Consider the following 57,671-nt stretch of genomic DNA (forward strand, 5'->3'; position numbering starts at 1 on the left):
TGCATGTATTAGGCACGCCGCCAGCGTTCGTCCTGAGCCAGGATCAAACTCTCCATAAAAGAAATTTGATTAGCTCAAATTGTTTTGCTGGCATCATGTTTGATGTCCAAAATTTTGTTTCGTTCACCAACTCAAGGTTAATTACTAAAAACTTTATTGATTACGTTTTGCTTGTTCAGTTTTCAAGGTTCATTACGTTGCTGTTTTCTCAGCAGCAACTTTTATATAATATCATGCCGCGAACTCGATGTCAACAACTAATTTATTTAAAGTAGATGTTGTTTTCAGTAGTTATCTTAACGACTTGTATAATACTACACCCATAATTCAAAAAGGTCAACACTTTTTCTGATAAAAATTTATACTTTTTCATTTCATTGAAAAGCTTCCTATATAATAATTGATTTAATTTCAGTTTAATTCTTAAGCATTTCAACTAAATCATACTTATTGAAAGGTGATTAAATGAGAAATTACATTGTTTTTTTCACGTTTAGAAGTGAGCGACTTTTTGAAAGAGAAGTTAAATGTAAATATAAATTAAACAAAAAGACTCTTTCCTTTTGATATAATTCCATTAATACTAATAGATGACCACTATGCGGAAAGGAGTTATGTAAAAATGTCCTATATGAACAAAGATCTTGCTCGTACATTAGAACAACAACATAAGCGAAGTGTTAGAGGTTTGTTTTTAAAAATCCAAGACTTAAATAATAATTGTACATTATTAAGAAAACGACTTGAACCACATATCGACTTAGCAGTTTATAAGCATGCTATTGATTACGTCAATCAATTCGTTTCTCATACGACCATCCTCAACTTAAAATTCATTACAAATACACAAAATTTAGAAGTCGTTGTGTTACATACACTTTTATTAACGCATATAGTAGAAAGCGAAGATTCGCATACTTTTGAATATGAACATAAATTACTCCAAGGGTATATTCATGAAATATTTGCGTTAAACGATCATGCCAAAGCTCTTTATACAAATCACCAGGAAAAGATGCTTCATTATATGGAATCTCAACCAACATAAAAAAGACGATCTTCGTAGCGCATTACTACTTGATCGTCTTTTTTCTTCATTCAGTTGAAGAATCCCACTTTTAAAGGTGATGAGATAGATATGGATATGGTTCCTTTCAAATGCTGCAAAGACACCTACTGAAATAGAGGGACTCAATCTAAGAGCGCCACGTCCTGTGGCATTACCGAAATGACCGACATCGTGTCGGCCCTCGTGCAGACCTAAGCACAATTCAAAATCCGGACGCATTGTTTATCTGTGCGAACGCGAAGCGACAGCAACAATTACGCCAAGGCGAAATTGATTTTCTTTATTTATTTTCGTCTATTAAACCTTTAATAATCATTGATCGAACTGGTAAGAACTGCTCTCCTGTATCACCATAAGTGAGAATGACATCATCACCTTCTTGTAAATAAATCGCAAGTGGTTCTGTTTCCGAGCTTACCAAATAATTTTCTCCATTATTAAGTAATAATGATACAACTGTATAGTCACCAAGACGTTCCTTGTATACGCGAAGCACCTTTCCACTTACATTTTTCTCTTCTGCCTGTGAACTTCCTTCTACTGTACTTCCTCCGCGACTTAAGGCTGTTTTATATAATTTCAAAGCCTCTTTAGGAGTTGACGCATAAACGGAAATTTCAGGATTTGCCGCAGATACGATGAAATAATTTTGTAAGAAACCATTTGAATCAAGCACCGCAGTTAGCCAGCTAGCCTCACCGTAAAAGTTATACAACACTGGCATTTCTCCAGACCATTTCTTCTCTATAAATTTCTTCTCAATAATTTGCAAGTTACCTTGTGAATCCATATAAGAAGCATCTAAATTTCCAGTGTAATAAGTTGCTTGACCTGTTCGGGCATTTGTTAACGAATAGCCAAGCATTGAATCGACACCTTCTTTAGGGCTCGTAAAGTCTGTGAAATAATACATATCGCCCTTCTCATCAAAAATTGGGCTAACATTTGCCTCTGTTCCCTCATCTGAAGGAAGTTTCACATCTTTCTTACCAAACTTACTATTCCAAAATCCGTGGACATAGTTACCGAAATAACTATTTTGTAAACTTACTGTCTCTGGAGAAACCGCTCCATCAATAAATTCTGGGACATCCTCCAGCTTGATCACTTCTGACTTTCCTGATAGCGCATCTACAAGCACGATCCCTTTTACGTCGAAGCCATTACGTGCTGAAATAAATTCACCATATGAACGGATATAATATGGCTTACCTTCATCATCTATTTCAAGTTGAACATCTCCGCTAAAAATAAGGAATGGATGTTGTAAACGTATATGACGCTCTAAATTTGAGTTTAAATAAGCAGACGGTACATACTTCATTTCCTGCTCAACAAATTTAGGATTATCCGCTGAATCCGTTGCACTCATTATAAAGTAACCAGGAGTCGTTCCTCCATTGAACCATTTAAAGAAACCAGAGAACTCAACTGGTGCTATATAAACATACTCGCCATTCACTTTTTGAATTTGTAAGCGCCCTAACTCGTAATAACTAGTATTCGGTACTTGCCCGAACGCTTTTTTCATCTTATTACGTGCAAATTTAGGAGGCACACTAGCTGGGGTTTGTGTTTCATCGAATGGTTTTATTTCAACCTTTTCCTTCATTTCAGCTGATTCAAATTTTTCATTCGCGTTCCATAAAGGTGCGGATAATACAAACACCGCAACAACTAAACTAGCTAAAAATAAAACACCCTTTATTTTTCTTTCGATACCACTTGCAAGAAGCGCCCCGCCTAATGTTAATAAAATGATAGCAGGCCAAAAAGCAAGCCAGTTTACATCCATTTTTGTCACATAAACTGTTATGCTAGTAGCTAAAAATCCTAGTACAAATACACCTATAAAGAAGTATCCAATTACCTTTTTAGATCCATCTTCTCGCTTTTTCGTTATAAGCGGTGTTAATAAAACACTCGCGATTAATCCAATCACTGCCGAAGCTATTAATAGCTTGGTCATTTCGTTCACCCTCTCTTATCTACTGTCCACTTATTTACGGCTACATACTAAAAAAGTTTCATTCATACGATGAGTATAGAAACCCCTTTGTAGATTTCCTTTACAAAAGAATAAAGGAAATTCTGACATAGATAAAGAATTTCAAAGAAAAGGAGATGAGAAATTTGTCTAAAAAAATTTTATTAACATGTATTATTTTGTTTGGTCTTTATTATATTTTTTTCTTTTCCCATATTACAGAAAGCTTGATACTTATCTTTAAAGTCATACCAATGCTGTTAATTATTATTTTAGCGGCTTTACCCAAAAATTCAGGCGTTAAAAAGTATCAATTACTGATTATTATCGGACTTGTATTTTGTATGATCGGTGATTATACGCTACAGTGGTTTCTAATTGGGCTATCAAGCTTCTTAATCGGGCATATTTTTTATATTTTCGCCTTCTTATCTACTAATGAACGACAAGTACCTACTTGGGCGAAGATTGTCTTACTCGTTTATGGGGTAAGTATGGCTTTGTGGATTGCAGGTACGGTATTTTCATCAGGAGAAGTCGTGCTTGGTATCGCGGTCATTGCCTATATTTCGGTCATATTAACGATGGGTTGGACTGCGATTCGAACAGGTTCTAAATTTGCAACGATTGGGGCTCTGCTATTTATCTCATCAGATTCCTATTTAGCTATTAACAAGTTTGTTATGCCCTTACCATTTTCACACGAGGTAATTATGTTGACCTATTACGGTGCCCAAATACTAATTGCGTTAAGCATTCTTCAATATTCCGAAATCCGAAGTAAAGTGTTACAATAATATCAATTATGCCTCGGTATAATTCCGTTACATTTACCAGAGGCAGCGGATGTTTGGACACCCGCTGAAAGAAGTTAAACATACACACTAGGAGGCCATACTTATGAAAGAACAAGTAATCGAGCGTTTAATTCGTTATGCAAAAATTGATACACAATCTGATTTCACAAGCGAAACAACTCCTTCAACTCAAAAGCAATTTGACTTATTGCATGTACTAAAAGATGAACTAGCTGCAATAGGCTTAACTGATATTACATTAGATGAAAATGGTTATTTATTTGCGACACTCGAAGCAAATACAGATAAAAATGTGCCTACTATTGGTTTTCTAGCACATGTGGACACTACAACAGATTTCACTGGTACAAACGTTAATCCACAGCGCATTAACAATTATGATGGTGATACGATTCAGCTAAATGAAAATCTAGCGATGTCGCCAGCAGATTTCCCTGAGCTTAAAAATTATGTAGGTCAAACGTTAATTACAACGGATGGTACGACATTATTAGGCGCTGACGATAAAGCTGGTATCGCAGAAATTATGACTGCCATGGAGTACCTAGTAAAAAATCCTTCTATTAAACACGGTAAATTACGTGTAGCGTTTACGCCTGACGAAGAAATTGGTCGCGGGCCTCATAAATTTGATGTAGCTGCCTTTGGAGCAGACTATGCTTATACGATGGATGGCGGACCACTTGGCGAGCTACAATACGAAAGCTTTAACGCAGCGGGTGTAAAGGTTGTGACAAAAGGTACGAGTGTACACCCTGGTTCTGCTAAAAATAAAATGATCAATGCTATCACAATGGCGATCGCCTTCCAAAATGAAATGCCTACCGATGCCGTGCCAGAAAAAACGAACGGCTATGAGGGCTTTATTCACTTAATGGGCTTTAACGGTGCGATTGAACATACTGAGCTTACTTATATCGTCCGTGATCATGACCGTCAAAAATTCGAGGCGAAAAAACAATTAATGCTTGAGGCTGCAGCAAAAATTAAAGCGCAATATGGCGAAGATGCTTTAAGCATTACAATAGAAGATCAATATTTTAATATGGGTGAAAAAATTGAACCTGTAAAAGAAATCGTTGACGTTGCACGCACAGCAATGGAAAAGTTAGATATTACTCCGATTACATTACCAATCCGTGGTGGTACTGATGGTTCACAGCTTTCTTACATGGGCTTACCAACACCAAACATTTTTGCAGGCGGCGAAAATATGCACGGTAAATTCGAATATGTATCTGCGGAAACAATGGAAAAAGCAACACAAGTTATTATTGAAATCGTACAGCTCTTTGAACAACAAGGAAAATAGTAACGAAGAAGGGTTCACCCCCTTCTTCATATTTTTTATAAACAGGTGACTGAATTTTCAAATTACAAAAAGGACTTTGAGGTGACTGTATTGAAAGAAATTGCATTAGGCATTTTAGCCTCACTTTTTTTTGCCGTTACATTTATATTGAATCATGCAATGGAAATGCAGGGCGGTAGCTGGCTATGGAGCGCATCCCTACGCTATTTCTTTATGCTACCGTTTTTACTGGCAATCGTCTTCTATAGAAAAGGCTTTTCTCAACTATCAGGTGAAATGAAAGCACAGCCTGTAGGTTGGCTTCTTTGGAGTTTTATTGGGTTCGTATTGTTCTATGCCCCACTGACATTTGCAGCAGCATTCGGTCCAGGATGGCTCGTTTCCGGAACGTGGCAATTTACAATTGTCGCTGGCGTATTACTCGCTCCCCTATTTGTTTCAGTAGTAGCCGGTAAAACAGTACGTCAAAAAATACCACTTATTTCATTACTAATTTCATGTGTCATTTTAGTCGGCATTTTACTTATCCAAGTACCACATGCACAATCTGTTCCATTTAAAAGTTTAATGCTTGGCATTTTACCTGTTGTCATCGCTGCTTTTGCATACCCTCTCGGCAATCGCAAAATGATGGAAATCTGTGGCGGACGCATCGATACATATCAACGAGTTCTTGGGATGACCATCGCCTCGATGCCCGCATGGATCATTTTAGCCATTTATGCAATGGCAACGGTAGGGCTCCCTTCAAGCAGCCAAGTCATACAATCATTACTTGTAGGTATAAGCTCTGGTGTCATCGCCACTACTTTATTTTTCATCGCGACTGACCGCGTTCGCAATCATCAAGGCAAGCTCGCAGCAGTCGAAGCAACACAATCAACTGAAATACTCTTTGTCATTATTGGTGAAGTATTGTTGCTCGGCATCGCATTCCCAAATCCAATTGCTCTCACGGGTCTAGGTGTCATCATTGTTGGCATGCTATTTCATAGCTACTATACGATGATACTAGGAAAAAAGAGTGCTGTTCCTAGTAGTAGTTCTACTGAAAGATTGGAAATTTAAAAAAGTACATTACTAAATGTAGTGTACTTTTTTTATTCTAAAGACACTTATATATCATTGTTTTAGATGTTCCTACTTTTTCATAATCTTTAAAGCCTAGTTTTTGATACATATTAATGGCCGTGTCATTTTCGAGGTCTACACTAAGTGAAATGGTATTGTATCCTTCATCCTTTGCTTGTTGAATTATTTTATGCATCAGTAAAGTTCCCACCCCTCTACCTCTTACTTCTTTCAAAACAGCCATTCCTATTTCAGGCGTATTGCCATCAATATAACCATAGCTTTTATTATTGTCATTAAACAACCTATACCAGACTGCACCAACTGATTTATTTTCTGCGTCAACAGCAATCAACACTTTATCTCCCTTTCTCCCCCAACCTTCATGATATTTTCTTATGCCAGGTGCGTTGAGCAAAGCTTCTTTTGATGGTTTATTCTCAGCAATATGAATAGACTCATATAACATATCTAAAAAGAACTCAAACTCGTTTTTATCTCCTTCGAAGTTTCTAATATAAAGCATAAAAAAATCACCCCTCTTTTTTAAGGTATATTATATATTAAATTGTAATTTTTGGTATAATTATTAGAAGTTAAATGTACATTAGGGGTGAGTTCATTTTTAAAGGAATACTTTGAAGATTTATCGGAACATAATCTCATTTTATCGGAACAATTTCAGCTTTTATCGGAATAATATCTCGTTTTATCGGAACAATCGCGGTTTCGATCAAAAAAAGACGACTCAGTCACAATGGAATGAGTCGTCGAGAGATTTTACGTTCCCAAAAAATGAGGGGGGTTTTAGGAGCGCTTTATCATGAACTAGCAAACTTCTGGAGAAAAGTAGCTAAAGTTCATCCTCTCTACACTGTATTGTAGACGAGGAATAATCTTTATACGATAATGATAATCATTATCAATTATAAAGTCAACAGTAATCTGAAAATTTATTAAAGTTTTTTTAAATTTCTTTCTTCCGAAAGAAATTTATGTCACAATGCCTTCTTCAGCGAACGACGATATTGCCATTGCTTTAGCTGAAAATGTAGAAAACAACCTATACAAAAGCCTGCAATTGCTATCGATGAAGCTACAGCAACCATTCCCGTAAAGATATAGCCAACTACCTGCCATTTAAGCCAGTAACCTAAAATTCCACCTGCTAAACATAAGCTAGCAATACTGGAATTAAATTTTTGCTGCTGCGCATCCTCTGGTATATATGTAGATGGCGCTTTTTTTAGAAACAGCTTCCCTACTCGAATAATAGGATTAAAATTGCATAAAACACCAAGTAAATTTGCTATTAATGGAATTGCTAAAATCCAAAAGACGCCTGATATCCACGTTAGAATGACGCTTACAAAAATCGTCCATTGATTGAGTCGAACGAGCGGTCTTGGAATTGCATGAGGCTGTGACATTAAAAAACCTACCTTTCAGATATGTTTAATGTATTTTACTATATTGCAATCCATTTGTGAAGCAAAAATGATTAATTTATAATAAACGTAATGATGATTGAAAGAAAAGGTGATGACCATGCCAGCATTAACGATGGATCAAGTTCGACAATTGAATTCCTATAGCATTTATACGACAGAACCAAAGCGGACATTATTTACATTAGCTGATATACATAAGGACTTTTACCATCCTGATTTTTTAAACCTGATGATGGGTATTACAGATGCAGCAACGGAAACAGCCGCTATTTCTCACTTTGCACGCCGCTACGGTATGTTTTTTGCTATGCAACTTTACATGCTCGCCGCCTATGATGAGGTGTGGAACGGTAAACCGATCGAGCTTCGTTTTGATGCAGCAAAAGAATTCGACAGTTTTACAGTTGCCATGTTTGTTAACCCAAACGATTGGCGCTATGTCGAGGAGGAAGAACGTCAAGCCGTTATTGAGAAGATTCTATATGATGGGCACGTTATCGTTCAGCAGCTTCGTAAAGTAACATCTATTTCCCCTCTCACTATTTGGGAAAACTTCTTTGGATATTTACTATGGCACTATCATATATTGCTTTCTAATCCCGGTCTTGCTGATCAAGCGATGGAGGATATTGAAACTTTAGAGGACCCTAAAACATGGGCTCGTTTCTCCAACAAATCTTGGTGGGCCCAATATACGGGAGGTCAAAGCCCCACTAATTTAGTGAACGTCCCAGTACGAAAATCATGTTGTTTTTCTAAAGACATCCCTGGTTTAATGGCTTGTGGCTTTTGTCCGATGAAATAAAAAAGTCTTACCTCTCACATTAAAAATATTAATGAAAAAGAATCCATGTTGATCAATCTTTTAAACAAACTGGATTCTTCTTTTTATTTTTGTAGCTATTACTATTTTTTTACTATTACTAAAAAAATTAAAACTTTTTCCAATCTGAGTCGTCTCTTTAGTGCGCGATATCTTACGGAGGATAAAAATGATTAATCAAAATCCATTTGAGGTGATTGAAGAGATTTACGAGGAGCATTACACATATTTGCGGAATTTTTTAATTGGATTAACTAAAAGTTATGACGTAGCCGATGACATCATCCAAGAGTTATTTGCAAAAATCTTAACAGATCCATTAAAAATTCAAGAAGTTACTTATATGAAAAGTTGGTTAGTAAAGGTAGCTAAAAATACACTTCTCGATCATTACAAAAAAAGAAAACCCGAGCTGTTTCATGATGAAAGTGTAATTGAAAATTTATTAATTGATAATCAAACACCCGAATCAAAGGCAATCATAAATTCCCAAATTACAACTACTTTAGGTTATTTATCGACGAGTGATAAGGCCATTTTTTTAGCAAAGTTTCATTATGGTTATGATTACCAAGAAATAAGTACACTTTTGAATATACCTATCCCTACATTAAAGTCCAAAATATTTAGGATGAGAAAGCAGATGGCTAGAAAGAGGTGAAAAAGATGGAGGATTCCCAAAAGATTCATATTCTTTCGCGGGAGTTAATCTCTGTATTTGATGAGTTAGAACAAGAAACTAAAGAAGTAGTTTTGGAACATATCCAAGACTGCAATGAGTGTAGGCAATTATTTAATGAAATAGCTGAGGGAAATTATCCGATGTTAGAATTGAGCGAAGAAGTAGAAATAAAGCCATTGAAGAAATTAGTTCAGTTTAATCACGGCCTTAAATGGTTATTTATTTCCATTAGAGCTCTCATTTTATTTTATATCCTATATTCCTCTTTTCATTTTTACAACTGGGAACTGTCTGCTGATGCGGCCATTGAATATATCAAAAGTGCCACTTTCATGTTCTATTTCCCAGCAGCTATTTTTTTATCAGTATTCACGATGACCTTTTTCACCAAAAGATGGGTTATACTCTCAATTCTTTTTGATTTAGGGGTTATATTTTTTTTAGACACACTGATATCGATTTTCTATTAATACAAGGGGTGTACGAATTGGGAATGATAGTTTTAGTTGGTTTCATTTTAGGGGCAAGTATTTTCCTTTTTACTTTAATAGCTTTGAAAAAAACTGGAAAGTTCTACTTGGCTCCAATTGTGACATTTTTAATTGCTGTGCTTACTGTCCTATATGGATTGTTCAAAGTGGGAGGCTTTGAAGGGATGGGTTTCGGAATTATTGGAGTAGGCATTTTGACAGCTGCCATAGGCGGGACGTTGTTACTTCCTTTCATGAAAGGTATAAAACAATCTGAATTTAATAAAGTGGATAAATCGATCTTATTGATAGTCCCAGTCCTTATTTTTGCTATTATTGGTTGGACGATTACTTCAAATAAAGGTTATTGGGTCAATGAAGAAGGCGTTATAGAGGCTGGTAACGATACTTCCTCCTACTACGAGGTATCTACGATTTCTGAAGGAATGAAACAAATCCATATCCAATTAGGCGAGAAATATGAAGGAAAGCATCTGGAAGTAAAAGATGTAAAGACCTTAGGGAACACTGAAATTACAGTTAAAGTTGTCGATAAAGGAAATGCAAAAGAGGGACTCCCATTTATAGAGATAGGCCTAGAAAAAATTGTCGAGCCGCTAGTGGTCCAAACAACTAATGGAGAAATAATCAATTCTAAATCTAATAACTAAAAAACTACTTTAATGTAGTATAGTTAAATACCCTACCTCGAAAATTAATCGACACTATTTTTAACCCCGTCCTAGTTCAGAACGGGGTTGTGTTTGTTTGAGCTTTTAAAATTAAATAACTTTATTGTATTTTACATGACTTTGTTTGTTTATCGTGGCTATAAGACTATTTTGGATCAGCTTGCGTTGAAAGCCCCGCAGGAACGTAGTGACGGGGATAATCAATTATGCTTCGGCATAATTGCGTCCGGAATCGGCTTTGTGCTGGCACAAAGAACTCCTTTCCGATTATGTGACATCCGCCAAGCCCGCGGAAAGCGCCAACTCGGAGTGAAAATCAACCATTGTTTATTGATACACCTTAATTTACATATTTTTCTTCATCCTACTAGGTAAGGCTTTTTTTGTTATTTATTTTTCATAAACGAGGAACCAATCATTTTGATCCTCATACATAGAAGTACCTGTATACCCCTGCTTTAAAAGCTGTTGCTGACCAACTGTATCCCCCATCGAGATCGACTTCTTTTCTGTAAAGATTGGTAGCTCTTGTCGCAAGTCCTTATAAAAAATATATCGTAGCTTATCTACATACTTAATCTTTAATCCCCTTACGACTAATCCTTGCGAAAATTTATCTTTTAAACTAGGGATATTATATGGCTTGACCGTTGAGCATACATAATCATATTTTGCTAAATCGATATGACTCATGACAATTTGGGCTAATGTTTTTTGTAGTCCGTAGCCACGATATGTCGGTGAGACATTCGATATTTCTTGGTATAAAACTTTATGAAATTCATCCTCGCCAATCTCACAGTCATAGCCAAGGTGCTCTTCATCGACAGGTGGGTTCAATAGTGCACGAAAGGCAATTAACTCCTCCCCTATGTAAGCGCCTATCATCATGCCATTGCCGCTTAAAATATAGTCAAATTCCTCCGTGCTTAATGGCTGTAATATACTTTGGTCTGCTAATGATTCATAAACTTCAAGCTGCAATTTTTCAATTTCTTGCATATGTTGAAGGTTTAATGTTGTAACAAAAAACGGCGTTTCCCCAAGCATACCTTCATAAATTTTCTCCATTTCGCCGCCTCCTTAGTCTGTTACAATTGTTGAGAACTTACATAATTCTTTAAGGATTTCTTCATCTACGTCGACACCTAATCCTGGGTTTTCATTTAAACAGATAAATGGAACATCATAGTGTAAGTTTCCGACATCCTTAGAGAACTTTAATGGACCTGTTAATTCTACACTTGTCATTATTTTTTTAGAGAATGCTACGTGGAAGCCAGCTGCTGAACCAACGGATGATTCTACCATTGAACCGATTTGACATTCAATGCCTGCCATTTCAGCCATAACTGCTAGTTTCATAGCAGGATAAATGCCACCGCATTTCATTAATTTAATATTAACTTTATCTGCAGCACGCTTTGCGATAATTTCACGCATTTCACGTACACCGCGAAGTCCTTCATCAATCATTAATGGAACATCAGATTTTGACTTCACCTCTACCATTCCATCAATATCTTCACTATCTACTGCCTGTTCTAACCAATCGATATTCAGATCTTTCAATGCACGTAAACCTTGTAATGTAGTTGACGCATTGCCCCACCCTTGGTTTACATCTACACGAATAGCAATGTCCTCACCAACGCGTTCACGCACCGCTTTGATACGAGCAACATCACGAGTTACCTCTGTTCCTACCTTCATTTTAAATGATTGATAGCCCATTTCTACTCGATTAGCCGCCTCTTCTGCCATTGCCTCAGGTGTTCCAATGCTCAATACATGGGTAATCGGGAATTTCTCATGATAACGTCCGCCTAGTAGTTGGTACACCGGAACTTGTAACGCTTTCCCTGCAATATCAAAACAAGCAATGTCAATCGCTGCTTTTGCCGCAGGGACATCTTTCACTACTTTGTTCATTTTATCGTGAAGTTTTTCAAAGGCCATTGGATTTTCTCCAATGATTGCCGGAGCAAGCTGATTCTTTAATAGCGCGTATGTGCTCTCCCACGTCTCCCCTGTTACGTGTTCATCTGGTACAGCTTCACCGTAGCCTACAATACCTGTGTCTGTCGTCACCTTCAAAATAATAGAAGGCATCGTATCATATGTAGCATAACTGATGATAAATGGATCAATAAGTGGTAAATGGATTGCAAAAATTTCTACTTGTTGGATTTTCATTTTTATCAGTCTCCTGTATAATATAGTCGTCGCTAATACGTCGCTAATTATCAAAAAAATATAGAAGCAAAGGAACATGCCCATGTCTACTAAAATAGCGGTTATCTGCTCTAAAGCATTTATGAAGCGTATAAATAGTATCGCACAAAACATAGAGAATATTCAAATAGATTTTTATCTTTACAAGCAACCTACAGAGGCACCTGTTTTGTTAAAGGAAATTAAGCCATGTGATGCCCTTTTATTCGGCGGCACGTTGCCCTATTTACATGCCCAGTCCGCATTGTCAGAGCTACCAATACCTTGGAATTATATAAAACAAGATGAGACGGCTATTTCTACAACTTTATTATCGCTTGTAGCGAATCATGCGGTACCTTTAAATAGAATTTCCATCGATGTTATGAATCCAGCTATTGTCGAAAATGTTTTAACAGAAATAGAGTATGTTGGTCCAAAACCATATATACAGGCTATTTCTATCACTAAACTTACTCAATCTATATTGCAGCATCATATCGCTTTATGGGAGGCTAACAGCATTGATTTTGTCATAACAAGTATTCATAGCGTGTTTGATGAATTACAAGCTCTTCAAATACCGGCAATGCGCATGTTAGATGCAACTAACTCCATTATTCAATGCCTAGAAGAAACGAAATCTCAATCACTTCTTACAAAATCTGAATCTGTGAAAGCTGCCGTTGGACTATTAGAGGCTTCTGAAAATAAACCTATAGACGATAACATGCTCACGCAAATCACAGCCATTACGCATTCAACTTATAAAGAAATTTCACCGTATTCTTTTGAACTATATACGACAGCTGGACATTTACAAAAGGCACTCGAAAAAGAGAACTTACAGAACTTATTACAACAAACCAATCAATCATTTAAGCTAGCATTTGGGTATGGTCACTCTATAGTTGAGGCTAACCATAATGCCAAAAATGCAATAACATTTGCTAAACCTTGTGAAATTTATATACTCGATGAGCATAAAAACTTGCTAGGTCCATTCCCGAAATCAGAGCTGAGTCTAGCTTTAAAAACAGATGATCCCTACGTTTTACAAATGGCAAAGCAAACAAGCTTAAGTCCATTAAATATTTCTAAGATCATTCATTTTAGCAGGGAGCGCCAATCAGCTCAATTTACATCTCATAACCTGGCAGAACACTTACAAGTTACACGCCGCACAACAGAGCGCATTATTAAAAAATTAGTGGATAACGGCTATGCTAAAGTGGTTGGTGAAGAAATGCCTCACCAACAAGGTCGCCCACGTACAATTTATGAATTGAACTTTGCAGTCTATTGAAAAATGACAAGCTCTCGCAGAAATTTCTTCGTCCGCGAGAGCTTATCATCAGAGAAAAGTGACCTTTAACACTTGGATTTAGTCAGCCATGACCATATTAGTATCATTTAGTTCTTCCTCTTTTTTGCGCTTCTCTGCCGCTTCCATTTCTTCAGGTGTTAGCTTAACAATCGCAAATCCGATATATGCATAAAAAATTGAAATAATAGGTACTAGGAAGTTAATAATTGCATATGGTGCGTATTCCATTGCCCCTACACCCAACGTCGCCAAAATAAAGACTCCACAAGTATTCCATGGGAAGAATACAGAAGTTAGTGTTCCCCCATCTTCTAACGCGCGAGATAGGTTTTTCGAATGTAAGCCACGCTCTCGATACACATTCGCAAACATACGTGATGGTACAACAATTGAAATATACTGCTCAGAACATGTAGCATTTGTTGTAATACATGCAGCAATCGTTGAAGCAACTAAGCTTCCTGTAGATTTAGCAAATTTCACAATGACATCCATAAGTGCTTTTAACATGCCGGAATATTCTAAGACTCCACCGAATGTCATAGCCACAATCGTCATTGAAACCGTATTCATCATTGAATCTAAGCCACCACGGTTAAATAGGTTGTCCACCATTTCATTGCCAGTTGAAATAACAAATCCTTCTTGTAAAGCATGTACAGCCATTGTAGGTGTACCGCCTTGTACGAAGATTTGTAGTAAGAATCCTGAGATAATTCCGACAACTAAAGCTGGAATCGCAGGCACTTTTTTCGCTACCAATACAATTACACCAACTGGTACAAGCAATAACCAAGGAGAAATAACAAAGCTTTCCTCCATTACTTTTAATGTTGTTAAAATGCTTTCTGATTGCATTGAAATATCCGCGAAGCTTCTTCCCATAATTCCAAATACAACGATTGCAATGACTAAAGCTGGAATAGTCGTATAAAGCATGTGCTTAATATGATCAAATAAGTCGGTACCTGTTAAACCTGCTGCGAGGTTAGTAGTATCCGATAATGGTGACATCTTATCACCAAAGTATGAACCTGAAATAACCGCTCCGGCAATCATTGCTGCAGGGATTCCCATACTTAAACCAATACCCATTCCAGCAACACCGATTGTAGCCATCGTTGACCATGAGCTACCAATCGCCAATGAAACAATTGAACATAACAGCATGATTGTTACTAAAAACCAAGCTGGAGAAATTAATTTTAAACCAAAATAAATCATTGTCGCTACGACACCGCCGCCAATCCATGCGCCGATTGTCAAACCTACTAAAATAATAATAACAATTGCAGGTAAAGCTAGACGTATCCCCTTATACATCATTTCCTCAATTTCCATCCATTTAAATCCATGCATTTTGGCAACTACTGCTGCTACAGTTGTTCCGATAATAAGTGGTACGTGAGGACTTTGCTCTAACACAACTACTGTAATTAACATAGCTATAATCATTATTACAAAAGGCAGAAGTGCCCAACCAGCATTAATATCTTTTTTCATGAATCCATCCCCTTTTTTTGCACCAGTTGCCAAGCTAGTTTGTCAAAGACGCAAATAATTTTTTACGTTTTTTAGCATAATATTCAAAAAATTAAAAGTCAACGCAAAAATTTTATGCTTCTCGAGCGATTTCTACTGTTTTAGCGCAATAAAACGCTTTCAAATAGCTATTTGGAGCAATGCGGAATATTCATATATTTCGATAAAAAAGAAAATAAAAAGGAACTCTATCAAAAGAATTTTGACAGAGCTCGCTCTCATAATCATTATTCGTATTCAGGTTTTTTTTCTAACACACAAGCAAGTACTTTCGCAGCGTCCATTAATGCACTTCTTTCAAAAGTCATTTTTGGATGATGCAATCCAGGCGTTAAGTTGGCTCCAATACCTATCATCGTTGCTTTTAATTCAGGTTTTTTAACTGTGTAAAAATGAAAATCATCACTTCCAGGTGTTGTGATTTCCACTGCTAGATGCTCTTCCCCAAGTGTTTCAATAATTGCGTCTTTAGCCATACGTGCGGCAACTGAAGAAACCTCAGCACCAGGTGTAAAGTCTATCCATTTCCAGTCTATACCAATCTCAAACTGCTGTTGGATCGATTTTAAGCCAAATTCAATACGACTACGAAGTAACTCTAGTTGATTATTATGTTGCGCTCGAATATCCATCGAGAAGCTCGCAGTGCCTGGAATAATATTCGTACTACCACCATCCGCAACAATCTTCGTTAGCTTTGCAGAATGAGGCTCGAAAGGTGATAAATGTATGCTATTGAGCATTTGTTGTATGGCCATAATCACATCGATTGCATTTTTCCCTTGGTGAGGTCTAGCACCATGGGCATCTGTACCTCGAATAGTTCCTTCTAAAAAATAGGCTGCCCCATGATGAATCGCAGGCGATACCTTACCAAGTGGTAGTTCTTCAATTGGTCTTAAATGAACACCAAATAAATGCGATACACGATCAACCGCTCCTCGCTCAAAGGCAGCACAAGCTCCATTCCCAAGTTCTTCAGCAGGCTGGAAAATAAAACGAACACGATGTTGCAATGGTCGATCTTTCAGCAGTAATAAAGCCCCAAGTACCATCGTTATATTGGCATCATGACCACATGAGTGATTTGCTTGCCATTTCCCATCCACTTCCTGCCATAATGCGTCTATATCTGCACGTACAGCAACAATTTCATCACCTGTACCAATTTCAGCAACTAGCCCCGGAACATCTCCTAACAACCGATAGGATACGCTTAACTCATCTAAAATCGACGCGATTTTTTTTGTCGTCTCGAATTCCTTCCAACTGACCTCTGGGTATTTATGAAAATGTTCAAACCATTGGTAAATTGTTTCCTCTAACACTGCATTTGACATAACCACACCTCTATACGCATTTTTGTTTCCCATTATACATGAAACGAATTCATAAAAAAAAGAGGACAATAACTATAGATTGTGGTTGATTTTCGTTCTGACTGGGCGCGTCGAGTCGTCGCCCAGTCAGAACGGAAATTATTCCGATAAAATGAGAAAACATTCCGATAAAGCGAGATTTTGTTCCGATAAATCTTCAAAGTATTCATCTAAACCAACGAAGGTTGGTCACAAAGGCGTTATCACTCCTCTAACGCTAATCCCCGAGAAGTCGCCCAGCCGGAATGAAGATCCACCTAAATTCATAGCATACATTCCTACAAATACTACTCCCAACTTTTATGTAAAAAAACAAAGGACTGTGTTAAAAGTAATTTCTACCTTTAGCACAGTCCCTCAAATAAATATTATAAACTTGTAAAAAATCCTTCTGGATATTCTTCATAATGTACCATTGTTAGTTGCTCCTCATTTTTTTCCTCTTCGATATTTAGCTCCAATTCCTGATCCATTAAATACGTTTCAAATTTCGAGTTAAAAATTTTGTCCATTTTTACACCTCCTCAATTTATTTAACTGAATTTTCTGATAAAAGAATTATACAATGACCTTTGCAGAAAAAGCAATAAACGATGCTCATTATGCATAAAAAATATAAAAACAATCTACTTTTTAGATTGAATTTCAAGAAAAAAAGAGATGTATCAAAATCCGATACATCTCTTTTGGTAATATTTACAAAATAATGAAATTCTCTTATTTTTTCATCCAGGCCGAAGCCCTTTACTTTTTACTTAAGCTGTAACACTCGTACTATTTCGATCGTCGTCATCGTTACCTTTATGCTGTGTTACGTATTGGATAACAAACATTGCAATAAAGATGGCTAAACCTGCCCAATCTGAAAACTTTTCTGGATAGATCAGAAGCAAACCAGCTGCAATCGCAATAATACGTTCAAACCAAAGCATTTTGCGATACCAGTAACCGATTACTCCCGCACCTATAGCTACCATTCCTGTGATAGCCGTGAATACTACCCATATAATTTGAGGTATAGTTGTATCTATCATTAACAACGCTGGTGAGAATACAATCATATATGGAATAATAAACGCTGCAATAGCTAGCTTCGCTGAGTTTACACCTGTTTTAATTGGATCTCCCCCAGAGATTCCCGAAGCCGCAAAAGCAGCAAGTGCAACAGGCGGTGTTATATCAGCGATAATCCCAAAGTAGAATACAAAGAAGTGTGCCGATAATAAAACGACGATTGGTACTAATTCCTGCGGTGTATTCGGTGATAATAACGCCACGATTGCCGGAGCAGCAATCGTTGATGTAATGACATAGTTTGCTGTTGTAGGAGCCCCCATCCCAAGAATTAGGGAAGCGATCATGACAAAAATTAGCGTTAAAATAATACTACCACCCGCTAGTTCTACTAAACTATTCGCTAAGCTTAAGCCTAGCCCCGTTTTCACAACAACACCTACGATAATACCCGCGCAAGCTGTTGCCGCTACGACACCAAGTGCTGTACGCGCACCTTCAACTAATGCCTCAATAATATCTTTTGGTTTTAAACGTGTTTCCTTATTAAACATCGCGACACCAATAGAAATAATAATACCGTAAAGCGCTGCATGCATTACCGGCGTACCAGTTAACATTAAAACGATAATTGCGACGATCGGTAATAGAAGATAAATTTTCTTAAATACTTCTCGACGATTTGGCATTTGATCATCACGTAGGCCTCTTAAACCTACACGCTTCGCTTCGAAGTGAGTCATAATCCAAATACCTGTAAAATAAAGTAATGCAGGGATCGCCGCCGCTTTCGCAATATCCCAATACGTAATTCCGCGGCCGATAAACTCAACCATTAAAAACGCTGCCGCACCCATAATCGGAGGCATTAACTGCCCACCAGTAGATGCCGCTGCTTCAACCGCACCTGCGAACTCTTTACGGTAGCCAAGTTTTTTCATCATTGGAATCGTATAGGATCCAGATGTTACAACATTCGCTACAGAGCTTCCCGAAATCGTACCTTGAAGCGCACTAGAAAATACCGCCACTTTTGCAGGGCCACCAATTAATTTTCCTGCAAGAGATACCGCTAAATCATTAAAGTATTGACCAACACCCGTTTTGACAAGGAACGCTCCAAAAAGTAAGAACACAAAAATAAATGTAGCAGAAACACTAATCGGTGTTCCAAAAATCCCATCTGTCGTAAAATACATGAGATTAACAATACTCTCAAAATCTTGCCCTCTATGTGCCATAAAAGCTGGGAAATACGGCCCGAAATATGCATAAATTAAGAAACCTACAGCAATGATGGTAATCGGTAACCCTACTGCACGGCGAGCCGCCTCAAGTACTAATACAACCGCCACGAGACCTACAATAAAATCTGTTTGAGTAATGGTACCATTACTATTCACAAGCTCTGAATAATTCATTGTCCAATACGAACCTACTACAATGGATAATACCGCTAAAATATAATCGAACCATGCAATTTTATTCTTTGCCGCTTTTTTCCGAGCTGGGAATAATAAGAAAATTAAGGTTAAACCAAAACCTAAATGTATCGTACGCTGAATTTGCGCTGGAAATTGGCCAAAAATTGCTGTGTAAAGTTGAAACAATGAAAATGCTAGTAATCCAAAGAAAATGACATGCTTCATCATGCCCGAAATCGTTCGTACATTGGATTCAATATCATACTTCTCAAGTATTGCTTGTTGCTCTTCTGCTGATATTTGTTCAAATTCTTCTTTTTTTACTTCGTCGTTTGATTTATGCTGTGTCGTCATTTCATCCTTACTCCTTTCCATTGTTCATAAAGCGATAAACGCTTCACCTCAAATAAGTAGGATTTTCCCCTTTGTAAATCCTTTTTTAAATCGTAATCATAATCCTCGTAATCTAATACAAGATCTAAATCTAAATCGCCTATATAAATCGTAAAATTTTCAATAACTTCATAGTCAAACTGCAAAAAATATTTCCCATTTCGCTCTGTTAATGTTTGATTTTCCTCTGCATAGCTTGGCATGCCAATCGCTAAACTCTCATACTCCATCCCTAACATTTGAATACTAGTTCCATCTACGCATTTATAATGTTCGAGTACATCCGTTTTATGGATAGAGTGAGTGTATCTAATATCAAATCTATCCTCAGTTGTAAGTGGTATATAATGCACAATCGGGTCATTTAAACGCGTTTCCGTAAATGCGAATACCTTTTGAAGAGGAAGAAAAATGACTATACTGAAGCAAATACATAAAAAAGCTAAAACAATAATTAATGTTCTCTTTTGCACCACATCTTTTCCCCCACACGATTATGCCTCGGCATAATTGCGTCCGGAATCGGATTTGTGCAAGCACAAAGAACTCCTTTCCAATTCCGTGACATCCGCCGGAGGCTTTAGACCAACAAATGTTTTCTGTGCGAAAGCGCAGTGCTAACGAAGCGTCAACAAAGGGTTTTGCCTGTGCGAAAGCGAAGCGTCAGCGACAACATGATGTTGGTCACTCAGTCGTTGACACAGGACGTGGCGTTTTTAGACTGAGTTCCTATATTTCTAGCAGGTGTCTTTTGTACCTGTCGCTACGCTTTCGGTACAAAAGACACCTGCTGAAATAGGTTAAAAGCTATTCGCGTTTTATCACTACTTAAGGAAGAAAAGAGACTCGAAGCTTTACGCAATCCGAGCCTCTTTGTATTTAAGAAAATAACGTTACATTTGCCTGATAAAACCTACATTTAACCTTCGAGCGTTCTGTTATTTCTTTTCATCAAAGTATTTTTGAGCACCCGGGTGAACATCAATACTGATTCCCTGTAAACCTGTCTCAGCTTTGATAAATTCCCCTTTAGCGTGCGAAATTTTATTTGTGTTATCATAAATAGCTTTCGTCATTGAATAAACAACATCTTCTGGAAGATCTTTTTTCACCGCTAGCATTGCAAGCACTGAAACTGTCTCAGTATCTTTCGCGATACCATACGTACCAGCTTTTACTGTATCTTTTGCATAGTAAGGGTATTTAGCGATTAACTCATCCGCTTTACCAGCATCCATACCGATGATATTTACTTTAGTTGTTGCATTTAATGCCTCAACAGCACCTGTTGGCGTACCAGCAGTAATAAATGCTGCGTCGATTTGGCCAGATTGAAGACCGTCAGTAGACTCACCAAAATCAAGGTTTTGCACTTTGATATCATCCATTTTTAAACCATGAATTTCAAGTAATTGTTCAGCATTTGCGTAAGTTCCAGAACCTGGTGCACCTACAGAAACCTTTTTCCCTTTTAAATCAGCGTATGATTTAATGCCCGATGCTTCAGTCGTTACTAATTGGACTGTTTCTGGATAAAGTGCACCTAGAGCAGCAATTGTATCAATTTTTTTACCATCAAACATCATTGTTCCCTCAGTTGCGTAAAAAGCAATATCTGATTGCACGAAGGCAATTTCACCTTTACCATCTTGCAAAGCTGTCATGTTGGCAGCAGATGCTTGAGATACTTCAGCCGTCGTTTTAATGTCTGTTTCTTTAGAAATTAAATCAGCAAATGTCCCACCTAGTGCATAGTAAGTCCCTTGTGTTCCACCTGTTAATAAGTTCAAAAAATCCGGCTTAGCAGATGCTGTCGAATCACCCTTATCCGAGCCCTTTGAACCTGCTCCGCTATCAGACCCACATGCAGCTAAAATCAATAGCGCAAAGGCACTTAATAGCATTAATAGCTTGAATTGTTTTTTCTTCATAGTAACCTTCCCCCTTGGTTAAAAATAAGAATCTATTTAAAATTATCAAATTTAGTATATTAATGTCAATTAATTTATTGTAAATTCAGTCTTTTATAATTATACTATTTCCCTCAAATCCCTAATATTCCTGCATTAAATTAATAACTTCTTCAAACCGAATTTATCTATATTAAACCGTTAAATTCTTTTTCAAGAAAATAATTTTAATTTCTGTATGTATAAAAAATGCATACTCATTATCGAAGTAATCTTTACTTTCTTCTTCAGCAACAAAGTGCCCAGCCGGAACGGAAATCAACCTCACGCTATGGTGATGAAAGTAATGAACTAAAAGTGATGATTTCGGACTTTCATTTGTTGTCGATTTTTACCCTTAAAACAAAAAAACTGTATCTAAAGTGATTTTCTTTAGATACAGTCGTTCCATTGTCCTTATTGAATAATGCCACAAGCAATTCTAGCACCAGAATTACCCGAAGGATCCGTTTTATAATCATCCTCTGATTCATGAATGATTAATGTAGTGCCCCCCTCACGTAACAATGAGTTGGCAGCATTTTTTTCTAATGTTAGCCCTTCAGCTAAAAAGTTTAGATCTACTTTACCATCTTCTCCAACTTCTAAATTTGGAAGATCTCCTAAATGATAACCTTTAGGGTTATCCTTCCCATGCTCTTTACTCGTTGGATTAAAATGAGGACCTGCTGATTCAAATGTCGGTGGTTCACACTTCCCAACGGAATGAATATGAATGCCATGTTTTCCTGCTGGCACCCCTGATAGTGCGAGTGTCATCTTAACCCCATTATCCTCTTCCTCAAAATATGCATTGCCATAGCTTTCATTATTTTTACCAATTACTTTCGCGGTTGCAGTTAGCCCTGAATTTGCGTTTACTGCCACTTTTTGCTCCTTCTTTTCAAATAAACTACAACCACCGACAAATACTAATAAAGAAATTATTATTAAGCTCATTTTTTTCATAAAAATCCCTCCTCTTTTTGATGGTTTCCAACAATCCTTTCACTTATGCAACTGCAATAGGAATTTTGCGAATCATTGATTAAGGAGTAAATTTTGTAAACTTTAAACAATATAAAAAGGATATCTCCAATTTAAGGAGACACCCTCACAATTACATTAATTTAAAATTTTTACAATTACATTTTTGACGCCCCACTGACGAGCTTGTCCCTCGGTAGGAATAAATACATCAATTTTATTACCTTTTATCGCTCCACCAGTATCTGCTGCAATTGCTTCACCATAACCTTCAACCCAAACCCTTGTTCCAAGCGGGATTACTCGTGGATCTACAGCAATTACCTTTAAGTTTGGATTCGATCTTATATCTGTTCCATTCGCTGTAATTCCCGAACATCCTTCGCAATACGCTGTATAGGCTGTTGCTCGCATTGTGAACGTTTTGCCCGTAGTTGTCGGAGCACTCACTGATTTTGTACTAGCTGTCGCAGCTGTATTATTACTTGAAGTTGTCGCTTGCTTTTTACTTGATGTCGTTGCTACCGTTGTAGGTCTGCTTTCGGACGTTTTAGGTTTTGCTGCCGAAGCTTTGATAGCCAATGATTCACCTACATAAATTAGATCAGAAGATGCAAGGTTATTCCATTCTTGCAATTCTTCCACTGACACATCATTCACACGTGCAATTGTAAATAAAGTATCTCCAGCCTCAACAAAATGTTGGTCTTTCGGCGAATTATCATTTTTCTTTTCGGCTATATTTAAATTTTGCTCTGGATAAAACCATCTTGCGTCTGAGCCGAACATTGGCTCATAATCTTCTAAAGATAAATTGTAAATTTTCGAGATTCCCCACAATGCATCGAATGGCATAAAAGAAAGTTTGTCCTTTGCAGATGACGGACTGGCAAATAAACTTAATCCCAAGGTTAATGTTACTGCTAAAGCTAAAGCTTGTTTTTTCATATTTTGTAACCTCCACATTTTATTATTTCGCAGTCTTCTGCTAGCACACTAGATTCAGGCTCTTAATGCTAGAGAATACAAGCAATCATTCAGGACAACAGACCTGATATTACGAATTATTGCTAAAAATTCGGAAAAATATACAAGAACGAATATATTTTTGGTAAACAATCAATTTTATGGAGGCAATATTAGAACTCTATTTGCAATCTTTATATATTGGAAAATAAGTGTTTTTATCCGATAATACGGTAAAGGAGGAGTGTAGGTTGGAAATTAATACAGTAATGACTTCTCAACTGATGAAGCTACAACATACTGTGCAAATGGGTGTTATGTAAAATGCAGTCAATCTTAATATTGCAGCAGCAAGCGACCATACATCCGTATAAAGGGTCAGTCATTGATATTTTAATTTAACCTACTTCACTAAGGTATAATTGATATCAGGTTAATAAAAATTAGAAAGTTGGTGGCCTTTTTGATTCGAGCGATAGTAATGGATGATGAGCCATTAGCGCTTATAAACATGGAGAAAAAGTTAAAGGAATTTAATTCAATAGAGGTCGTTAGATCTTTTACTACTGTAAAAGATTTGCTTGCAGTTGGGCCAACCTTGGATTTCCAAGTGGCATTTTTAGATATTGAAATGCCTGGCTTGAACGGTTTAGAGATTGCACAGCTTTTAAAAGAATGGGACAAAAATATTTATATCGTATTTGTCACTGCGTATCGAGACTATGCAGTACAAGCATTTGAAATTCACTCCCTTGACTATTTATTAAAGCCTATTTCAAAAGCTCGTTTAGAGACAACTATTAATAGAATCCAAGAACTCCTTCTCCTAGAAAATAAACCGAATCCTATAGAAGTACGAAATAAACCCGCACTTACGATCCAATGCTTTGGAGGATTCGTTGTTTTACATAATGACAAAGCGGTCCATTGGAGAACGCTTAAAACAAAAGAATTATTTGCCTTTCTTCTTTCCAATCTTAATAGTCATGTGCCTCGCGATACAATCATCGAAGCTTTATGGGCAGACACGGAATGTAAAAAGGCACGAGTGCAGTTACATACAACAGTTTCCTATCTACGCACCACGCTTTCAACATTGGGTTATTCAGAAGTCATACAGTATGCTAACGGCTGCTATATTTTGCAATTAGAGGATTTTCAATGTGATGCCCATGACTTGGAGCATATTTTAAGTGGTAAAACGGAGACTGGCAAGATTGATGTAGAGAGAGCTGAGGCGCTCGTGCAAAATTACCAAGGTGAGTTTATGACCTCATTAGATTATCCCTGGATTACTAGTAAAGCAAGTTTTATGAACAACAAATTTACTCTTTTACTTCATGATTTAGTAGAGCACTATACAGCAATAGATGATGTGGAAAAACGAGAACATATATTACTATTAACAGTAGAACATACCCCCTATTCCGATAAAATTATCCAACAGCTAATGAGGCACTATATAGAAGTTGATCATCGAGCAGGTGCAGTAAAGGTTTACAACACCTTTAAAAGTATATTGATGACGGATCTCGGTATTTTACCAAAGCTAGAAACAACTGAGTTGTTTAACGCTATATCTGTTGAATAATTCTAGGCATCGAGAAAAATACCCTCGATGCCTAAGCTTATTGGTAAACAGGTATTATCAATATGCCTTTTGCATAATCTTGGAGGCTTTAACTTGAATTTACCTACACCAGATTATTTCTCCCCTTGAAATTATACTCACACCCCTTAACGAAAACTAATTCACAAAAAAATATAATTGACACATACAATAGGCAGGAGCTAAGATCTCACGCTACTCTCGCCAGAGAGCTAGTAGCCCGAAGCGAAAACCAACTCTTTCTGATTAGTCTGAAAGTAACTTTTTTTATAAATTTCTTATTCCCATTTTCTAAATTTCATGGCATGGTGAATATAGGCCTTTTAATACATTCAGTAAATTCCGGAGGTTCTTATGTCACTGTTAAAAAAAGCGACAATACGACATTCGCTTTTCATCATTTTAATTTTTATAGTTCTTACTACACTTCGTATACTATGGCTTGCCTATTTTTCCCCTTCCAGTGAACAACCGATTGCCCGGGAAGGTGTATTTGATCTACGGGATCATCAGCTATCCGATAAAGAAGTTCTTTACTTAGATGGGGAATGGGTCTACTATCCCGGATTATTAATAGATCCATTAAATATTGATCATAACAAGTCTCTCCAATCATTTGAACAAGCTACCCGCGTGATTCCTATGCAAGAACCTGAGGCAACCGCAGAACGATACGGTACATATCGTTTAAAAATCTTACTCAATGACAATGCTCCCAAAGATAATCGTTATGCCATTCGGATTCCAGCAGTGTCAACTGCCTCAGCATTGTATCTTAACGGGAAGTTAGTTGAACAGTCAGGAAAAGTAGCTACTGATTCACATAGTCATCACGGTCAAGTCGCTACTTATACGCATTACTTTACAAATGAACAACCTGAACTTGACATAATTTTACATGCATCTAATTTCGATACTGCAATAAGCCCTACTATTAATAAGAAAATCTGGTTTACCTCCGCCTCAGCTATGGCGCACCAACAAATTATTAATAATTTATCTTTTGCTACAATTTCAATAACGCTCTTGTTGTTTGCACTTTTTAGTAGCCTTGTGTTCTTGTTTATTTATCCAAAACCAGTTGTTTTACTGTTCACAATAGGCTTTCTTTTACCTTTAGCAGATGAGTTAATTTCACATGATCCATCTATACTCAACTGGTTACATCTTGATTATGTATGGTCTTTTAAGTTATCTTCAATTATTTTTCTAGGATCTTCTTTTTTCTTTGTTCAATTTATGCGTGTTTTACTAGTCAAATATCGTCATGCTAAAAGCTTTCAGTGGCTCTTTGCTTTCTACGCCCTTTCAGCATTTTTCACTATCGTCTTACCGATTAATTGGTTAAACACAATAAACTCTCTTTACTTTATACTGTATGTCATTTCATTTTTATCTGTAGTAGTACTCGCTTTAAGAGAGTATCTTGAAAATCAAACACAAAGCACTGCTTTTATTGCATTGGCGGCTCTCGGAACATTAAACGGCATCATATGGGCGTATATCAAATCCAACTATTCTTTTGATATACCGATGTATCCATTCGATTATTTGTTTATGATGCTCGGTTTCTCAGGCTATTGGTTTAAACGGTTTTTTGAAAATAAAGAGCAGATTCATCAATTGATTGCTAAATTACAAAAAGACGATGCTTTGAAGGATGAATTTTTATCTAGTAGCTCACAAAAGCTATGGGATCCTATGAATAAAATGATTACGTTAGGGCAATCCATTTACGATAATCCAAACAATAAGCTTATGGCTGATGATAAACAAAACCTAAAACATCTTATTGATATCGGGAGAAGCATGTCATTTTCATTAAATGACATATTAGACTTTACTCGTTTAAAAGAAGGTAATTTGTATCTCCATAAACACAACGTCAGCATTCAAGGTACAGTTTATGGCGTTTTTGATTTGTTACGTTTTATAACAATCGGTAAACAGATTCAAATGAGTTCAACAATCCCTAGGTCATTCCCTAATGTGGTGGCAGATGAAAATCGATTGATTCAAATTCTTTTTAATCTCCTACACAATGCCATTAAATATACGAGTGCAGGATCTATAAAAATCAGCGCCCAAATCGAAAATAATATGGCTGTTATCCATATTCGTGATACTGGGTTAGGAATGGATGATGCTATCCAAAGTCGTCTATTTTCTCCTTACGAACAAGGAAATGATAATAATGATGGAATCGGCCTTGGATTATTAATTTCAAAGAGGCTAATCGAATTACATGGAGGAACTTTACAAATACACTCTATTCCTAACAAAGGATCGGATGTCTTTTTCACCTTACCATTAGCAGATGAAAACGTTAATGAGGAGCAATCCTATATCGAGGAAGAGGACACGCATCTTCTTGTTGAAGAAAAAAATTCATCATCTATAACGGAAAAGCAATTCAACATTTTAATGATCGATGATGATCCTGTTAACTTAACAATTATGCGTAGCTTATTTGCAACTCCAGAATATGCTGTTACTACAGTTACTAGCAGTGAGAAGGCATTAGAATTGCTGCAGCGAGAAGAATGGGATCTAGTCATTATTGATGCGATGTTACCTTATATATCAGGCTATGCATTAACTGAAATTATTCGAGAGCATTACTCCTTGCTTGAATTACCTGTCTTAATATTAACGGCTCGAAATTATCCCGCAGATGTTTATACTGGTTTCGCACATGGTGCAAATGACTATGTGACAAAGCCCATTAATTCTTTAGAGTTAAAGGTAAGGAGTAGAGCCTTAATCGATTTAAAATATAGCATCAATCAACGACTACATCTAGAAACAGCTTGGCTTCAGGCCCAAATACAGCCTCATTTTTTATTTAATACATTAAACTCAATTGCATCACTTAGTACGATCGATACAGACCGAATGATTGACTTAATGCATCATTTTGGTGAATATCTACACGCCAGCTTCGATGCGCGAAATTTACAGCGAGTAGTGTCACTTAAGGATGAGTTAGACCTAGTACGGTCATATCTCTATATTAGTCAGCAGCGTTTTGGGGACTTACTAAATATCGAATGGGATATTGATGACAATATCAATATTGATATCCCCCCTATCTCCTTACAAACTTTAGTGGAAAATGCAATTTGTCATGGTGTATTAAAACAAGAAGAAGGCGGTACAGTTTGTATTCGTATAAAAGATTATCCGAATCATGTTGCAGTAAGTGTTATAGATAATGGGGTCGGGATTGATTCAAGTCTATTAGATGATCTACAATCGGGTAGCTATTCGCCAAACTCTGGTGTAGGGCTACGTAATACAGATTTACGTCTTAAAAGGATTTACGGACAGAGGTTACAAATTAATAGCACGTTAAATGAAGGAACAACTATCACCTTCCACATTCCAAAAAAATAAACGAAAGAGGTCATCACATTCCCAATTGGGTTTGTGGTGGCTCTTTTTTATAATTTCAAGTTACAATTACTTTATTCAATGGAGAATATTAATGAATTTTTTAAAATCAGGGTACATTAAAAATATATAAATAGGAAGGCTACTCAGCATAACGTGGGGTTGATTTCCGTTCCGACTGGGCGCTTCGTTGCTTGTCGCTTCGCTTTCGCGCAGAGCAAAGCTTCCTAGGGGCGTCCGATGAGCCGCCCAGTCTCCACTCCAATCAACTTATTTACATGACATACGTTTTAAACAAATGTTATTCCCAACTTTCGGTGATGAGCAAAAAAAAGAAAGGTTGATACTATGTACAAAATTTACATAATAGAGGACGATATCAATATTTCAAAAATCATTGAGGAGCATTTATCAAAATATCAATTTGAATGCTATACCGTTCAACAATTTAATCAAATAGTAGAAGAATTTCAAGCAATTCAACCCCATCTTGTTATTATGGACATTAACCTACCAACCTATGATGGGTACTTTTGGTCGCGCAAAATCCGCCAGCTATCCAACTGCCCTATTATTATTGTATCTGCTCGTGTTAATGATATCGATCAAGTATATGGGATTGAAAATGGTGCGGATGATTTTATTACGAAGCCCTTCTCGCTAGATGTTCTTATGGCAAAGGTGAATGGTCTTATTCGCCGTACATACGGAGAATATGCTTCCTCCGATTCTAATTCGATCTCCATTGCAAATACAACATTAAATGCTAATACAGTTCGTCTTTACACCGAAAAGCATGAGAGCCTACTAACATTAAAAGAGATGCAGCTTAGCACATTACTATTTGAAGCTTATCCTAATGTTGTTCCTCGTCAAAAATTGTTAAGTGCCATTTGGGATGATGAAGCCTTCGTTGAGGAAAACACTTTATCTGTTAATATTGGCCGACTACGCAAAAAGTTCGAGGCGATCCAATCTAGACTAGAAATTAAAACAATTCGCGGACTTGGTTATCAATTAGTGGAGGCAGAAGAATGAAGCTCTTCTTTCGAGATCATGTAAGTGTAATTATTCTTTATTGTGTAAGCTTTCTATTATTACCCTGGATTATTCATTCCCTGGACGATTTAGCTTCGCACTATCTTTACTTTATCTTTCTCGTGAGCTTCCTATTTATCGTTTGGCTGATTGGACGTTATTTTCGAAGAAGAAAGCTCTATACTCATTTACAGAAGAGCACATTAACAGGCGATGACCTCCATCTGTATGAACCACAGGCTATGGTGGAGCAGGCCTATAGCCAAAAACTACGACAAATGCAATATCTATACTTAACACAGCAGCAATATTTAGAGGAGCAAGGGAAAGAAAAGCAGCTTGTACTTTCACATTTTGCCCATCAAATGAAAACGCCATTGTCGGTTATTCAACTGATGATCCAATCTAATGCAACTAACCAATCAGAGCACTTGCAAACAATTAATCAGGAATGTGATAAGCTGACGTTTACCTTGAATCAGCTACTAACTTATGAACGCACGTCCAATCTAGTGGCTGATTTAAAAATAGAAGCACTTTCATTAAAGGAGCTTACGAAGGAAGTTGTTAATGATTTAAAAGATTATTTCATCGCCAAAGAAATTTTTCCAAAAGTGACGATTGATGAACATACAATTATTTATTCAGATCGTAAATGGTTAAAGATTGTGCTTTATCAAATTATCAATAACGCCATTAAATATGCTGAGGCTGAAAGCTCTATTCAAATTATTTATGACGAAGCTACTTTACGAATTAAAAACTGTGGAGAATCAATTCCGGATAGTGAAATATCACGTGTCTTTGATTTATTTTATACAGGCATGAAAGGTAGAACAAGCGGTGAAGCAACAGGTATAGGCTTGTATTTAGTGAAAAAGATTTTGACTGTATTAGAGCACCCTTTTTCTTTACAATCCTATGAGCACATCACTACCTTTTCGATAGACTTTTCAAATAGCGTGAAAAAATCATGATGATAAGCCTAATATGACAACTTTGTCATATTGACGTCATTTAACCAAATAGGTAAAATACTGCTCCTTCTTTATACTTAAGCTATTCAATCGAAGTAAGGGAGTTGTTCAAAAATGGGAAGCTCAATCCTACAAGTGACCAATTTGCAGAAAGAATATATCGGGGAAATCACATACAAGGCGTTGAATGGCATAGATTTTCAGCTTAGTGAGAATGAATTCGTAGCCGTTATGGGGCCTTCAGGAAGTGGGAAAACTACTTTTTTAAATAGCGTATCAACAATCGATCGCCCTACTGCTGGCGAAATTCTTATAAATAATAGAAATCCATATTCTTTAGATGATGAGGAACTTGCAAAGTTCCGTCGTTCGGAATTAGGTTTTGTCTTTCAAGATTTTAATCTTGTCCACACGCTAACGGTGAAAGAAAATATTTTATTACCGTTAACTTTAGATAGTTTACCTGCCGATAAAATGCAGCAACGACTTCTACATGTATCTCAATTTCTTGGAATTGAAGAGCTTCTGCCAAAACGAATTTATGAAATTTCTGGTGGGCAAAAACAACGTGTAGCTATTGCTCGTGCGGTTATTCATGAGCCAAGTTTATTGTTGGCAGATGAACCTACAGGGAATCTCGATTCAAAAGCAGTAAACGATGTCATGCACTTATTTAGTTCGATTCATACTGAACTAAAAACTTCTATTTTAATGGTGACACATGATCCTTATGTAGCAAGCTTCGCCAATCGTATTATATTCATTAAAGATGGTAAATTATATAACGAAATTCATCGCGGTAATAATCGTAAACAATTTTACCAGGAAATCATGGACACACTTGCTTTTTTAGGTGGTGGACAGCATGAGCTTTAATCATATCGTTGTACAAAACATTTTACGTGATAAATGGACCTATATTTCGTATTTCCTTAGCAGTATGTTCTCGATCATTATTTTCTTTTTATTTACAGTCATTGCTTTTCACCCAAGTCTTGCTGGTTTAGATCCAGACTCAACACTTGGCCTTGCATTAATGTTAGCGAGTTTACTCGTTTATTTGTTTTCATTTATTTATATCGCCTATTCCATCATGGCCTTTTTAAAGAAGAAAACAAAAACACTAGGCATCTTTATGATTACTGGTGCATCCATGAAACAAATTCGTACACTAGTATTTCGAGAAAATATTCTTATTGGTGTAATGGCAATTATTACTGCAATTGTTTTTGGGCTTGTCATTGCACCGCTCTTCTTAATGGGCACCAAGGTTGTTTTAAAAGCAGAAACTTTCGGTATGTATATTCCGATTAAAGCAATCGTTTTAACTATTGGTTTATTCCTTGTATTATTTGTTGTTATCTCAAAAATAATGACAAGATTTATTAATAAAGAAGCATCAATTCAGTTATTAAAAAGTGATACTATCATCGAAAAGCCGATAAAATCACATTATCTTTTATTATTCATGAGCATTATGTTTTCCGTTGGTTTAGGCTATTTTTTAAAAATAGAACATGACATCGTAGGTAGTCTCGGTCTTCTTTTCTATGGAGCATTTTTCGTGAGTGCTCTTTCTACAATTTATCTAATCATCTCACAAGGAATGCGCTTCCTGCTAAAAGCTTTTGAGAGATCGTCAGCCTATATGAAACAAACGAATATGTTACTGGCTTCCAATCTCAATGCAAAAATGAAATCACATGCAAATATACTATTTTTAATCACTATTTTATTAAGCGGTGTATTTTTATGTACAAGCATTTTATTTAGTTCTTACTATAATGTTGAAAAAGATAGTGAGGCGAATTATCCATACAGTTTTCAGTATATCGCCCCTCCTAAGGCTGATCCAAGTAAGGTAGCAGCGGATATTGAAAGTATTGAAAAACAATTATCTACAGTGGATTCACAAAAATTTTTTATTGAGTTTAAATCGATTGAAAACCAACGACTCGGTTATATGTCAGTTTCCGATTATAACTTATTACACAATGAAAAGATTAGCTTAGGTGCAAATGAATTTATAGCAGTTACTGGTAATCGTCAAACATATCCTATTACTAATAGGAGTGATGACAAATATCTAAAGCAATTTAAGCTTGTATCTGTAAATGAAAAAAATCTATTATCAACAGGTTTCCAACAAACGTATTTTATTGTGCCTGATGAAGTTTATAACAGCATCGAATATCCTGTCTACAAAACCTATTTATTTGAGCTAGACAATTGGACAGCACATACAGAGCTGGCGAAAAAAATTATTGAGGATTTCCCACATATATTTGAGGAACGTTATGTAACGTCAAAAATTGAATTGTATGACGCGGAGATGTTTACAAAAAGTGTTATGTTCTTTATCGGCTCTATGTTGAGTTTGATTTTCTTAAGTGCAGCTATGAGCATACTCTACTTTTATTTACAAACGACACTTCTGCAGGAAAAAGAAAAGTATGTAGGCATACGGAAACTTGGTCTATCTAAAAAAGAGTTATTCACTGTGGTGTCTAAAGAGCTAGCAATCCTTATATTTGTACCATTCGCGATAGCCATTACGATGTTATTCGCTACCCTTTTTGCCATGCGAGCAATGGTTTCAACAGCATTTTTACAAGTCTCTATGGTAAGCTCTTTATGCTACTTTGCCCTGTTCTTCGGTAGTTATATATTTATTCGCAAAAGCTATTTCAAACGCTTGCTTAGCAATTGATGAAAAAAATTCGCACTCCTCTCAGGGTGCGAATTTTTCATATTGTTGAAAAATAATTTGGGTCAATGAAATAAAGGATGGCACTTCTGCAAAACGAAACTTCAGCCAACAGATTTTTTTTGCGCGAAAGCGCAGTGAAACGTAGAGGCAGCAACATTAAAAAAACTTATGGTGCGATTTTTATTCTTTACCAAAGCACAGGTTTTGCTACCATTAGCCATAACATAATTAGCAATAACAAAATGTACATCCATGCTTTGCGATGTAGTAATGAAGCAAATTTTTGTTGGTCATAGGCAGGTGTATTGAATGTCTGTAATGTCGGTTTGAACGCTCTTGCTAAAAAAACAATGGAGGCAAACATCACGAGGAATGTAAGAACAATCCACGAGGTACTCCAATGATAGCCTGCATGCCACATTAATAAAATCCCGGATACAACAAGAACATGCCCTGAATGCTTGACGATCGTAATTGCTCCTTTAAATGCCTCAATATAAGGTGACATTTCAACATGAGACGCTGTACGCATTTTCTTAACAATTGTAAGAACAACGAACAAAGGCCCAATCGAAAGAACAGCACTTAAAATATGTATGTAAAGAAGAATTGTATAAATTGAAATCATGTTGCGTACTCCCCTTTTCACGGAATCGAAAAGGATTTCCTTGTGCTAGCACAAAGCCGATTCCGGACGCAATTATGCGGACACATAATTGATTCATTCCCCCTCATTATAGCATTCAACACAAGTGCGCTTTATCGCCAATTGTGAATCCTTTGTAAACGCAAATTGAATCATAATTAGATCCTTGCTTAGCAGCAGACTAATTACAGTTAACTGTTCTTATTTTCCATTATAATTTTACTACTGACACATTATAGTAAATTTGGTATAGTTTCGTATGAACAAATTATTACATATTAAAGGAGAGTTACTATGAAGAAATTTTTCAAATTTGGATGCGGCGGATTAATAGCCTTAATCATTCTTGGAGTAATTATCGCTGCACTTGGCGGTGGTGATAATTCAACTAAGGATAAAGGGAATGGAAAACAACCAGCTTCTACTGAGGTTGGAAAAAAAGACGATAAAGATAAAGTTGTCGGAATCGGTACAGCACTAGAAGTTGGAGATGCAGTCTTTACACTTAATGGCGTAGAATTAGCGGATCAAGTAGGACCTTCTGTATTACCGAAAAAAGCAAGTGGAAAATACGTTGTGCTAGATGTTACTTACAAAAACAATGGAAATAAAGCTGTAACTATTGATGCAAGCTTCTTTAAATTACAACGAGGTGAAAAAACATACGAATCTGATAGTGTTGCAAGTATGTCTGCAAACCAAGGTAATGATGGAAACATTCAAAACAGCTTCTTCTTACAAGAAGTAAATCCAGACATGGAGATCAAAGGGAAGGTTGTGTTTGACCTTGCTCCAGAAGTAGCAGAAGCAACTGATTTACAACTTCAAGTACAAACTGGTATTTTTGGTACTGAAACAGGTTTAATTAATTTAAAATAATTATCTAAGCCGCTCAAACGAGTGGCTTTTTTCTACAATAAATTTGAGAATCTTGATCAGTTTTTCAAATGACTTAATAAAAATTCCTCCCCCTGTGTTTATAAACTTTCTTATTGGGGAAAATTTAATATACCCTTTACAATATATTAAAGAAGTAAAAAACATGATTAATCAACACATTTAAAGCAATACCGAAAAGAATAGCCTATCATAATTGGAGACACCGTAGGCAATGATGTTATGTGACAGTTTGTTCCTGACAATAATAGCAAATATGCTTGGTGATACACCTAGATAATTGTAAATTTGTATCCCTAGACTCTTCGAAACATATTATAGTAACATGCACATATAGAACAAAAAGGAGTGATTTTTATAGGTATTCATCAATTTTTTACAAGTCTTAATGATTTAGAGCGTATTATTCGATGCCCTGGACGTTTCAAATTCGAAGAGCACAATGTGGCTGCTCACTCTTGGAAGGTATCACAGTATGCAATGTTTTTTGCCACACTTGAGGAAATGAATGGAGCTACGATCAATTGGAAATCATTATATGAAAAAACCATCAATCACGACTTTGCTGAAGTATTTATCGGCGATATTAAAACTCCGGTAAAGCACGCAAGCCCAGAGCTAAAAAAAATGCTTGCACATGTGGAAGAAAAAATGATGGAAAAATTCATTATTGATGAGATTCCGCAAGAGTTTCAAGCTGTCTTTATTGAGCGCATGAAAGAAGGTAAAGACAGCACTATAGAAGGTCGCCTCCTCGAGTTTGCTGATAAGCTTGACCAATTTTATGAAGCCTTTGCGGAGCTAAAACGCGGAAACACAGATAAAGAATTTGTGTATATGTATCAATCCGCTCTTTCCAAGCTTTTAGCTATTCCACTCGAAGCTACGGTTCACTATTTCCGTACTGAGATCCTGAAGGATGCTGTGAAAGAAAAAACACATATTGATATTCAAGCTTTGACAAATGAAGTGTTAACATCAAATTAAATAGGTGCATGTACAAGTTTTCCGAACGAATGAACTCGCGGAAGGCTTTTTTTATTTCCTCCAAAAAGTCGTATAATAGAAAGGAGCGATTGGAGGGAAGCTTTTGTCACAGGAATGTTCAATTGTAGAGGATTTATTACCTTTGTATAAAAAACAAGCGATTCAAGCAACTACTATTCAATTTGTCGAACACCATTTAGCTAATTGTGAGCATTGTCGGCAGCTCGCTACTTCAAAGCAAGCACTAGGCAATCCTTTACTTATGAAAAAAACAGTATCATTTTTCCATCTTGTTTTTATCGTACTATCCTTTATGTTTGCCATTAACTCTTCCTTACTTGGCAATCAAACAAGCTTTGTTGTATCGTACGCAATTTTCGGCTGTCTTACTTATTTCTTTTACAAAAATATTTGGATTGTTTTTGCCATCAGCTCTGTACCTGTTTTTGTATGGGCTATTATTGACAATATCAATAACCCACTCTATGTCACCTACTACTCTTTTGCAGAAATCGGTACACTGTTGATTGGAGCTAGCTATATAGCACTTTTACATACTATTTTCGCACTAATCGGTGCTGCTTTTGCTATTTTATTTCGTAAGTTTAAAAGATAATGTTCCACCTTGCAGAAAGAAGTTGTCTCAAGTATTTGAGACAACTTCTTTCATCACCAATTATACCCGTTCATAAGTTCAACATCCCCTAGCATTACATTAGAAATACCTTCTAAATCTCGAAGCATCCATAGTTGCTTTGTCGGCCCTGTTACAACAGCGCCATAAGCTTGAAATCCATTCTTTTTTATATAATCATAGCGTTCTTGTAAATGACTTAAACCTAGAAATCCTTCATAATAGCTTTCCTTTTCAGTTAAAAGCTTTTCCATATTTTTCAGCATCCAACGCTGGCTATCCCTCAAACTTGTATAGTCCTGTGCTTCAGATATATGTGAATAATCATCACTAACTGTTAAGCCACCTGATAGCCCGAATCTATCATAAATTGTAATTGTGCCACTACTGCGGTCATAAGAAGTTGGCTCAAAGGATTTAAACTCACCTGTATATAATGGCATCCAAACGATTCGGACACCGTACGGAGCAAGCATTTTTTCCAATTCTTTAGGCTCTTTAAATGTTAAAGTCGAAAATGCCATTTCCGCTACAGCTCCCTCAGGCAACTTATCCAACGCCTTCCATACATTGTTGTTAAGTTGAGATGAGGTTGCTTTTCCCGTCACAGGATCTTCTGGTAAATTAAAATTAAATTGTTGTGAAGTATCTGTCGACGATAAGTTCATACTCATAGATGAATTAGAATTTAACATTGATTTTTCAACACGCATTTCACCAACTACTACTTTTTCCTTTCCTACCTGTTTCTCAAGTGAATAACTTATTTTTTGTGTTAGTAATGGTGTTATTTCTGCAGGCAAATCCATAGAATATTGACCTTTAATATTTGGATGTTGCCATTCAAGTACTATTAAAGAATTATAAGCATGCTTAAGATCAGGACGCGTTTTTTCAAAAACAATGGACACCCCTGCTATATAGAGAGCATAAATAATGAGGCATATTAGCAATATACGTAGTACTCGAAATGTTAACGCAAAACGATATTTTCTTAAAATCTTTTTTTCATTCTCCTGCGACCATTCAGTCATGTTGAAAACCTCCATTCTTTTTTACTATTTCTTCTAACCTTTTGCGGGCACGATGCAAAAGTATTTTCACCTGCCCCTCAGAAAGCTCTAGTGCCTCCTGCAATTCTAAGTAGGTGAATTGTTCATATTCACGTAAATATAAAATCGTTCGGTAATTTTCTGGCAAAAATTTCAGTAACGCCTGTACATCTTGTGCCACTTCTTGCGTTAAAAAATCCTCTTCTGGTAACCCATATGGACTTAGCATTTCATCTTTCCAAAATAAGTGTGCGAACGGAATTGTCCTTCTTCTCTTTTGCTTGCGCCATTCATCTAGGTACGTGTTCCGTGCTACTTTGAATAACCATGCTCTCACATCCTCTTCTTTATAAAACGACAACGATACCGTGGCTCGCACAAATGTTTCTTGAACTAAATCTTCCGCTATATGTACTGATCCAGACATCTTCAGCAGAAAATAATATAACGATTTCGCGTATTTCTCATAAAGTTGCTCTAGCTCGTTTTTCCGCTGTCTGTCCATGCCCTCTCCCCTCATTTCGTTTATTCCCAAGTAAAACGTATATCTTTCCTAAATGTTACAGTAATTACTAATTTTTATTAAAATTAATTTTACCTTGTTGTAATTGCGTCTGGATTTTGAATTGTGCCCACACAATTGATATTTAGACACTTACTGAATAAAAATAAAAAAGAGTCGATTTAGAATATCCTTCCAACATTAAGTTGGAACGCTTCATTTCACGACTCTTTTTTCAGTAATTATGCTTTTTTTACGAACTCTGACTTTAATTTCATTGCACCAAAGCCATCGATTTTACAATCAATATTGTGATCGCCTTCAACGAGACGAATGCTTTTCACCTTTGTCCCAATTTTTAATGTTGAAGAACTACCCTTAACCTTTAAATCCTTAATAACTGTAACAGAATCGCCGTCCGCAAGTAGATTGCCATTAGCATCCTTTACGATTAGCGTATCTGCCTCCTGCTCCGTCCCATCAGTGCTCCACTCATGTGCGCATTCTGGACATACAAAGTTCGTTCCATCCTCATATGTGTATCCAGAATTACATTTCGGACAATTTGGATAAGCTGCCATTTCTGCTTCCTCCCTATACTTTTTTCTAGGTAATCCCTATATATGCCCCTTTATCTTACATACTCCGCCCTACTAAGTAAAGGGTGTTCGTATTTTTCGTTCGCATTTGTGAATAAAGTATGAATCGGTTTTATGTTTTTGGAGATATATCATTTTGAAAACGTTTGAATTGGGACACTCACCCATTGACTTTTTTGTACAAACCATCTTACTTGCAAGTTTGTTTAACATGCCTTATTATATCCTTAAAGGCTGCATTGTTCGTACAATATTAAGTTTTAACCTTTAAGCTGTAAAAGGGAGTTTTATTATTGGAGTTGGAATGACGGGCCTCACACCATGGTGCATGAGGATAAGCAGGAAAGCTTCTGCGAACACCCACTTTGAGGAGTGGTGGTTTAAAACTTTCTATAATAACTACGGCATACGCGGCTTTTTAATTTTTAATCATACGGCCACAAGGCTTTTGAACGAATCACCCTTCATTATTGGAGGGTGATTTTTTTATGCGATTTTCTATCGTGCGCAAAATTTAAAACCAACCCTGAAAAAGCAAAAAAGCCCTCAAATTGAGTAGCCTTTGTAATTGGAATCTTAAGAATGAAATGTAAAATTAAATAACCTTCTGTTAGTATTAAAGGATAGGAGGAGGAATTATATGAGATTAATTACTTTTATTACTACGTTATTGTTGGCATTTGTAATAATGCCTATAGGAAACGTTCATGCGGCTTTGACTCAATTTAGTGATGTTTCTGAGAAGCATAGTAACTATGAGGAGATAATGTATTTGTTAGAGAAGGGAATCGTAGCGCCTACGAAAACATATGGCGTGAATGATATTGTAACGCGTGAGGAAGTTGCGGTTATGATAGCAAAAGCAGTCGGACTTAGCGGTACTCAAAGACCTACAAATTTCAACGATGTCCCTGAACATAGTCCAAATAGTGGTTATATCCAGTCTGCAGTTGAACAAGGAATTATTAAGGGCTATGATGATGGCACATTTAAGCCAAACGTAAAAGTTACACGTGGTCATATGGCTACTTTCATCGCACGTGCCTTTAATTTACCAAGTGGCAAACAAACTTTTAAAGATGTTCCTAAAAATAGCACAGCATATGAAGCGGTCCAACAACTAGTTGCAGCGGGAATTACGAATGGCTATGAGGACGGGACATTTAGACCTTCGAACAATTTAACTAGAGGTCATTTTTCAGCATTTTTAGCACGCGCGCATAAATATGAAAATGCTACTGAAGAGAAGGAAGCTGTTGAAGAGCTAATAATCACCGAAAAGCCATACATAATAGATTTAGATTATTTAACAGATGAAGAAAAAGAATTGGCAACATTAATCAATGAATACCGAGAATCATTAGGGCTGAATCCATTCACAATTTCAAGGTCACTAACTACAGTAGCGAGGGCGCATGTAATCGATTCTAATAATTATTCTCCATCACAAGGGGTGGATCAGCGGGGAATTGATTGTAATTTACATAGTTGGTCTGCCAATGGTTCTTGGTCACCAGTTTGTTATACAGGCGACCACCAATATGCCAAACAAATGTGGGATAAACCGCGCGAATTAACGTCTTACAATGGAAATGGCTACGAAATTTCAGCTAGAGGTGGCATGGGTATAAGTCCTTCACGTGCGCTTGACTTGTGGAAAAATTCTACGGGACATAACAATGTCATTATCGGTGCTGGAAGTTGGTCCACGTTAACAGTAATGGGTGTAGGGATTAATGGAGACTATGCACATGTGTGGTTTGGAAAAGAGCCTGATCATGCTTTACCAATAGAGTAATTAAGCATAAATAGGGTTCCTACCAACAAAACGCTGAAAACATATGCTAAGGACTCGTTTAACAACCTATCCAATAATCCATGTCCAGTATAGATTAAATATTAGGTTTTTGAACACTCTCGAATGGCTTTAGATCAAACAAATCACCTTCCATTATTGGAGGGTGATATTTTTTTATTAACATGAGCTGATATTGGTTATCTTTTTTGTTCAATTAATTAGTCATTTCTTTTTTGAATTGTAAGGGAATCAGTCTTAGGGCTGAGAGAAAGCACCGCCTAAAGTTTGTTTCTAACTAAAAAGGAAAAGTGTTACAATTAAACAATAAAGGCAAAATATCAATCGGAGCATTAAGGTTTATCAACAAAAATCTGGGATAACTTTTATTAAACAGCGTCTTGATTTTAGAATCCTCATTGATTTTCGTTCTTGTGCGACTCATGAATAGAAAGGAGAAATTATTTTGGGTATGAAAATATGGTGGGCCCTAAATATTGTATGGCTATTCATTTTTGCTGCTGGAGCAATATTTATTGGAGTAAGAACGGTTGATTTTGCAGGGGTAGTTCAAACTCCTGAACTTAAAATGATAGCTTTCATTATTTTGGGTATTGTATTTTTATTCGTTGTACTATTCCAACTAATACTACTCATTTTTATTCATTTTGCTCGAAAAGGTGCCACTAATACTTCAACAAACAGAGGATCTTAACAACGGTGGTCTTTGTAGTTTTCTAAGTCACTTTAAAGTGGCTTTTTTATATGGCTGAAGTTAAAATACCTCATGTTGTTGGACCTATTTAGCCATCCACGATTGCAATAACCACGCATTTTAATCATAAAAAAAATGCCCCCTATAGATGTGTCTATCTATTGGAGGGCAGTTCAACTTTTATTAAATTACGAAACCTACAATTGTAGCCGTTAAAATACTAACGAGTGTTGCTCCATACAACAACTTTAAACCAAAACGAGCAACTATATCCCCTTGTCTTACGTTCAAACCTTTTACCGCTCCAGCAATAATACCGATAGATGCAAAGTTTGCAAAGGATACAAGGAAGACTGAAATAATACCTACTGTATGTGCACTCATAGACTTCGCTGCTTCTCCAAGGCTTGTCATTGCAACAAATTCATTCGTTACTAATTTAGTCGCCATAATTCCTCCGGCAGTAATAGCCTCCGCCCAAGGTACACCCATTAGGAAAGCAATTGGTGCAAAGATATAACCTAAAATATCTTGGAAGGATATACCTAAAATCATATCAAATAGTGAATTGATTAAATCCATTAATGCTACGAAACCGATTAACATAGCTCCAACAATGATAGCTACTTTAAAGCCATCCATGATATATTCTCCAAGCATTTGGAAGAAAGTTTGCTTATGCTCATTTTCAATTTTTAAAATATCTTCGCTTTCTTCTACTGTATACGGGTTAATAATTGAAACAATAATAAATCCGCCAAACAAGTTCAATACGATTGCCGTTACAACATATTTCGGTTCAATCATCGTCATATATGCACCAACAACAGACATAGAAACGGTCGACATTGCCGATGCGCATAATGTATACATACGCTGTGGATTAATTTTATCTAATTGCTTTTTTACAGTAATGAATACTTCAGATTGACCTACCATTGCAGACGCAACAGCATTATATGATTCCAATTTCCCCATGCCATTTACTTTACTTAAAAGTAAACCTATCCATTTCATGAAGAAAGGAAGAATTTTAAAATGCTGTAAGATCCCTATCAATGCAGATATAAATACAATTGGTAATAACACATTTAAGAAGAATGAATACTCCCCTTCATTTGCTAAACCACCAAAAACAAAAGTTATGCCCGTACTTGCGTAAGACAATAATTGATCAAATACTTTTGTAAATCCTTTAATTAGAACATAACCAAACTTTGTATTTAACAGTAATGCTGCAAATAAAAATTGGATGATCAACATAATAATTATGTTTTTATATTTTATTTCTTTTCTGTTTTTACTCATTAACAGAGCTAAAACAAAAACAAGTAGCAATCCACAAATGGATATTAAGTAATTCATGAGTTCCTCCAATATTGATAATTTTTAGGATTTAGATATCCGAAACTACAAAGACATTTTTTTGCTCATTATGCTCCGTTATTGACACTTAAATAACAGCCATAAATGTAAAACTGAAAGTATGTAGTTAGACGTCAGACAAATAACTTCACTATACCATTGTTTTTAGTAGCAATTCAATAGTTAAAAGAAAAAAACTCTACGAAAAGTGTATACGCTTACACGATTGCTTTATAAAAAAAGACCATCATGTCTGATGGTCTCCGCTTACTACAAGGTTTTGTAAAATTAATGCAAATTATACTGATTTAAATGAACTTATGAAGATAAATTATCACTCATAAATCCTTCAATTTATTTTATAAAAATATGTGATTTTTTACGGCAGATACTTAGTTGTTCATTTTTTTATAAAATTCAATGCTTGTCGGGTAGATTTAATAAGTGATACATCACCTTTAAATTCTCTTAACTTTAATGTTTCTTTAAAGCATTTTTCTGCCTCTGCAATTTCTCCTAATTCTAACAAACACTTTCCTCTATGTTGCATGGCAAAGTCCACATATAAAAAATTATTGTTTGCCTTACATTTATCTAAAACATCGTTGAAGATTTCTAATGCTTCCATTGGATTACCATTATATTTAATTGCCTCCCCTAGGCGTATTAATGACACGATTTCTCGATTGCTATCGTTCTGGTCGCAGGCAATTATAATGCATTCCGATAAAATATTAATGGCTTTTTGTGGTTCTCCGTAAATTCTATATAAATTCCCCAGCGTTCCCATTAGAAAATATTTCTCATCTTCACTCTTTGTATTTACAAGTAAATTTTCAGCAATGTCTATCATTTCTTTTAATCTAAACGGATTAGAAGTTTTTTCACGAAGATACTCATTGTGATCAAAATAAATGATTTCACTTATTGTCAAAAGACAGTTTTTAAACTCTGAAAAGCTCATTTTTGAATACCTCCAATTGTTTTTTCTGACCTTTAGCGTGAACCGCACTTAAAACGAGGATGTAACTCCATGTTAATCTTGAAAAAAGCTATCTTCTTTTTGTATAATTCCTCTCCATTTTGCGCATATATGGTAGTAACAAGGGAGGTTATTACATTGAAAAAGTTATTTTATTTATTTTTACTAGCCACACTTTTATTATCAGCTTGCGGGAAAAATACTGCTCCAAAGGAAGTTGCTGTCGATAAAGATAAAAATACTTCAGTTGAAGATATAGTAGGAGCTATCGTTAAAAATAAATTCACTGTGGAAGAAAAGAATGGCACCGTATCAATCTCTATACAGGATACTGATGTAAAAAAAGGTATGAAAAATCAAATGCTAAAGGATTCCACTAAAATATTTGCAGAGCTGTCTAAGCTACCTAGTGTTAAAACTCCATCTATTAGTTGGTCTGCTCCGTTAACAGAACCAAATGGGAACAAATCTATGAATGAACTGTTAAATATTTACTTCAGTGAGGAAGATTTTAAAAAGACTAATTGGGCAAACTATACCCAGCTAGATATTGAATCTACTGCTACTCATTATCATCAAGAGGCTTCTTTAGGACAATAGAGCATTTCAATGACAAGATACCCCCTTGCGTATACACAAAGGGGTATCTTTTTAATTGCTTCAACTAAAGATTTTTGTAATAAATTTCCTATCAAACGCCTTTTCTTTCCTTCCCTATTAAAGGCGGCACTTTAATACCACTCGGGGTATAAAAGATAGAAAATTTTTACCTGCCGCTTTGCTTTCGGTACTTAAAACATTTGTACCTGTCGCTTTGCTTTCGGTACTTAAAACATTTGCTGAAAAGAATTTAAATCCCCTCTGTGTTCATTAATACTAGTCGCCAGCCATCGGGATCTTCAATTGTGACGCCTTTTTCAGCCCAATATGTATTTACTGGCTCCACCTCAGGATAGCCCATTTGCAATAAGCGTTCGGCAATACGCTGTATGGTTGCACGCTTTGGAATATATAGTACGAGCAAATTATCCTTTGTTGGTGCTGGGCAAGGACTTCCTTCAATATGCTCTATAAATTCTAAATGATAGCTGGCATTCGGAAGACCAATCATGATGCCAGTGTAGCCTCGATGTCCTGAAAAAGAGCCTATTTTTTCTAACCCTACGCCTTCGCAATAAAATTTTTCAATTTCCTTTATTTTATCAGTCGGTCTAGCTACGCGTACCTGTGCCACCTGTAATTCATCTGACCATTGTTGTCTCATAGTTAATTTTCTCCTTTTCCATCATTGTATAATAGCAAAATAAAGCTAGAGAACAGCCAATAGTCTGAAAAATCACAATCAACGTTTATGCTCTTCAGAAATACCGCGCTTGAAGGCAAAATACCCGCGAAATCCATGTAAATACCCGCGAAGCGAAAATTCTACTTTAACGAATCACAAATTTTATCTGCAGCTGCTAATGGATTTTCTTTTTCTAAATAATATTCCTCAGCTGACCAATATCTTCTTTGGTACTTATTTAGTCGTTCTTGAAAATCGCCAATATAGGTATCCCGTTGTAACACCCTTTCCTCTCGAACTGTTCGAGGGATGTCTAGAAATAAACGATAATCATAAAAGTTCTTCCATTCATGTCTTAAAAGGAATACTCCCTCGATCACAAGAATACTATTCGTTTTTAATTTTATTTTTCTATCGTTAACGGTATCTGATGATTGATTATAAAATGGGAGTTGGAATTGTAACTTGTTTTTATGCAAAGGTAACAACATACTATTTCTAATCAATTCAACATCCCATTGTAAATAATAGTATTCATACCATTCTGCATGGCCAGTATCATAACGTTTACTGCTTTCTACGATGTAATTATCGATATGGATTAATTCTACAGCACAAATCGATTGTAGCTCCTCCGCCAGTTTGTTAGCTACAGTGGACTTGCCTGCACCACCTAATCCATCAATCGCAACAATGAACGGTCTCTCTTTTATAGACCTATCTCTAAATCGCTTTATAATATCGCACTTCAGCTCATGTATATCCATTTATTGTTACTCCTAATAAAAAAAATAACCAGCTCTATCAAAGAACTGGTTTCATTTAATTTATGATGATCAATTATGCCTTGGTATAATTGCGTCTGGAATCGGCTTTGTGCTTAGGCCTGCACGATGCAGGTCAGTTCGCCGTTATCGCATGGATGCGATGATCTTAGGCTAACATCCCCTAAGCACTCCTTTCCGATTCCGTGACATCTGCCAGAGACTTTAACTTCTTTCAGCGGGTGTTTGGACATCTACCGAAAAATAGCTTAAATCCGTATTCATCTCACCATCTATAGAGGTGGGAGACATTTGCTGAAAGAAGTTAAGGCAACACTAAAAGAAGCAGCGGTCTTCTCTTTTACTTCCTCTAACGCGACACCTTCTGCTAGTTCTATAAGCTGCATCCCTTCATCTGTAAAATCGAAAACAGCCAAATCTGTAATTAATCTATGCACAACGCCTTTTCCGGTTAACGGTAGCTCACATCGTTTTTTTATTTTTGACTCACCGTTTTTATTGACATGCTCCATCACGACGACTACTCTTTTCGCCCCGACTACAAGGTCCATAGCGCCTCCCATACCTTTCACCATTTTTCCCGGAATCATCCAGTTCGCGAGGTCCCCCGTTTCAGATACTTCCATGCCACCTAAAATAGCCAGATCGATATGGCCTCCACGAATCATGGCAAATGATTCGGCACTGTCGAAGAAGGAGGCACCTGGAACTGCAGTGACCGTTTCTTTACCTGCATTAATTAAATCAGGATCGACCACGTCTTCTGCTGGATATGGACCAATGCCAAGAAGCCCGTTTTCTGATTGTAAAAGGACGTCATAATCAGATGGAATTGCATTGGCTACTAGCGTTGGAATACCAATACCTAAATTGACGTTCATGCCATTTTGTATTTCTTTTACTGCTCTATTTACTATTCTTTGTCTTGTATCAGCCATTTACGCATCCCCCTTTTTCACCGTCAAACGCTCAATACGCTTCTCATAATTGCCACCTAGTAAAACTCGCTGCACGAACACACCAGGTGTATGAATATGATCTGGATCTAGCTCTCCAACTTCAACAATTTCTTCTACTTCTGCAATCGTAATTTTTCCTGCCATTGCAGCTAGTGGATTGAAGTTACGTGATGTTTTTTTGAAAACTAAATTGCCAAGCTTGTCCGCCTTCCATGCTTTGACTAGTGCAAAGTCTGCGACAATACCTTTTTCTAAAATATATTCCTTGCCATCAAAAACCTTTACTTCTTTCCCCTCAGCGATTGGTGTTCCGACTCCAGTAGCTGTGTAAAAACCCGGAATCCCAGCTCCGCCAGCTCGCATGCGCTCCGCTAACGTACCTTGTGGTGTCAATTCTACTTCAAGCTCCCCGCTTAAAAATTGCTGCTCAAAAATTTTATTTTCACCTACATAGGATGCGATCATTTTTTTGATTTGTTTATTTGCTAATAAAAGACCTAAACCCCAATCATCCACACCGCAGTTATTGCTTATGACCGTTAAGTCCTTTGTTCCCTTTTGGACTAGCGATGCAATAGATTTTTCAGGGATTCCACATAGCCCGAAGCCCCCTACTGCTAACGTATCTCCATCTTTAATATCGACGATGGCCTCCTCAAACGAATTCCACACTTTCCCCTTCCCCATATCGAAACCCCCTAAAATTTCTCGTTTATTAAGAAAAATTCTACCTTACTATCATTTTATAAGTAAAGGAATAAATTAGAATACTATTTATTCTAAAAGTGCATAAATCAATTTTCAGAACGTATTGTATGGAGTAGTTGCTTTAATGCAAAGGATTGATAAGTATTTTTCTTCGTAATAACGCCTAAACGCCATGGCATGTCAAAGTTAAGTAACGGAACAATTTTGACATTTCTGTTCGTCTGCTTTGCGGCAATTGAATATGGTAAAAGTGTCACTCCTAAGTTCGAGGATACTAGCTCCACTATTAAATCCCACTGTGAGCTTTTATAGCCGATTATTGGTGTAAACCCTACACTTTTACATGATTTAATAACATAATCATGTAATGTGAATTCCTCTGTAAAGATAATGAATGTTTCATTTTTTAAATCTTGTAATCGAATATGTTCTTGCTGAGCTAGAGGATGGGACTCATTGATAAAGACAAAAAATTTGTCTTCCACAAATGATTGGACAGAAAATTTCCTTTCATCTGTAGGTATAACGACAATTCCCATATCAACATCACCATTCTCTACTAACGTTCCGATCATTTTAGCTCCCCGTTCCACAAGCTCTAAATGCACCTTAGGATATTGCTTATGAAACTTTCGAGCAATTTCAGGGAAAAATAGTGTGCCGATTAGCGGCGGAATTCCTAATTTAATCGTACCTGTTTTGATGTTCGATAAATCATCCAATAATATATGTAAATCGTGTACTGAACGTATTATTTTTTGTCCTTGTTTATAAACAATACTACCAGCGTCTGTTAATTCTATATTACGTGTAGATCGGTTTAACAACTCTACATGAAGAGCATTCTCCAACTTTTTAATGCTTTTGCTTAATGAAGGCTGTGATATAAAGCATTCATTAGCTGCCTTTGAAAAACTCCTATGTTCAACAACGGTCATAAAAGCTTTTAAATCTCGCAACTCCATATAGATACCCCCTATTTATTCTAATTTGTTATAAAAAATATTCCAAAACTCCCTATGTAGTAATAGATTCTCCTCATTTTCTACTTATCCTTCTTCTTAAAAACATGTGGACTAAACACAATAGCCATAAGGCTTTGTTATGATTTAAATCACAGTTTATTCCGCGACAGTAATCATTCGTTTATTTCTACATTACGTTCGTTTTATCGTTCTTGATTCCTATTTTATCTTTCTTTATTCATTTCCCTATGTACAATTAGCCATAAGGGATGGTAGAAAAGGAAAGGGGATTTCAAACATGAAAACGTTAACAAGAATTTCAAATGCTATCATGGAAAAATATTTACCTGATCCATATATTTTTGTCACTATACTAACAGTATTAACGTTATTATTAGGGGTTGCATTAACAGATGCTTCTCCGCTCGATATGGTGACATATTGGGGAGGTAGTTTTTGGAGTTTACTAGAATTTACAATGCAAATGGTGATTGTCTTAGCTGCAGGCCATATTTTAGCGAATAGTCCTGTTTTTAAAAAAGGATTAGCAGCCATTGCAAGTAAAATAAAAACACCCGGTATGGCCATTATTATTGTTACATTTGTATCGCTAATCGCTTGCTGGATTAACTGGGGATTCGGACTTGTCATTGGCGCCCTATTTGCAAAGGAAATTGCTCGTCATGTTAAAAAAGTAGATTATCGTTTATTAATTGCTAGTGCCTATTCTGGCTTTGTTATTTGGCATGGTGGATTAGCTGGCTCAATTCCGTTATCCATCGCAACTGAAGGTCATAAGTTTGCGGATATTATGGGGATTATCCCAACAAATATTACATTATTTTCAACGTATAACTTGTTTATAGTCATTGTGATTGTCTTCACATTACCATTCTTTAATCGTTGGATGATGCCAAAAGAAGAAGACTCGGTCGAGGTTGACCCTACTTTATTAGTAGAGGAAAAAACAAAGTTGCCTAAACCTGAAAATAACTTTGCTAGCCGTTCTGAAAGAAGTTATATTTTAACAATTTTAATCGCTATTATTGGACTCGTATTTTTAGTACATCATTTTATGACGAAAGGCTTTGTTCTAGATTTAAATGTGATCAATACGATTTTTATTGTGTTGGGGATCATTTTTCACGGAACACCACAGCGTTTCCTAGCTGCTGCACAGGATGCTATTAAAACAACAACAGGCATCGTTTTTCAATTTCCGTTTTATGCAGGGATTATGGGTATGATGACCGCTTCTGGTTTAGCTGCTGTATTCTCAGAATGGTTTGTCAATATTTCCAATGAACATACTTTCTATTTGTTTACATTTTACTCTGCAGGACTTGTTAACTTCTTTATACCATCAGGCGGTGGACAATGGGCGGTACAAGCTCCTATTATGCTAGATGCTGCAACCACTTTAGGTGCTGACTATGCTAAAACTGCCATGGCAATCGCGTGGGGTGACGCTTGGACAAATATGATTCAGCCGTTCTGGGCACTACCAGCCCTTGCCATTGCTGGCTTAAAGGCTAGAGATATAATGGGCTTCTGTTTATTCATTTTAATCTTCACCGGCATTATTATTAGCATTGGCTTCCTGTTCTTCTAGTTGGATATAAAGTACTTCACGGAATATTTATCCGTGAAGTTTTTATTTTTAGAAAAGTGATCCCTACTACTAAAATAAATTTCCCCAAAAATTTAGCCGCAAAAAAAGCCCTTAATGGGCTTTTTCTAATGCCAATTTAATGCCAAAGCCAATTAATACTGCACCTGTCAATCCTTCGATTACAGCTTTCGTCCTTGGCTTTTTCATAAATGCGCTAATTTTATCTAATAAGTAAACATAAAACACAAACCAAAATCCTGTTAATGCAGTATAAATTAGTCCCATAATAAGAAACGGTATAAATGTACCACTCTTACCATCTACAAACTGAGGTAAAAATGTGAGAAAAAATACAGCCACCTTTGGGTTTGTTACGTTCGTTAAAAAGCCTTGCTTAAAGCATGATTGCTGCGAATATTTATGATCAATTTGGGTCTCATCTTGCACTACAGGAGGCTGCGAACGTATTGTTCGTAATGCCCATAAAGTTTTGATTCCTAAATAACATAAATAGACCGCTCCGACGTATTTTAAAATGGCAAATACATATGCTGACTTTACAACAATCGCGGAAAGTCCAATAACCGCTGCAAATGTATGAATCAATAATCCACAGCACGAACCGATTAAAGTCTGTAAGCCCCCTTTTCTACTTACGGTAAGTGTATTTTTTGTTGCAATCGCCGTATCTGGACCAGGCAAAATAATTAATAAAATACACATTAATAAAAAGACAGACATGTTCACCACTTAAATACCCTCCCTTTTAATCAGAAAATTATAAAAATAATTTTAACATATGTACAATTACATCAAAAGACGTAATGAGAAAATTTATCCAAAGTAATTATAATTGACATGCAACCATAAGGTGTTATATATTCATAACACCTTATGGTTATATTTTTTTATAAAGGAGTTCATTTTAAATGACAGAAAAACTAGAGAATATCGTTAAAACAGTTACACTCAATGCACCGATTGAAAAAGTATGGGAAACAGTAACAGACGCTGAAAAGATTGCTTCTTGGCTTATGCCAAACAATTTCAAGCCAGTTGAAGGGCATGAATTTACAATACAATCACCGTTTGGTCCTTCACCATGTCGAGTAGAACAAGTAGATGCTCCTCATTTTGTTCGTTTTGCGTGGGATACAGATGGATGGTTTGTCACTTTTGAACTGAAGGAAATTGGTGAGCAAACAGAATTTACATTAACCCATGGTGGCTGGAAAGAAGCTTCACATATCATTCCTAAAGCTAACATGCCTGCTGAAGCTATTCGTACAACAATGGATGGTGGCTGGACAATGCTTATCGGCAAAAAATTAAAAGAAGTTGTGGAATCACAATGACACCACTTGCTGTAAAGTATGATGTTTTTCAAGCAATTGCTGATCCAACAAGACGTCATGTCCTACAGCTACTTGCCTCAAGTGATAAACCGATCTCACTTATTTCTGAGAATTTTTCTATTAGCCGAACTGCTGTCGTAAAGCATTTAAAAATTTTAGAACAAGCTGAGCTAGTCTCTTCTCAGAAAAAGGGACGAGAAAAAGTGTACACATTACATGCCGAAAAACTTAAAGAAATTGAAGATTGGCTACAGTATTTTGATTTATTTTGGGTAATTAAACTGTTACAACAAACTTTTACAAGCCTATACAAACCTGTATAGAAGCATAGATTTATAACAGAATACCCTTCGTATCAAGCGATTGGTGCGAACTCCACGTTAATTGCTTTTAACTCCTAAAGCCTTGTGACCAACGCGGAGCTGGAAACGGCAGACGTAACGGTGCGAAAGCAGAAAAAACAACAAGGATGGCATAAGCTGAAAAAAATTACTCAGTGTCCGTAAAGGATCATCGTGACAACGGAAAACGGTGGCGCTAAGTGCTTTGGAAATGGATGTTTAGCAGCGAAACTCCTAAATCTCTCATGAGACAAGGAAGACGTTCAACGACTATCTCCTTGAGGGAGAGTAAAACCGCAAGCGAATGGCGGAAGAAAAATGTGGCTCTTATCAGAGGATAAGATGAAGATATAGTCTGCGCTTATGTGAAAGCATAAGAGGTCTACTCGTGAGAGAAAGACTGCATGAAGGGTTGCGCCTTCATGTGAACAAGAAAGACATATACAACTATAAAAATGTTAACAACCTCTCTAAATAGGGTAATGTGATTTTATCCTAGTGAAAGAGAGGTGGTACGCATGGAATGAATGTCCATTGGGAAATTTGCTAAACAAAAGTTGGTCATTGGCTATTGTCGAGTCAGTACATCAAGTCAAGGTGAAAAACAATGATAATGGCGACAAAGATAAGACTAAAGCTAACTAAAGAACAAGAGGTTTTGTTTTGGAAGTCTGCGGGGACTGCGAGATGTGGTATCCATCATCCAGAACTTGTTCTAGTTGTGGACAAATCAAATTCGATTTGAGACTGAAAGACAGATTATTTATCTGCTCTTGCGGATTAAAACTGGATAGAGATTTGAATGCAAGCATCAACTTAGCAAATTACTCAATCTAAGGAATTTAACTGAAACTAAGCCTTAGATGTGTACGCAACGATACTGCGGAATTTAAGCCTTTGGAGAGTCATACTAAATGGCAGTAGCTTTTTGCGAAACCAGACTCAGAGAATAAGGAAGACACAAATACGAAAGTCGGAAGATATAAGTTGTGTCACAGTAGAGATGTCTACATTTTTTAAGAAATGTTTATATTTTTCGTATCGGATAATAAATTGGCGCAACTACAAAGTATTTTTGAAGAAGATTAAATGACAAGGAGCTGTCCCTCCTAATAGGACAGCTCCTCGTTTAATAAAGATAAAATATTCCACCATTAATAATTTCTATTTTAATTTTTGTATCGTATTGTTCCTCTAACGCCTTCTTTTCAACATCATAGCATTCGGGTTTGTCATCTTCCTCTTCATAAAAATAATCGAGTACTCGCTGATCACGTTGCCATCGGTTTTTGGCTTCAGTAGCCCATGAATGATCATCTTGTTCAATGATTTTTTCAATAGTAGCATTTAATCTTTCAAGTGCTCTAAGGGGCTTTATAATAAATTGTACATGAAAAGCATTATCTGCTGGAACAGTGTCAAAATCGGATGTACATATCGTTTCTTGAAAATCCTCTTTTATGACCCCAGTTAGCAAGTTTATACCAAATGAATAAAGCATTTCTTTCGTTTGGTCGCAGCAATACGACACTTTAAAATTAACACCTAACCATGGCGTAAGGATAACTTGCCCTATTGCGGTATCCACCTTCTCAAAAAGCTGAACATAAGCTCCTAGCTCCCTCGTTGCTTGAAAAAGCTGGTTCATTCTCGGAGAACCGAAATGAATAGCTTCGCCATAAAGGCTCCCAGCTGATGCCGTTTGATCTGTAATGAAAGTTACTTGGGCTGGATTTGCCTCCGTATTTGTAGCTTCTACGTATTGCCAATAAAAAGGGCGATTCATTATTCTTTTATCAATATCAACAGTTAATTGTACCGTGAGATAATGCTGATCTTCCCTTAAAATAGGGCAATCATTTTCATTAAAAAATTCTCGTAAATAACTATGAACTTGCTGTGGATACATAGTCCTTCTCCCTTACACTATACAGATTCTTTAAAGTTAGATAGAATCGCATCTAAGTCGCCTACTACCTTTTCGAAAACATCAATTTTCGTATGAAGTAATGCCAGTATATTCTCTTCAATTGTATTGGCTATAGCGAGATTATAAATATGAACATCATGCTCTTGCCCTAAGCGATGCACACGACCAATCCGTTGCTCTAGCTTCATAGGGTTCCAGGGCAAATCATAGTTAATGACATGATGACAAAATTGAAGGTTAATCCCCTCACCGCCTGCCTCTGTTGCGATTAGAACCTGCGCCCTTTCCTTAAAAAGATGCTTCATATAATCACGTTTGCTTTTATTATATTTACCGTTGAACAGAACACTTGTAATACCGTTAGAATGTAAATACCATTGCAAATAAATTTGAGTAGCTCTATACTCTGTAAAAATAATCACTTTATCCTTGGCCTGTTCGACTATTTCGAGTGTCTTTTTCGCCTTTGAATTCACTTCTAATGCCATTAATTTTGCTAGTATATCTTCAATTTCTTGTGATTGTGCATTGTCTTCAAGCATTTTAGATAACGTCAAGGCTGTTGCCTCTTTACTACTACACATTTCCTTCTGCAATGTAATCATTGAAAAAGAGCCTGTATTTTGAAGCGTTCCGAGCAGATTATAAACTTCCTCTTCTTCCTTCGTAAATCGAATAGGGACAATTTGAACACGGCGATTAGTCCACTCAATGCCCGTGTCCTCCCTCCTATTCCTCACCATCACCTGATTCACTAATTCCTTTAAATAATCGTTATGCTCTAAATCATGCTTACTTGCCGAAAATGCAGATTGAAATGTATCATAATTGCCAAGATGACCAGGCTTAAGTAAAGAAATAAGATAAAATAATTCAAAAACATCGTTTTGAATCGGTGTTGCCGTTAATAATAAACAAAACTTTTTCTTTAAGCCTTGTACAAATTCATAAATTTGGGTTTTATGATTTTTTAGTTTATGCGCCTCATCGATAATAATCATGTCGTAATTCTGCTCATAAATGCGCTCTTTGTGAGGACTCTTCTTCGCTGTATCCATACTCATAATAAGGACATCATAGCGCTCAATCGACACATTTTTTTTATAAGCTATTGCTGGAATGTGGAATTTACTATTTAATTCTTCAATCCACTGATTAATAAGAGATGCTGGAGCTAATATTAACGCTCTTTTAACGAGTCCTCGAATCAGATATTCCTTTAAAATTAAACCTGCTTCAATTGTTTTACCAAGACCTACCTCATCAGCTAGAATCGCCTTTCCATTCATACGTTCAATGACTGTTTCTGCCGCTTCCAACTGGTGTGTAAGTGGCTTTAAATTCGGTAAATACTTTGTCGCCTGTAAACCTGTGAAATCAGTAATTAACTTCATTTTCACAATGTCATAATTCATCTTGTACAATGTCCAGCTATCCCACTTTTCAAGATGATTTAGTTTATTGATAAAGCCTTCTTCCCATTCGGACGACCTTTCTATTTTCATGATCATCACCTCATGCTATTATTTCTAGTTTAGGTTGTCCAAAAAAGAGAAAGCTATGTTAAGCTTTGCGAAAGATTTATCAATTTTATGCGTTTTAAAAATGAACGCTATGGCTTATCACGGATATTTGAACAAATAGACTTTTAACAGTGACGCGAGCGTACCCCTGCTTTCGCAAAAAACATATAGTTTTATTACTATAAATTAGAATGTCATACCGGAGATATACGCTTGGCGAAGTGGTTGATCTTCGTTACGGCTGGGCGACTCCTTGGGGATCAGCGATAGAGGAACGGAAATCAAACCCTCGTTTTGCAAAGAGCACTACGCAAAATCCAAAACTTATTTAAATAAATGAAACATATAAAACCTTAATTTCGTACAATTTAAAAGGATAATGGTATTAAGATAGTCTTTTTATTCTCTTCCTTTTTTCATACAATTAGAGAAGTATTACTTTCCAAAAAATTACGTTTTTAGAAGGACAAAATTATGGGGCTCAATTAATAGGGCTTACATATACTGAGGAGGTTATTATGAATATTATTGAAGCATTATCAGCGTCATTGCCCTACATTCATTTAGCTATGAAGGGCGAGTCCATGATTGGATTAGTAGATAAAGAGAGTGAGAGTATTATTGCTTATTTACCTGGGAAACGGATAGATTCTGGTTATAAAATTGGACAAAAAATTCTCCCAGGTGATGCAATTTTACATCTTCCACTTAAAGGAGAAAGCACTGATGAACCTGTACCAAAAGAATTTTATGGTGTGGAATTTAACGCATTTTCTTTTCCCGTTCGTGAAAATGGACGAATCGTAGGCGCGCTAGCCTTTGGAGTACCTATTGACCATTCGCTACAAATGGAGAAATATATTCTTACTATGAATGATATTATCCATAACCTACAGGATAAAGTACATACAATTGCCTCTCATTCGGAGGAGCTAGCTGCAACTAGCGAGGAAATTAATAAGCAAACACAATTTGCTTTAGAGGATGCTGAAAAAACAAATGGTATTACCGATTTAATTAAAAATATTTCTCGTCAAACCAATTTACTCGGATTAAATGCATCGATTGAGGCAGCACGAGCAGGTCAGCATGGTGCCGGATTTAATATAGTCGCACAAGAAGTTCGCAAGCTTTCTACCGAAACAACTACTGCTACTGATAACATTGAATCCTCACTTCGAAGCATCAATCATAATCTTGAAAATTTAAAGCAAAACATGACTCAAATAAATGGTGCCACAAATGAACAGACACAACTAGTTCAGGACTTTAGTGAAATTATTGATGAGCTTACTACGCTTAGTATGGAAATGAAAGGTTTTATGTCTAAAGGTTCAAAATAAAGTCTTCTATTAACAAAAAATCCACCCCGGTTTCTGTGGTCAAATCAATAGCCACAAAAGTCTGCGTGGATTTTTCACTTTTTATGTAAGGCAACTTTATCAATCACTAAATAATTATTTCGATATAATAAATTAAATACCAAAATTTTATAAAATATACTATATGATTACTTTTTGATACACTATTTGAAAAAACAAAATGAGGTCAAAATGAAAAGGAAAGTATTTATATTACATGAGATTTATGGAGTCAATGATTTTATAAAAATGCAAGCTGAGGCATACAGTAACGCCAACACTACTATTGAGTGCATTACTTTATATTCAGACAATAGAATATTCCCATACGAACAAGAACAGCAGGCTTATGATTATTTCATAAATGAAATTGGCTTTGATGCTCCACTCGAACAATTAACCGAAAAAGTATTGGAGGCAAGATCATATTATGACGAAGTGCTGTTAATCGGATTTAGCGTGGGTGCAACATTAGCTTGGAGATTATCAACATTGCCATTACAAGGGATCGTTTGCGTTTATGGGTCACGCATTCGACAATACCTGGATGTAATCCCCTCTTGCCCGACACTCGTCATTTTTCCAAGAGATGAGAAAAGTTTTAATGTCCATGAATTAAAAGAAACACTCGAAACATTACCACTTGTTCATACGAGTCAATATCTAGGTCTGCATGGTTTTATGGACTGCAATAATCCAAACTACTGTTATAAAAGTTATCTACAGGCACAGGCTGAAATCTCACAATTTTTTGAAATTAAACATCAAGGAGGACTACACGATGGACCAAAATGAAAGCATAATTATTGACCCTTATATAGAAGGAGGAAATGTAATTTATCCAAACTTTCACCTATCTATGCAGCCTGGTATTATTATTGGCATCTATACGGATGTGTCGAAAATACATACATTAATCCAGTGGTTTGCGAAGCAAAGTAATACATATACACATTTTCGTGAAAATGCCTTGTATGAGCGATTGACGGTTCGAGAATACATCAACTTTTGCTTAAAGCTTTTCAATGCTTCTTCTGAAAAGATGGAGGATGTATTAGCATTGTTCGCTTTAATGGAGCAAAAAAGGATGAAGATTAGCAAGCTTTCAAATAGCGAAAAGCAACGCTTAAAATTACTGCATACATATCTTAATCAGGCACCGATACAAGTTTTAGAAGAACCTTTTCAGAATCTGGATGAGTTTTCCAAACAAAAAGCCATTCAGTTATTGGATGTCCTTCAAAAGCAAAATAAAACAATCATTTTACTATCTAACAATTTCGAGGATTTAATCGCTTCGAGTACAGAAATACATAGACTGGATTCAATCGGTTTACATGCATTAGATGTGAAAGAAGATGAGACAGAACCAGCTT

57 protein-coding genes, 1 rRNA gene and 1 other RNA gene (1 of these 59 running past the window's edge) are annotated in these 57,671 nt (G+C 36.4%); 31 read left to right on the forward strand and 28 right to left on the reverse strand.

The genetic code is table 11. The features are described from left to right. Nucleotides 1-59: ribosomal RNA gene (locus ACVYAD_RS18610) — 16S ribosomal RNA — on the reverse strand; the annotation flags it as partial. A 563-nt stretch (nucleotides 60-622) separates the two neighbouring features. On the opposite strand from ACVYAD_RS18610, the gene ACVYAD_RS18615 reads away from it, so the two are divergent. Next, a complete protein-coding gene (locus ACVYAD_RS18615; RefSeq protein ID WP_349661796.1) occupies nucleotides 623-1,048 on the forward strand; it encodes a hypothetical protein in 426 nt (141 codons plus the stop codon). A gap of 301 nt (nucleotides 1,049-1,349) precedes the next feature. Here ACVYAD_RS18615 and ACVYAD_RS18620 read toward each other — a convergent pair whose 3' ends face one another. Further along, the gene (locus ACVYAD_RS18620; RefSeq protein WP_349661797.1) at nucleotides 1,350-3,038 is read right to left on the reverse strand and encodes a hypothetical protein; all 1,689 of its coding nucleotides are present in this window, start codon (nucleotides 3,036-3,038) and stop codon (nucleotides 1,350-1,352) included. 155 nt (nucleotides 3,039-3,193) lie between these two features. Between ACVYAD_RS18620 and ACVYAD_RS18625 the strand changes: the two genes are divergently transcribed. The 3 genes from ACVYAD_RS18625 (at nucleotide 3,194) to ACVYAD_RS18635 (ending at nucleotide 6,254) form a co-directional block, all read left to right on the forward strand. Beyond that, complete coding sequence (locus ACVYAD_RS18625; RefSeq protein ID WP_349661798.1) at nucleotides 3,194-3,853, forward strand: lysoplasmalogenase; 660 nt, start codon at nucleotides 3,194-3,196, stop codon at nucleotides 3,851-3,853. A 103-nt stretch (nucleotides 3,854-3,956) separates the two neighbouring features. Beyond that, nucleotides 3,957-5,186 carry a peptidase T gene (gene pepT / locus ACVYAD_RS18630; protein ID WP_476427432.1) on the forward strand — a complete coding sequence of 410 codons (1,230 nt, stop codon included), beginning with the start codon at nucleotides 3,957-3,959 and terminating at the stop codon, nucleotides 5,184-5,186. Nucleotides 5,187-5,276: 90 nt separating this feature from the next. After that, on the forward strand, nucleotides 5,277-6,254 hold the full coding sequence (locus tag ACVYAD_RS18635) for a DMT family transporter (RefSeq protein WP_476427434.1): 978 nt from the start codon (nucleotides 5,277-5,279) through the stop codon (nucleotides 6,252-6,254). Nucleotides 6,255-6,291: 37 nt separating this feature from the next. On the opposite strand, the gene ACVYAD_RS18640 is transcribed toward ACVYAD_RS18635, so the two are convergent. After that, nucleotides 6,292-6,783, reverse strand: a complete 492-nt coding sequence (locus tag ACVYAD_RS18640; RefSeq protein WP_476427436.1) for an N-acetyltransferase family protein — start codon at nucleotides 6,781-6,783, stop codon at nucleotides 6,292-6,294. A 472-nt stretch (nucleotides 6,784-7,255) separates the two neighbouring features. Beyond that, a complete protein-coding gene (locus tag ACVYAD_RS18645) occupies nucleotides 7,256-7,687 on the reverse strand; it encodes a DUF4395 domain-containing protein (protein ID WP_349661801.1) in 432 nt (143 codons plus the stop codon). 118 nt (nucleotides 7,688-7,805) lie between these two features. On the opposite strand from ACVYAD_RS18645, the gene ACVYAD_RS18650 reads away from it, so the two are divergent. From ACVYAD_RS18650 to ACVYAD_RS18670, 5 genes are all read left to right on the forward strand, one after another. Then, nucleotides 7,806-8,513, forward strand: coding sequence for a Fe-S oxidoreductase (locus ACVYAD_RS18650; protein ID WP_349661838.1), 708 nt, complete (start codon nucleotides 7,806-7,808; stop codon nucleotides 8,511-8,513). A 187-nt stretch (nucleotides 8,514-8,700) separates the two neighbouring features. Beyond that, nucleotides 8,701-9,192, forward strand: a complete 492-nt coding sequence (locus ACVYAD_RS18655; protein ID WP_476427437.1) for an RNA polymerase sigma factor — start codon at nucleotides 8,701-8,703, stop codon at nucleotides 9,190-9,192. 5 nt (nucleotides 9,193-9,197) lie between these two features. Continuing rightward, nucleotides 9,198-9,683 carry a hypothetical protein gene (locus ACVYAD_RS18660; protein WP_476427438.1) on the forward strand — a complete coding sequence of 162 codons (486 nt, stop codon included), beginning with the start codon at nucleotides 9,198-9,200 and terminating at the stop codon, nucleotides 9,681-9,683. Between the two features lie 23 nt (nucleotides 9,684-9,706). Beyond that, nucleotides 9,707-10,354 carry a hypothetical protein gene (locus tag ACVYAD_RS18665; protein ID WP_476427511.1) on the forward strand — a complete coding sequence of 216 codons (648 nt, stop codon included), beginning with the start codon at nucleotides 9,707-9,709 and terminating at the stop codon, nucleotides 10,352-10,354. A gap of 93 nt (nucleotides 10,355-10,447) precedes the next feature. Beyond that, entirely contained in the window at nucleotides 10,448-10,750 is a 303-nt protein-coding gene (locus tag ACVYAD_RS18670) for a hypothetical protein (RefSeq protein WP_476427439.1), read from the forward strand. Between the two features lie 15 nt (nucleotides 10,751-10,765). Here ACVYAD_RS18670 and ACVYAD_RS18675 read toward each other — a convergent pair whose 3' ends face one another. After that, nucleotides 10,766-11,446 carry a GNAT family N-acetyltransferase gene (locus ACVYAD_RS18675; protein ID WP_476427440.1) on the reverse strand — a complete coding sequence of 227 codons (681 nt, stop codon included), beginning with the start codon at nucleotides 11,444-11,446 and terminating at the stop codon, nucleotides 10,766-10,768. Nucleotides 11,447-11,458: 12 nt separating this feature from the next. After that, complete coding sequence (locus tag ACVYAD_RS18680) at nucleotides 11,459-12,571, reverse strand: mandelate racemase/muconate lactonizing enzyme family protein (RefSeq protein WP_476427441.1); 1,113 nt, start codon at nucleotides 12,569-12,571, stop codon at nucleotides 11,459-11,461. An 82-nt stretch (nucleotides 12,572-12,653) separates the two neighbouring features. Here ACVYAD_RS18680 and ACVYAD_RS18685 point away from each other — a divergent pair, with 82 nt between their 5' ends. Further along, entirely contained in the window at nucleotides 12,654-13,895 is a 1,242-nt protein-coding gene (locus tag ACVYAD_RS18685; protein ID WP_476427442.1) for a hypothetical protein, read from the forward strand. Between the two features lie 78 nt (nucleotides 13,896-13,973). Here ACVYAD_RS18685 and nhaC read toward each other — a convergent pair whose 3' ends face one another. The 8 genes from nhaC to ACVYAD_RS18725 all read right to left on the reverse strand — a co-directional run bounded on the left by nhaC (nucleotide 13,974) and on the right by ACVYAD_RS18725 (nucleotide 23,552). Continuing rightward, entirely contained in the window at nucleotides 13,974-15,419 is a 1,446-nt protein-coding gene (nhaC, locus tag ACVYAD_RS18690; RefSeq protein ID WP_349661808.1) for a Na+/H+ antiporter NhaC, read from the reverse strand. 266 nt (nucleotides 15,420-15,685) lie between these two features. Continuing rightward, on the reverse strand, nucleotides 15,686-16,798 hold the full coding sequence (locus tag ACVYAD_RS18695) for an amidohydrolase (protein ID WP_476427443.1): 1,113 nt from the start codon (nucleotides 16,796-16,798) through the stop codon (nucleotides 15,686-15,688). Nucleotides 16,799-17,205: 407 nt separating this feature from the next. Then, complete coding sequence (locus ACVYAD_RS18700; protein WP_349661810.1) at nucleotides 17,206-17,349, reverse strand: hypothetical protein; 144 nt, start codon at nucleotides 17,347-17,349, stop codon at nucleotides 17,206-17,208. Nucleotides 17,350-17,592: 243 nt separating this feature from the next. Continuing rightward, on the reverse strand, nucleotides 17,593-19,629 hold the full coding sequence (locus ACVYAD_RS18705) for a TRAP transporter permease (RefSeq protein WP_476427444.1): 2,037 nt from the start codon (nucleotides 19,627-19,629) through the stop codon (nucleotides 17,593-17,595). Then, nucleotides 19,626-20,144, reverse strand: a complete 519-nt coding sequence (locus ACVYAD_RS18710) for a DUF1850 domain-containing protein (protein WP_349661813.1) — start codon at nucleotides 20,142-20,144, stop codon at nucleotides 19,626-19,628. Before ACVYAD_RS18710 ends, ACVYAD_RS18705 begins: the two co-directional genes overlap by 4 nt. A 462-nt stretch (nucleotides 20,145-20,606) precedes the next feature. After that, complete coding sequence (locus ACVYAD_RS18715) at nucleotides 20,607-21,599, reverse strand: TAXI family TRAP transporter solute-binding subunit (RefSeq protein WP_476427445.1); 993 nt, start codon at nucleotides 21,597-21,599, stop codon at nucleotides 20,607-20,609. A 435-nt stretch (nucleotides 21,600-22,034) separates the two neighbouring features. Further along, on the reverse strand, nucleotides 22,035-22,586 hold the full coding sequence (locus ACVYAD_RS18720; RefSeq protein WP_349661815.1) for a superoxide dismutase family protein: 552 nt from the start codon (nucleotides 22,584-22,586) through the stop codon (nucleotides 22,035-22,037). A 156-nt stretch (nucleotides 22,587-22,742) separates the two neighbouring features. After that, nucleotides 22,743-23,552 carry a 3D domain-containing protein gene (locus ACVYAD_RS18725; RefSeq protein ID WP_476427446.1) on the reverse strand — a complete coding sequence of 270 codons (810 nt, stop codon included), beginning with the start codon at nucleotides 23,550-23,552 and terminating at the stop codon, nucleotides 22,743-22,745. 481 nt (nucleotides 23,553-24,033) lie between these two features. On the opposite strand from ACVYAD_RS18725, the gene ACVYAD_RS18730 reads away from it, so the two are divergent. The 6 genes from ACVYAD_RS18730 to ACVYAD_RS18755 all read left to right on the forward strand — a co-directional run bounded on the left by ACVYAD_RS18730 (nucleotide 24,034) and on the right by ACVYAD_RS18755 (nucleotide 33,297). Continuing rightward, entirely contained in the window at nucleotides 24,034-25,161 is a 1,128-nt protein-coding gene (locus tag ACVYAD_RS18730) for a response regulator (protein ID WP_476427447.1), read from the forward strand. A gap of 372 nt (nucleotides 25,162-25,533) precedes the next feature. After that, complete coding sequence (locus tag ACVYAD_RS18735; RefSeq protein ID WP_476427448.1) at nucleotides 25,534-28,575, forward strand: hybrid sensor histidine kinase/response regulator; 3,042 nt, start codon at nucleotides 25,534-25,536, stop codon at nucleotides 28,573-28,575. A gap of 345 nt (nucleotides 28,576-28,920) precedes the next feature. Then, nucleotides 28,921-29,610, forward strand: coding sequence for a response regulator (locus ACVYAD_RS18740; RefSeq protein WP_476427449.1), 690 nt, complete (start codon nucleotides 28,921-28,923; stop codon nucleotides 29,608-29,610). Further along, the gene (locus tag ACVYAD_RS18745) at nucleotides 29,607-30,587 is read left to right on the forward strand and encodes a sensor histidine kinase (RefSeq protein ID WP_476427450.1); all 981 of its coding nucleotides are present in this window, start codon (nucleotides 29,607-29,609) and stop codon (nucleotides 30,585-30,587) included. The genes ACVYAD_RS18740 and ACVYAD_RS18745 overlap by 4 nt, the downstream gene beginning before the upstream one ends. 114 nt (nucleotides 30,588-30,701) lie before the next feature. Continuing rightward, nucleotides 30,702-31,463: an ABC transporter ATP-binding protein gene (locus ACVYAD_RS18750; protein ID WP_476427451.1), complete on the forward strand. Its 762-nt coding sequence runs from the start codon at nucleotides 30,702-30,704 to the stop codon at nucleotides 31,461-31,463. Further along, nucleotides 31,453-33,297 carry an FtsX-like permease family protein gene (locus ACVYAD_RS18755; protein WP_476427452.1) on the forward strand — a complete coding sequence of 615 codons (1,845 nt, stop codon included), beginning with the start codon at nucleotides 31,453-31,455 and terminating at the stop codon, nucleotides 33,295-33,297. The genes ACVYAD_RS18750 and ACVYAD_RS18755 overlap by 11 nt, the downstream gene beginning before the upstream one ends. Before the next feature lie 187 nt (nucleotides 33,298-33,484). Here ACVYAD_RS18755 and ACVYAD_RS18760 read toward each other — a convergent pair whose 3' ends face one another. After that, nucleotides 33,485-33,925 carry a DUF2269 family protein gene (locus ACVYAD_RS18760; RefSeq protein ID WP_349661822.1) on the reverse strand — a complete coding sequence of 147 codons (441 nt, stop codon included), beginning with the start codon at nucleotides 33,923-33,925 and terminating at the stop codon, nucleotides 33,485-33,487. A 312-nt stretch (nucleotides 33,926-34,237) separates the two neighbouring features. Between ACVYAD_RS18760 and ACVYAD_RS18765 the strand changes: the two genes are divergently transcribed. The 3 genes from ACVYAD_RS18765 (at nucleotide 34,238) to ACVYAD_RS18775 (ending at nucleotide 36,443) form a co-directional block, all read left to right on the forward strand. Further along, nucleotides 34,238-34,822 carry a DUF4352 domain-containing protein gene (locus tag ACVYAD_RS18765; RefSeq protein ID WP_476427453.1) on the forward strand — a complete coding sequence of 195 codons (585 nt, stop codon included), beginning with the start codon at nucleotides 34,238-34,240 and terminating at the stop codon, nucleotides 34,820-34,822. A 366-nt stretch (nucleotides 34,823-35,188) separates the two neighbouring features. Continuing rightward, nucleotides 35,189-35,827 (forward strand): YfbR-like 5'-deoxynucleotidase, encoded by a 639-nt coding sequence (locus tag ACVYAD_RS18770; RefSeq protein ID WP_197144881.1) that lies wholly within the window; start codon nucleotides 35,189-35,191, stop codon nucleotides 35,825-35,827. 103 nt (nucleotides 35,828-35,930) lie between these two features. Beyond that, nucleotides 35,931-36,443, forward strand: a complete 513-nt coding sequence (locus ACVYAD_RS18775) for a zf-HC2 domain-containing protein (protein ID WP_476427454.1) — start codon at nucleotides 35,931-35,933, stop codon at nucleotides 36,441-36,443. A 53-nt stretch (nucleotides 36,444-36,496) separates the two neighbouring features. On the opposite strand, the gene ACVYAD_RS18780 is transcribed toward ACVYAD_RS18775, so the two are convergent. The 3 genes from ACVYAD_RS18780 to ACVYAD_RS18790 form a co-directional block, all read right to left on the reverse strand. Continuing rightward, on the reverse strand, nucleotides 36,497-37,495 hold the full coding sequence (locus tag ACVYAD_RS18780; RefSeq protein WP_476427455.1) for an anti-sigma factor: 999 nt from the start codon (nucleotides 37,493-37,495) through the stop codon (nucleotides 36,497-36,499). After that, entirely contained in the window at nucleotides 37,488-38,018 is a 531-nt protein-coding gene (locus tag ACVYAD_RS18785) for a sigma-70 family RNA polymerase sigma factor (protein WP_079563051.1), read from the reverse strand. Before ACVYAD_RS18785 ends, ACVYAD_RS18780 begins: the two co-directional genes overlap by 8 nt. Nucleotides 38,019-38,257: 239 nt before the next feature. Then, nucleotides 38,258-38,596: a zinc ribbon domain-containing protein YjdM gene (locus ACVYAD_RS18790; RefSeq protein ID WP_476427456.1), complete on the reverse strand. Its 339-nt coding sequence runs from the start codon at nucleotides 38,594-38,596 to the stop codon at nucleotides 38,258-38,260. A gap of 246 nt (nucleotides 38,597-38,842) precedes the next feature. Here ACVYAD_RS18790 and ssrS point away from each other — a divergent pair. From ssrS to ACVYAD_RS18805, 3 genes are all read left to right on the forward strand, one after another. Beyond that, nucleotides 38,843-39,035: non-coding RNA, 6S RNA (gene ssrS / locus ACVYAD_RS18795), on the forward strand. 219 nt (nucleotides 39,036-39,254) lie between these two features. Beyond that, nucleotides 39,255-40,412 (forward strand): CAP and S-layer homology domain-containing protein, encoded by a 1,158-nt coding sequence (locus tag ACVYAD_RS18800; RefSeq protein ID WP_349661826.1) that lies wholly within the window; start codon nucleotides 39,255-39,257, stop codon nucleotides 40,410-40,412. Between the two features lie 469 nt (nucleotides 40,413-40,881). Then, nucleotides 40,882-41,124, forward strand: coding sequence for a DUF3923 family protein (locus ACVYAD_RS18805; protein ID WP_476427512.1), 243 nt, complete (start codon nucleotides 40,882-40,884; stop codon nucleotides 41,122-41,124). A gap of 183 nt (nucleotides 41,125-41,307) precedes the next feature. Here the strand turns inward: ACVYAD_RS18805 and ACVYAD_RS18810 are convergent, their stop codons facing one another. Continuing rightward, nucleotides 41,308-42,489, reverse strand: a complete 1,182-nt coding sequence (locus tag ACVYAD_RS18810) for a NupC/NupG family nucleoside CNT transporter (RefSeq protein ID WP_349661828.1) — start codon at nucleotides 42,487-42,489, stop codon at nucleotides 41,308-41,310. A 400-nt stretch (nucleotides 42,490-42,889) separates the two neighbouring features. Beyond that, nucleotides 42,890-43,453 carry a tetratricopeptide repeat protein gene (locus ACVYAD_RS18815; RefSeq protein ID WP_476427457.1) on the reverse strand — a complete coding sequence of 188 codons (564 nt, stop codon included), beginning with the start codon at nucleotides 43,451-43,453 and terminating at the stop codon, nucleotides 42,890-42,892. A 156-nt stretch (nucleotides 43,454-43,609) separates the two neighbouring features. Here ACVYAD_RS18815 and ACVYAD_RS18820 point away from each other — a divergent pair, with 156 nt between their 5' ends. Beyond that, a complete protein-coding gene (locus tag ACVYAD_RS18820) occupies nucleotides 43,610-44,071 on the forward strand; it encodes a hypothetical protein (RefSeq protein ID WP_349661830.1) in 462 nt (153 codons plus the stop codon). Nucleotides 44,072-44,321: 250 nt separating this feature from the next. Here ACVYAD_RS18820 and ACVYAD_RS18825 read toward each other — a convergent pair whose 3' ends face one another. The 5 genes from ACVYAD_RS18825 to ACVYAD_RS18845 form a co-directional block, all read right to left on the reverse strand. Beyond that, nucleotides 44,322-44,735 carry a VOC family protein gene (locus ACVYAD_RS18825; protein ID WP_476427458.1) on the reverse strand — a complete coding sequence of 138 codons (414 nt, stop codon included), beginning with the start codon at nucleotides 44,733-44,735 and terminating at the stop codon, nucleotides 44,322-44,324. A gap of 161 nt (nucleotides 44,736-44,896) precedes the next feature. Continuing rightward, nucleotides 44,897-45,523 (reverse strand): kinase, encoded by a 627-nt coding sequence (locus ACVYAD_RS18830; RefSeq protein ID WP_476427459.1) that lies wholly within the window; start codon nucleotides 45,521-45,523, stop codon nucleotides 44,897-44,899. A gap of 290 nt (nucleotides 45,524-45,813) precedes the next feature. Further along, complete coding sequence (locus ACVYAD_RS18835) at nucleotides 45,814-46,479, reverse strand: 3-oxoacid CoA-transferase subunit B (protein WP_476427460.1); 666 nt, start codon at nucleotides 46,477-46,479, stop codon at nucleotides 45,814-45,816. Then, entirely contained in the window at nucleotides 46,480-47,187 is a 708-nt protein-coding gene (locus ACVYAD_RS18840) for a CoA transferase subunit A (RefSeq protein ID WP_476427461.1), read from the reverse strand. A 107-nt stretch (nucleotides 47,188-47,294) separates the two neighbouring features. Next, nucleotides 47,295-48,173, reverse strand: a complete 879-nt coding sequence (locus ACVYAD_RS18845; RefSeq protein ID WP_476427462.1) for a LysR family transcriptional regulator — start codon at nucleotides 48,171-48,173, stop codon at nucleotides 47,295-47,297. Between the two features lie 298 nt (nucleotides 48,174-48,471). Between ACVYAD_RS18845 and ACVYAD_RS18850 the strand changes: the two genes are divergently transcribed. After that, a complete protein-coding gene (locus tag ACVYAD_RS18850) occupies nucleotides 48,472-49,785 on the forward strand; it encodes a short-chain fatty acid transporter (protein WP_476427463.1) in 1,314 nt (437 codons plus the stop codon). Between the two features lie 111 nt (nucleotides 49,786-49,896). Here the strand turns inward: ACVYAD_RS18850 and ACVYAD_RS18855 are convergent, their stop codons facing one another. Continuing rightward, nucleotides 49,897-50,526, reverse strand: a complete 630-nt coding sequence (locus ACVYAD_RS18855) for a LysE family translocator (RefSeq protein WP_349661841.1) — start codon at nucleotides 50,524-50,526, stop codon at nucleotides 49,897-49,899. A gap of 188 nt (nucleotides 50,527-50,714) precedes the next feature. Here ACVYAD_RS18855 and ACVYAD_RS18860 point away from each other — a divergent pair, with 188 nt between their 5' ends. The 4 genes from ACVYAD_RS18860 (at nucleotide 50,715) to ACVYAD_RS18875 (ending at nucleotide 52,318) form a co-directional block, all read left to right on the forward strand. Then, nucleotides 50,715-51,140: an SRPBCC family protein gene (locus tag ACVYAD_RS18860; protein WP_079563037.1), complete on the forward strand. Its 426-nt coding sequence runs from the start codon at nucleotides 50,715-50,717 to the stop codon at nucleotides 51,138-51,140. Then, nucleotides 51,137-51,463, forward strand: coding sequence for an ArsR/SmtB family transcription factor (locus tag ACVYAD_RS18865; protein WP_349661837.1), 327 nt, complete (start codon nucleotides 51,137-51,139; stop codon nucleotides 51,461-51,463). Before ACVYAD_RS18860 ends, ACVYAD_RS18865 begins: the two co-directional genes overlap by 4 nt. A 631-nt stretch (nucleotides 51,464-52,094) precedes the next feature. Continuing rightward, on the forward strand, nucleotides 52,095-52,226 hold the full coding sequence (locus ACVYAD_RS18870) for a helix-turn-helix domain-containing protein (protein ID WP_476427513.1): 132 nt from the start codon (nucleotides 52,095-52,097) through the stop codon (nucleotides 52,224-52,226). Then, nucleotides 52,169-52,318, forward strand: a complete 150-nt coding sequence (locus ACVYAD_RS18875) for a zinc ribbon domain-containing protein (protein ID WP_476427464.1) — start codon at nucleotides 52,169-52,171, stop codon at nucleotides 52,316-52,318. The genes ACVYAD_RS18870 and ACVYAD_RS18875 overlap by 58 nt, the downstream gene beginning before the upstream one ends. A gap of 292 nt (nucleotides 52,319-52,610) precedes the next feature. Here ACVYAD_RS18875 and ACVYAD_RS18880 read toward each other — a convergent pair whose 3' ends face one another. Beyond that, complete coding sequence (locus tag ACVYAD_RS18880; protein ID WP_476427465.1) at nucleotides 52,611-53,390, reverse strand: YqhG family protein; 780 nt, start codon at nucleotides 53,388-53,390, stop codon at nucleotides 52,611-52,613. Between the two features lie 17 nt (nucleotides 53,391-53,407). Continuing rightward, entirely contained in the window at nucleotides 53,408-54,922 is a 1,515-nt protein-coding gene (locus ACVYAD_RS18885; protein ID WP_476427466.1) for a DEAD/DEAH box helicase, read from the reverse strand. A 530-nt stretch (nucleotides 54,923-55,452) separates the two neighbouring features. Here ACVYAD_RS18885 and ACVYAD_RS18890 point away from each other — a divergent pair. From ACVYAD_RS18890 to ACVYAD_RS18900, 3 genes are all read left to right on the forward strand, one after another. Beyond that, a complete protein-coding gene (locus ACVYAD_RS18890; protein WP_476427467.1) occupies nucleotides 55,453-56,277 on the forward strand; it encodes a methyl-accepting chemotaxis protein in 825 nt (274 codons plus the stop codon). A gap of 210 nt (nucleotides 56,278-56,487) precedes the next feature. Beyond that, nucleotides 56,488-57,090, forward strand: a complete 603-nt coding sequence (locus ACVYAD_RS18895; RefSeq protein ID WP_349661584.1) for a dienelactone hydrolase family protein — start codon at nucleotides 56,488-56,490, stop codon at nucleotides 57,088-57,090. Further along, a protein-coding gene (locus ACVYAD_RS18900) for a LytTR family transcriptional regulator DNA-binding domain-containing protein (protein ID WP_476427468.1) crosses the window boundary here: on the forward strand, nucleotides 57,077-57,671 show its 5' portion. 362 nt of this gene lie beyond the right edge of the window; only the first 595 of its 957 coding nucleotides appear in the window; it begins with the start codon at nucleotides 57,077-57,079; its stop codon lies off the right edge, out of view. Before ACVYAD_RS18895 ends, ACVYAD_RS18900 begins: the two co-directional genes overlap by 14 nt.

It is taken from the genome of Lysinibacillus sp. G1-3 (assembly GCF_056322905.1).

Coding starts and splice junctions, on each gene's coding strand:
- ACVYAD_RS18705 (WP_476427444.1), bottom strand. CDS start 19,629: ATGACGACACAGCATAAATCAAACGACGAAGTAAAAAAAGAAGAATTT.
- ACVYAD_RS18735 (WP_476427448.1), top strand. CDS start 25,534: ATGTCACTGTTAAAAAAAGCGACAATACGACATTCGCTTTTCATCATT.
- ACVYAD_RS18720 (WP_349661815.1), bottom strand. CDS start 22,586: ATGAAAAAAATGAGCTTAATAATAATTTCTTTATTAGTATTTGTCGGT.
- ACVYAD_RS18800 (WP_349661826.1), top strand. CDS start 39,255: ATGAGATTAATTACTTTTATTACTACGTTATTGTTGGCATTTGTAATA.
- ACVYAD_RS18830 (WP_476427459.1), bottom strand. CDS start 45,523: ATGGATATACATGAGCTGAAGTGCGATATTATAAAGCGATTTAGAGAT.
- ACVYAD_RS18765 (WP_476427453.1), top strand. CDS start 34,238: ATGAAGAAATTTTTCAAATTTGGATGCGGCGGATTAATAGCCTTAATC.
- ACVYAD_RS18835 (WP_476427460.1), bottom strand. CDS start 46,479: ATGGCTGATACAAGACAAAGAATAGTAAATAGAGCAGTAAAAGAAATA.
- ACVYAD_RS18615 (WP_349661796.1), top strand. CDS start 623: ATGTCCTATATGAACAAAGATCTTGCTCGTACATTAGAACAACAACAT.
- ACVYAD_RS18805 (WP_476427512.1), top strand. CDS start 40,882: ATGAAAATATGGTGGGCCCTAAATATTGTATGGCTATTCATTTTTGCT.
- ACVYAD_RS18875 (WP_476427464.1), top strand. CDS start 52,169: ATGTGGTATCCATCATCCAGAACTTGTTCTAGTTGTGGACAAATCAAA.
- ACVYAD_RS18655 (WP_476427437.1), top strand. CDS start 8,701: ATGATTAATCAAAATCCATTTGAGGTGATTGAAGAGATTTACGAGGAG.
- ACVYAD_RS18880 (WP_476427465.1), bottom strand. CDS start 53,390: ATGTATCCACAGCAAGTTCATAGTTATTTACGAGAATTTTTTAATGAA.
- ACVYAD_RS18740 (WP_476427449.1), top strand. CDS start 28,921: ATGTACAAAATTTACATAATAGAGGACGATATCAATATTTCAAAAATC.
- ACVYAD_RS18750 (WP_476427451.1), top strand. CDS start 30,702: ATGGGAAGCTCAATCCTACAAGTGACCAATTTGCAGAAAGAATATATC.
- ACVYAD_RS18865 (WP_349661837.1), top strand. CDS start 51,137: ATGACACCACTTGCTGTAAAGTATGATGTTTTTCAAGCAATTGCTGAT.
- ACVYAD_RS18680 (WP_476427441.1), bottom strand. CDS start 12,571: ATGAAAATCCAACAAGTAGAAATTTTTGCAATCCATTTACCACTTATT.
- ACVYAD_RS18780 (WP_476427455.1), bottom strand. CDS start 37,495: ATGACTGAATGGTCGCAGGAGAATGAAAAAAAGATTTTAAGAAAATAT.
- ACVYAD_RS18845 (WP_476427462.1), bottom strand. CDS start 48,173: ATGGAGTTGCGAGATTTAAAAGCTTTTATGACCGTTGTTGAACATAGG.
- ACVYAD_RS18890 (WP_476427467.1), top strand. CDS start 55,453: ATGAATATTATTGAAGCATTATCAGCGTCATTGCCCTACATTCATTTA.
- ACVYAD_RS18625 (WP_349661798.1), top strand. CDS start 3,194: ATGAGAAATTTGTCTAAAAAAATTTTATTAACATGTATTATTTTGTTT.
- ACVYAD_RS18860 (WP_079563037.1), top strand. CDS start 50,715: ATGACAGAAAAACTAGAGAATATCGTTAAAACAGTTACACTCAATGCA.
- ACVYAD_RS18825 (WP_476427458.1), bottom strand. CDS start 44,735: ATGAGACAACAATGGTCAGATGAATTACAGGTGGCACAGGTACGCGTA.
- ACVYAD_RS18685 (WP_476427442.1), top strand. CDS start 12,654: ATGTCTACTAAAATAGCGGTTATCTGCTCTAAAGCATTTATGAAGCGT.
- ACVYAD_RS18695 (WP_476427443.1), bottom strand. CDS start 16,798: ATGTCAAATGCAGTGTTAGAGGAAACAATTTACCAATGGTTTGAACAT.
- nhaC (WP_349661808.1), bottom strand. CDS start 15,419: ATGAAAAAAGATATTAATGCTGGTTGGGCACTTCTGCCTTTTGTAATA.
- pepT (WP_476427432.1), top strand. CDS start 3,957: ATGAAAGAACAAGTAATCGAGCGTTTAATTCGTTATGCAAAAATTGAT.
- ACVYAD_RS18810 (WP_349661828.1), bottom strand. CDS start 42,489: ATGAATTACTTAATATCCATTTGTGGATTGCTACTTGTTTTTGTTTTA.
- ACVYAD_RS18840 (WP_476427461.1), bottom strand. CDS start 47,187: ATGGGGAAGGGGAAAGTGTGGAATTCGTTTGAGGAGGCCATCGTCGAT.
- ACVYAD_RS18660 (WP_476427438.1), top strand. CDS start 9,198: ATGGAGGATTCCCAAAAGATTCATATTCTTTCGCGGGAGTTAATCTCT.
- ACVYAD_RS18870 (WP_476427513.1), top strand. CDS start 52,095: ATGGCGACAAAGATAAGACTAAAGCTAACTAAAGAACAAGAGGTTTTG.
- ACVYAD_RS18620 (WP_349661797.1), bottom strand. CDS start 3,038: ATGACCAAGCTATTAATAGCTTCGGCAGTGATTGGATTAATCGCGAGT.
- ACVYAD_RS18815 (WP_476427457.1), bottom strand. CDS start 43,453: ATGAGCTTTTCAGAGTTTAAAAACTGTCTTTTGACAATAAGTGAAATC.
- ACVYAD_RS18665 (WP_476427511.1), top strand. CDS start 9,707: ATGATAGTTTTAGTTGGTTTCATTTTAGGGGCAAGTATTTTCCTTTTT.
- ACVYAD_RS18715 (WP_476427445.1), bottom strand. CDS start 21,599: ATGAAGAAAAAACAATTCAAGCTATTAATGCTATTAAGTGCCTTTGCG.
- ACVYAD_RS18755 (WP_476427452.1), top strand. CDS start 31,453: ATGAGCTTTAATCATATCGTTGTACAAAACATTTTACGTGATAAATGG.
- ACVYAD_RS18785 (WP_079563051.1), bottom strand. CDS start 38,018: ATGGACAGACAGCGGAAAAACGAGCTAGAGCAACTTTATGAGAAATAC.
- ACVYAD_RS18790 (WP_476427456.1), bottom strand. CDS start 38,596: ATGGCAGCTTATCCAAATTGTCCGAAATGTAATTCTGGATACACATAT.
- ACVYAD_RS18640 (WP_476427436.1), bottom strand. CDS start 6,783: ATGCTTTATATTAGAAACTTCGAAGGAGATAAAAACGAGTTTGAGTTC.
- ACVYAD_RS18675 (WP_476427440.1), bottom strand. CDS start 11,446: ATGGAGAAAATTTATGAAGGTATGCTTGGGGAAACGCCGTTTTTTGTT.
- ACVYAD_RS18885 (WP_476427466.1), bottom strand. CDS start 54,922: ATGATCATGAAAATAGAAAGGTCGTCCGAATGGGAAGAAGGCTTTATC.
- ACVYAD_RS18850 (WP_476427463.1), top strand. CDS start 48,472: ATGAAAACGTTAACAAGAATTTCAAATGCTATCATGGAAAAATATTTA.
- ACVYAD_RS18650 (WP_349661838.1), top strand. CDS start 7,806: ATGCCAGCATTAACGATGGATCAAGTTCGACAATTGAATTCCTATAGC.
- ACVYAD_RS18645 (WP_349661801.1), bottom strand. CDS start 7,687: ATGTCACAGCCTCATGCAATTCCAAGACCGCTCGTTCGACTCAATCAA.
- ACVYAD_RS18855 (WP_349661841.1), bottom strand. CDS start 50,526: ATGTCTGTCTTTTTATTAATGTGTATTTTATTAATTATTTTGCCTGGT.
- ACVYAD_RS18700 (WP_349661810.1), bottom strand. CDS start 17,349: ATGGACAAAATTTTTAACTCGAAATTTGAAACGTATTTAATGGATCAG.
- ACVYAD_RS18745 (WP_476427450.1), top strand. CDS start 29,607: ATGAAGCTCTTCTTTCGAGATCATGTAAGTGTAATTATTCTTTATTGT.
- ACVYAD_RS18725 (WP_476427446.1), bottom strand. CDS start 23,552: ATGAAAAAACAAGCTTTAGCTTTAGCAGTAACATTAACCTTGGGATTA.
- ACVYAD_RS18760 (WP_349661822.1), bottom strand. CDS start 33,925: ATGATTTCAATTTATACAATTCTTCTTTACATACATATTTTAAGTGCT.
- ACVYAD_RS18895 (WP_349661584.1), top strand. CDS start 56,488: ATGAAAAGGAAAGTATTTATATTACATGAGATTTATGGAGTCAATGAT.